Source organism: Streptomyces sp. NPDC048419 (genome assembly GCF_043200415.1).
Taxonomy (GTDB): domain Bacteria; phylum Actinomycetota; class Actinomycetes; order Streptomycetales; family Streptomycetaceae; genus Streptomyces.
Map to the genome: position 1 here is coordinate 118730 of NZ_JBICXT010000012.1, position 48184 is coordinate 166913.

Genomic DNA, 48184 nt, shown 5'->3' on the forward strand with positions numbered 1-48184 from the left:
GTCGAGGAGCGCACCGAGGTCGGCGGACTGCTCGGGCGTGCCGAGTCCTTCGGGGATCTCGTCGGCGGTCAGCGGGGTCAGTTCGCAGATCCCGGCGAGGCGTACGACGCCCTCGTCCTGGAGCCGGCGGATGTTGTCAAGGTGCCGGCGCCCGTGGCCGCGCGCGCCCGCCAGCACGACGGGTACGGCCCTCATCCCTTCACCGCCCCCGCGCTGAAGCCGGTGATCAGCCACTTCTGGATGAAGGCGAACACGATCACGACGGGTACGGCCGCGATGATGCCGCCCGCGGCGAGCGCGCCGAGGTCGACGCTGTCCGCGCTCATCAGGGTGTTGAGGCCGACGGGGATGGTCTGCTTGCCCTGGTCGCTGAGGAACATCAGGGCGAAGAGGAAGTGGTTCCAGGCGTGCACGAAGGCGAAGGAGCCGACGGCGATCAACCCGGGCCGCAGCAGCGGGAGTACGACGATGCGGAAGGCGGTGAACCGGTTGCAGCCGTCGACCCAGGCGGCCTCCTCCAGGGAGTACGGCACGTTCCGGATGAACCCGCTGATCAGGATCATCGACAGCGGCAGCTGGAAGACGGTCTCGGCGAGGATGACGCTGCCGAGCGAGTTGATCATCCGCAGGTTGGCGAAGATCTCGAACAGCGGCACCAGGAGCAGCGCGCCCGGCACGAACTGCGTGCAGAGCAGGGCGAGCATGAAGCCCTTCTTGATCCGGAAGTCGAACCGGGCGAGGGCGTAGCCGCCGGCCAGCGCGACCAGCGTCGTCATCACCAGGGTGGCGAGGCCGACCAGCACGCTGTTCTGGAAGTAGGTGCCGAAGGCCCGCTCGTTCCAGACCTTCTCGAAGTGGTCGAAGGTCATCGGCCAGGGCACGAGCGAGGTCGAGCCGGCCGGGCGCAGCGCGAAGAGCAGGATCCAGTAGAAGGGGACGAGCGTGAAGAGCAGGTACACGGCGAGCGGGACGTAGATGTGCCGTCGCGGGACCTCGTCCCAGGCGCGGCGCTTCTTCCTCGCCCGGGTGGGCGGGGAGGTCACGCGCTCCGGCGCGGGTGCGATCTCGGTGATCACTTCTCGCCTCCGAACTTGCTCAGCCGCAGATAGACGATCGAGCAGAAGAGCAGGATCACGAACGCCACCGTGGTCAGGGCGGACGCGTAGCCGAAGTTGTGGGCGTCGACGCTGGTGTTGGCGATGTAGAGCGGGAGGGTCGTCGTCTCTCCCGCGGGTCCGCCGCCGGTGAGCGTGTAGAGCAGGTCGACGTTGTTGAACTCCCACACCGCGCGCAGCAGTGTCGACAGCACGATCGCGTCCTTCAGATGCGGCAGCGTGATGTGCCAGAACTGCTTGAGGCGGCTCGCCCCGTCGACCTCGGCGGCCTCGTACAGGTCCTTCGAGACGGACTGGAGGTCGGCGAGGATGAGGATCGCGAAGAAGGGGACGCCGCGCCACAGGTCGGCGACGATCGCCGCGGGGAAGACGGTCGAGGTGTCCGAGAGCCAGCTGGTGCCGTACGAGCCGATCCCCGCGTCGGCGAGGTAACGGGTGATGCCCGTCTGGGAGTTGTAGAGCAGCACCCAGATCGCGGAGGTCAGCACGCCGGAGACGGCCCACGGGGAGAAGACCAGCGCGCGGCCCAGGGCCCGTCCGGCGAACGTCTGGTTGACGATCAGCGCGAGTGCGAGCCCGAAGAGCAGTTGCAGGCCGACCTCGACGACGACCCACTTGGCGCTGAAGGTCAGCGTGTCCCAGAACTGCGGGTCCCTGGTGAAGATCTCGGTGAAGTTGCCGAGGCCCGCGAAGCCGTTGCGCCACGGCTTGGTGGGGTTGTAGTTCTGCAGGCTGTAGTAGAAGACGCTGAGCACCGGATAGGCGATGAAGCCCAGCATCAGCAGGGCGGCCGGTGTGATCAGCAGGTACGGGAGCCTGCGTGGCGTGGCGGAGGCACGGCGCCGCCGGGCCGGCGCGGGCGGTTTCGCCACGGCTGCGGCTTGGGCCATGACATTCTCCGTTCGCTTGCGGTGGGTCGTGTGCGGTCTGGGGTGAAGCGCTTTCTTCGGGTACGTGGTGATGCGCGGTTCCGCTGTCTTCGGGGGTTCAGCCCGCGTACGGGTCCGCGACCTTGCCCGGGCGGGCCAGGAACTCGAAGTCGCAGCCGGTGTCGGCCTGGGTGATCTGCTCGTTGTAGAGCGCGCCGTATCCGCGCTCGTAACGGGTCGGCGGCGGCGTCCACTTGGCCCTGCGCCGCGCCAGCTCCTCGTCGTCCACGTGGAGATGGAGGGCGCGTGCCTCGACGTCGAGGGTGATGAGGTCCCCGGAGCGGACGAGGGCGAGCGGTCCGCCGACGTAGGACTCGGGCGCGACGTGCAGCGCGCAGGCGCCGTAACTCGTGCCGCTCATCCGGGCGTCGGAGATCCGCACCATGTCCCGCACGCCCTGCTTGAGCAGGTGGTCGGGGATGGGCAGCATGCCGTACTCGGGCATGCCGGGGCCGCCCTTGGGCCCTGCGTTGCGCAGCACCAGCACGCTGTCGGCGGTGATGCCCGACCCGGGGTCGTCGATGGTGCGTTGCATGGTCCTGTAGTCGTCGAAGACGACCGCGGGACCGGTGTGCTTGAGCAGGTGCGGCTCGGCGGCGATGTGCTTGATGACGGCGCCGTCCGGGCAGAGGTTGCCGCGCAGTACGGCCACTCCGCCCTCGCTCGCGACCGGGTTCTCGCGGGTGCGGATGACGTCGTCGTCGTGGACGACGGCGCCCTCCAGCTGCTCCCGGAGCGTGCCGTTCACGGTCGGGCGGTCCAGGTGCAGCAGATCGGTGATCCGGGAGAGGAAGGCGGGCAGGCCGCCCGCGAAGTAGAAGTCCTCCATGAGGTACGTCTGTCCGCCGGGGCGGACGTTGGCGAGGACCGGCACGGTACGCGCGATGCGGTCGAAGTCGGCGAGGGTGAGCGCTACTTGGCAGCGTCCCGCCATCGCGATCAGATGGATGACCGCGTTGGTGGAGCCGCCCAGCCCGAGCACGGTGGTGACGGCGTCCTCGAACGCCTCGCGGGTGAGGATCGCGGACGGCTTGAGCCCGGTCCAGGCGAGGTCGACGGCGCGGCGCCCGGAGGCGGCGGCCATCCGCTCGTGCCCGGAGTCGACGGCCGGGATCGAGGAGGCACCGGGCAGCGTCATGCCGAGGGCCTCCGCGGCCGCGGTCATCGTGGACGCGGTCCCCATGGTCATGCAGTGACCCGGGGAGCGCGCCAACCCGCCCTGGAGATCGCGCAGTTCGCAGTCGGTCAGGTTGCCCGCGCGGTGCTCGTCCCAGTACTTCCACATGTCGGTGCCGGACCCGAGGGTCTCGCCGCGCCAGTGCCCCGGCAGCATCGGCCCCGCGGGGACGAAGAGCGCGGGCACATCGGCCGAGGCCGCACCCATGAGCAGCGCCGGCGTCGACTTGTCGCAGCCGCCGAGCAGCACCGCCGCGTCGACCGGATACGACCGCAGCAGCTCCTCCGTCTCCATCGCGAGCAGGTTGCGGTAGAGCATCGGGGTCGGCTTCTGGTACGTCTCGGAGAGCGTGGCGACCGGGAACTCGAGCGGAAAGCCACCGGCCTGCCACACCCCGCGCTTGACCGCCTCGGCGCGCTCGCGCAGATGGACGTGGCAGGGGTTGATGTCGGACCAGGTGTTGAGGACGGCGATCACCGGGCGGCCCCGGTACTCCTCCGCCTCGTAACCGAGCTGGCGCATACGGGCGTTGTGCGACCAGGTGCGCAGCTGGCCCTCGCCGCCGTACCACTGGTGGCTGCGGAGCTCCTCGGGGCGCCTTCTGCCGGCGGGCGCGTTCACAGGGACCATCCGGCGGCTATCGCGGCGACCTCCGCGCGTTCGTCCTCCGGCAGCTGCCTGCTCGGCGGTCGGACCTCGCGGCGGCACAGGCCGAGGGAGGCGAGGGCCTCCTTGACCACGGTGACGTTGTTGGCGGAGCCGTTCGCGGCGCGCAGCTCCTCGAAGCGGCGGATCTGCTCCCAGACCTTCATGGCGGCCGGGTAGTCGCCGGCGCGCAGCGCGTCGATCATGTTCAGCGAGACGGACGGGGCGACGTTCACCAGGCCGGAGGTGAAGCCGGTGGCGCCCGCGGAGAAGTACGAGGGGGCATACGGCTCGGCGAGACCGGCGACCCAGACGAAGCGGTCGAGGCCCGCGTCCCGGGCGAAGGCGGCGAACCTGGCGGCGTCCGGCACGGCGTACTTGACGCCGATGACGTTCGGGCAGGCGTCCGCGAGCTGGGCGAGACGGGCACCGGTGAGCTGGGCGTTGCGGATGTACGGGACGACGCCCAGCTCCGGGACGGACGCGGCGACGGCGCGGTGGTAGTCGACCCAGCCGGCCTGCGAGACGTACGGGTGGACGGGCTGGTGGACCATCACCATCTGCGCGCCGTGCTCGCGGGCGTGCCGGGCGGAGGCGACGGCGGTGGACACGTCGTGCCCGACGCCGGCCAGGATCGCTGCCCGGCCGCCCGCCTCCTGAAGGGTCAGCTCCGTGACCAGCCGGCGCTCCTGCGGGGTCAGGGTGTAGAACTCGCCGGTGTTGCCGTTCGGGGTGAGGGTGGTGACTCCGCCGTCGAGCAGCCGGCGCAGCAGGGCCCGGTGGGCGTCCTGGTCGACGGTGCCGTCCTCGGCGAACGGGGTCACCGGGATCGCCACCACGTCGGCCAGGGCCGTCCGCTGGGTCTCGAACACCACGCTGCTCATTCCTGGCCTTCCTGTGACTGGGCTTCCTCTGACTGGGCTTCCTCTGCCTGGACTTCGGGGAACGCTCGCCGCACGAAGGACGCGATGTGCGAGTGCAGGGCGCGGGCCGCGCCGTCCGCGTCGCCGTCGAGGGCGAGCCGCAGGATCTCCCGGTGCTCGCCCGCCTCCCGCTCCCAGGAGGGGTCGGAGGCCCAGGCCACGGCGGAGACCAGGGCGGCCTGGTCGCGCACCTCGTCGAGCATCCGGCCGAGCAGCGGGTTGCCGCAGGGCAGGTACAGGGCGCGGTGGAACTCCCGGTTGGCGAGGGAGCGTTCGGCGGTGTCGCCCGCGCCGTCGGCCCGGGTCAGGGCGTCGCGCGCGGCGTCGAGCGACGCTCCGCGCCGCACCGCCCGCTTCAGCGCCTCCGGTTCGAGCAGCAGGCGTACGTCGTAGACCTCGCGCGCCATGTCCGCGTCCACCATGCGCACCGTGACGCCCTTGTACTGGCTCATCACCACGAGTCCCGTTCCGGCCAGGGTCTTGAGCGCCTCGCGCACCGGGGTCTTGGAGACCCCGAACTGCGCGGCCAGCTCGGTCTCGACCAGAGCCTGCCCGGGCGTCAGCTGCCCGGTGAGGATGCGGTGTTTGATCGCGTCCAGCACGTACTGCGTGCGGGACGGGATCGGCATGGGCACAGAGGTCATGCGCGCCTCTCGGAAGTCACGTGTGAGATCTGGAGTATCCGATCTCGCGTATCGCGTCTCATATATGACGTACGAAGTACGACGCGTTGAAGGTAGGAGGGGGCGCGGATTTCGTCAATGGTTCTGGCAAAAAGAGTCCGTGGCCGCGCGGCGTGCGCGGCCCCGACCGGGGTGTCGTACGGCTCGGCTCGGGCGGGCTCGGCTCAGGCCGGCCGACGCCAGTCCGGCGCCCGTCCGCTCAGCCCGATCGCCCGGTCGAGCAGGGCCGCGTCCGACGGAACGGACACGACCGGGCCGAAGATGGCGCCGCGGCTCGGGTCGTCGGCCGCGGCCTGCAGGAAGTCGTGGGAGACCTGGAGGGCGGCCGGGTCCGGGGTGTAGTCCTGGCCGGTGGCGCGGGCCAGGTCCCAGCCGTGGATCACCAGTTCGTCGGTGGCGACGGCCGCGGCGACCGCGCCCGGCAGGTCCACGCCGCCGGCCCGGGTCATGCCGGTCCAGGCGGCCGGGTCGCGCCAGGCGTCGGCGAGCTCGTCGAGCAGCTTGGGCAGCTCATCGCGCCAGCCCGGCCCGAGCTCGGGCAGGCCGGCCTGCGGGGAGGTGTCGGTGGTGCCGCCCAGGTCCTTGCGGGCGGCGTCGCGGAAGGCGACGGTCAGGCCGAGGATGTGGCCCAGCATGGCGTGCACCGTGTAGTCGGGACAGGGCGTCGGCCCCGCCATGTGCTCCTCGCGCACCCCCTCCGCAAGCCTCGCGATGACCCGCGTCTGCGGTCCGAGGTCGAGGGTCGTGTCGGTCATCCGCTGCTCCTCAGGTTCTTGGTCCTTGCATGAATGGACCGGCGCGGCCGCCGAAATTCATCGCGCCCCGCACATCATTTTGCGTTCACCCCCGTCTCGACGCGCACCGTGCGCAGCAGCTCGGCCGGTGTCCTGCCTCCGCCCAGGCACCACAGGGCGATCACCGGGTCGCAGATCGCGCAGCCCAGCGAGGAGCTGTGGGCGAACGGGATGATCGGGTTGCCCTTGACGTGATGGACGACGTCCCACGCGGTGTGCATCAGCCAGCCGATGCCGATGAACGTCCAGGAGTCCAGGCCCCGGTAGGCGACATAGGTGGCCACCGCGGTGAACGCGAACTCCCAGCCGCCGAGGCCGCCCCCGCTGAGGTAGGCGGCGCCCGCCCCACCGACCATGACGGCGTTCAGTCTGCGCCGGTGCGGCTCGCGGACCAGGCACATCAGCAGGACGTAGAGAATCCCGACGAAGATCGGGGCGACGTAGCTCATGGTCGTCGACGCTAGGGCCGCCGCGATGCGCGTCCCATGGGGATTACCGACAGCTTCCCACGGGTTTCCGCCGCCGTTCTAAGGCAGTTGCCCCATGCCCCGGCGGGGGCCTTAGACCCACGATGGCCAGGCATGACGACATCGGCATCGGCATCGAACCCGGATCCGGCATGGGCGGTGGTGCGCGTCCTGCGGGACCGCGACGCGGGGCTGTATCTCGCGGGCGTGGTGGTCTCGGGCTTCGGGACGTCGGCGCTGTGGCTGGCGTCGGGCGTGTGGGTCAAGGACCTGACGGGCTCGAACGGCCTCGCGGCGCTCTGCCTGCTCGCCATGTGGGCGCCCACCCTGGCCGGCCCCCTGCTCGGCACGCTCGCCGACCGGGTGCGCCGCAAGCCCCTGCTGATCGGCACGAACCTCCTGCTGGCCGTCCTGCTGCTCGCCCTCCTCGGCGTCCACTCCCCCGGCCGTCTGTGGCTGATCTACACGGTCCTGTTCCTGTACGGGGCGGCGGGCGTCGTCCAGGACGCGGCCGAGTCCGCCCTGGTCGCCGCCGCCGTCGACCGGTCCCTGCTCGGCGACTTCAACGGGCTGCGCATGACGGCGAACGAAGGCATGAAGCTGGTGGCGCCGCTCGCGGGCGCGGGTCTGTACGCGGCCTACGGCGGCCCGAGCGTCGCCGTGCTGGACGCGGTCACCTTCGTCCTGGCCGCGGGGGTGTGCACCCTGCTGCGCGTCCGCGAGGACAGGGCGGCGCCGGTGACGGCGGGCTGGTGGGCGCGGACGGCCGAGGGCACGCGCTTCCTGTGGGCGTATGCCCGGCTGCGGCGCCTGGTCCTGGCCGCGGGCGGCACGATGCTCTGCGCGGGCCTGAGCGGCGCGCTGCTCTACGCCGTCGTCGACGGGCTCGGGCACGCCCCCGCCTACGCCGGTGTCCTGTACGCCGTGCAGGGTGCGGGTTCGGTCGTGCTCGGGCTGGTCTCCGGGCCCGCACTGCGGCTGCTGGGCGAGCGCCGGTTCGCGGCGGCCGGAATCGCCCTGACCGCGTGCGCGGTGGCGGCGCGGGCGATACCGGCCGACCCGGTGGCCCTGGCGTGCAGCGCGGCGAGCGGAGTGGGGCTGCCCTGTGTGCTGATCGCCGCGATGACGGCCGTGCAGCGCGAGACCCCGGGCGCGCTGCTGGGCCGCACGGCCGCCACGGCGAACACCCTGATGTTCACGCCGAACGTGGTGGGCCTGGCGATGGGCGCGGCCCTGGTCGAACTGGTCGGCTACCGGCCGGTGTCGACCTTCCTCGGAGCGGCGCTGCTGATGATCGCCGGGGCCCTTCTTCACCGTCCGGCGAGCGCCTCCCGTACCAGCGACAGGTCGCCGTCCGACGCCAACCCGGCGTGATAGAGCCGCAGTTCGGTCGCGCCACGGTCCCGGGCCTCGGCCGCGTCCGCCGCCAGCGTGCCCGGGCTGCCGCCCATGCCCGAGACGATGGTGAAGTTGGCGGCGAGGACGGCCCCTTCGCGGCCCTGCTCGGCGAACGGCGTCAGCAGGCCCGTGCCACCGGCGCACGGCACCACCACGCCGTCGGCGACGGACAGGATGTGCGCGGGGTCCACGCCGACGTTGGCGCCGACGTGGTACGTCACCGGGTCGGCGTGCAGCAGCACCTGGAAGCCCTCGGGGGCCGCCGCGCGCACCGCCCGGACCGCCGACTCCTGCAGCGTGCGGGCACTCTCGTCGCGCCACGCGCGCGTGGCGGCCGCCTTCGCCTCGCCGAGCGGCTTCTCGACCCCGGCCCAGCCCGCGTCGTCGGGCGCGCCCCGCCACAGCGGCTCCAGCGCCTCGCGTACGGCGTCCGCCAACTCGTCGGCGTCCAGGCCCTGTTCAGCGTAGCCCTGTCGGCAGGCGGGACAGAAGCAGAGCGACATCAGATACGAGCCGGCGTCCCCGAGGCCGATCCCGCCGGTCTTGTCGTGGGCGTGCAGATGCTGCAGCCCGTACCAGCCGAGCGACTCCAGCTCGGTGCCGCGCGCCCCGGGCCGTACCGCCGCCTCGGCGGCCAGTTCGACGAGGTACGCGCGCGTGGCCGGCTGTGCGATGCACGGGGCCCACGGGTAGCGGTCACCGTAGGCGTTGACCACGGAGGTCCCGGGACGCTCCGCGCCCAGGCGGGAGTTGTGCGCGAGCACGACCCAGGTGTGCACCTCGAGCCCGGCGTCCGCGAGCGCCTCCGCGGCCTCGCCGTACGCGTCCCCGGGCGCCCAGTCCCCCGCCGCGTACGGCCTGAGCTCACGCCCCTCCCAGCGCGCGTCCGCCGGGTAGAGCACGGCGGCATGCTCGGCGGTGACGATGCGGTGGCACGGGTGGCGGGGCGTCAGCGCGCGCGTCGAGTGGTACGCGGCGGCGAGCGTCACCTGGCGCACGCCGAGCGCGGCGATGCGGCCCGCGGCCTCGGGGTCCCCGTTGACGTCCCAGGGGTAGACGAAAGCGGACGCCTTCACCGGGACTCCTCCAGCAGCGCGTACCCGCGCTCGATCAGCTGGGCGAGCTGCTTGACGTGCTCCTCGGTCGGTTCGTGCAGCGGGGCGCGCACCTCGCCCACGTCGAGGCCGCGCAGCCGTACGCCCGCCTTCACCAGGGCGACGGCGTAGCCCCGCCCCTGGGCGCGCAGTTCGACGAACGGACGGTAGAAGCCGTCGAGGAGGCGCTGCGCGGTGGTGTCGTCGCCGGTGCGCAGGGCCTCGTAGAAGGCGCGTGCGATCTCCGGGACGAAGCAGAACACGGCGGAGGAGTACAGGTGGATACCGATGGCGCGGTAGGCGAGCTGCGTCTGCTCGGCGGTCGGCAGGCCGTTGAAGTAGAGGAAGTCGCCGGGGACATCGGTGCGTACGGCGCTGACGATGCGCTGCATCAGGTCGAGGTCGCCGACGCCGTCCTTGAAGCCGATGATCCCGTCCGTGCGGGCGAGTTCGGCCACGCTCTCGGGGGTGAACACGGCGTTGTCGCGCTGGTAGACGATCACGGGCAGCGCGGTCGAGCCGGCCACCTCGCGGTAGTGCCGCAGCAGCCCCTCCTGCCCGGCGACCACGAGGTAGGGCGGCATGGCCAGCAGCCCGTCCGCACCGGCCTGTTCGGCGAGGCGCGCGTAGCGCACGGCGAGCGCGGTCCCGTACCCGGCGCCGGCCACGACCGGCACCCGCCCGTCCGTCGCCTCGACGGCCGCCCGCACGCATACCTCGAACTCCTCGGGCGTGAGCGCGTGGAACTCACCGGTGCCGCAGCAGGCGAAGACCGCGGCGGCCCCGGCCTCGACCCCGCGGCGCACATGGGCGCGGTACACGTCGAGGTCGACCGCGCCGTCCGGCCCGAAGGCGGTGACCGGGAAGAACAGCGGCCCGCTGGGGATACTGAGTCGAGCGGCGAGGGGGGATGGCGTCACGGGCTCTCCCTGTGGCAGGCGCGTACGTTCTTCTGATCGGTGTCTATATTTCTGAACAACGCCACACTATGGAGCCGACTCCGGGCCGGTCAAGCGCGCAAACCGCGCGACACTTGACGGAGTCGTGCCACGCTCCCTAGCGTTTCCACGAATGTGAATACAGTCCATGCATGCGGCCACCTGTCATAGGCGGCGGACCCAAGGAGACCCGAGGATGCCCGCTCCCCGCACCGTCCTGCTCACCGGCGCCGCCGGCGGACTCGGCACGCTGATGCGGAACCTGCTCCCCGCCTTCGGCCACGAGCTGCGTCTGCTCGACATGCGCCCGATCGAGGGCGAGACCGACGCGATCACCGCCGACCTGGCCGACAAGGACGCACTGCGCGAGGCGGTGCGCGGCGTCGACGCGATCATCCACCTCGCCGGCATCTCCCTGGAAGCCCCCTTCGAGAAGATCCTCGCGGCGAACATCGAGGGCACGTACAACCTGTACGAGGCCGCCCGCGAGGAGGGCGTCGGCCGGATCGTCTTCGCCTCCTCCAACCACGCGGTGGGCTTCACCCCGCGCCCCCAGGGCGACGACCCGCTGATCCCGATCGACACCCCGCACCGCCCGGACACCTTCTACGGGCTGTCCAAGTCCTTCGGCGAGGACCTCGCCCAGCTCTACTGGGACAAGCACGGCCTGGAGACGGTCTCGGTGCGCATCGGCTCCTGCTTCCCGGAGCCGACCAGCGTCCGGATGCTGTCGGTGTGGATGAGCCCGGCCGACGGCGCCCGCCTCTTCCACGCGGCCCTGACCGCCGAGGACGTCGGCCACACGGTGGTCTACGGCTCCTCGGCCAACACCCGCCTGTGGTGGGACCTCACGACGGCGCGGGCGCTCGGCTACGAACCGCAGGACGACTCCGAGCCGTTCGCCGCGAAGCTGATCGCCGAGCAGGGCGAGCTGGAGCCGGACAACGTCGCGCACGCCCACCTCGGCGGTCACTTCGTCAGCGAGCCGCCCATCTGGCCGTACTGACCGCACCGGCACCGCCCGAAGGCGGAAAACGATCGTTCGCGACGGCGGGCGGGCACCGAACGGGCCCGCCCGCCGCCACATTCGGGCACCGCGCCTGCCCGATCTCACGCCGTGTCTCACAGCAACGCAGGTCCGAGGCGGGCACTCCGCTCCGCAAACGGGCACACACGGGCAGCATCGAGCCTGCAACAAGCCTGGTCAGTGCCGCACACCGGGAGTAGAACTTCCCCCATGGGCCCCACCCGGGCCCGAACGGGCAGCGAGCAGGGAAGGCGGGTGCGGCGATGACGGCGGACAACGCGAAGACGGCGGAAGAACGTCAGCGGGAGATCGTGCGGGTCGCGCGCGCCTCGGGCTCCGTCGACGTCACGATGCTCGCCGACCGGCTGGGCGTGGCCAAGGAGACCGTACGGCGGGATCTGCGCGCCCTGGAGGACCACGGCCTGGTCCGCCGCACCCACGGCGGCGCCTATCCCGTGGAGAGCGCCGGCTTCGAGACGACGCTCGCCTTCCGCGCCACCAGCCATGTGCCCGAGAAGCGCCGGATCGCGGCCGCCGCGGCCGAGCTGCTCGGGGACGCCGAGACGGTCTTCGTCGACGAGGGCTTCACTCCCCAGCTCATCGCCGAGGCGCTGCCCAGGGACCGGCCGCTGACCGTGGTCACCGCGTCCCTGCCGGTCGCGGGCAGTCTCGCCGAGTCCGACGGCATCTCCGTGCTGCTCCTCGGCGGCCGGGTGCGTTCCGGCACCCTCGCCACCGTCGACCACTGGACGACGAAGATGCTGGCCGGCTTCGTCATCGACCTTGCCTACATCGGTGCCAACGGCATCTCCCGCGAGCACGGCCTGACCACCCCCGATCCGGCCGTCAGCGAGGTGAAGGCGCAGGCCATCCGGGCCGCGCGCCGCACCGTGTTCGCGGGCGTGCACACCAAGTTCGGCGCGGTCAGCTTCTGCCGGTTCGCGGAGATCGGCGCACTGGAGAGCATCGTCACCAGCACGCTGCTGCCCTCGTCCGAGGCCCATCGCTACTCCTTGCAGGGACCGCAGGTCATCAGGGTCTGACCCGTCGGCCGAGCCGCCACGCAAGGCATCTCCACACCCGAAGCGCCCCAAAAATCCCCTATGTCCAGGAGCGATCCATGCGCACCCAGAGCCGACGACGGCCACCGCGAGCAACGCTCGCCATGGCCGCCGCAGGGACGCTGCTCGCCCCGCTGCTCTCCGGCTGTTGGGTCGGGGCGGGCGGGTCCGGTTCCGGCGGCGACTCCATCAACGTGCTGATGGTCAACAACCCGCAGATGGTGGAGTTGCAGAAGCTCACCGCCAAGAACTTCACCAAGGAGACCGGCATCAAGGTGAACTTCACCGTCCTGCCGGAGAACGACGTCCGCGACAAGATCAGCCAGGACTTCGCCAACCAGGCGGGCCAGTACGACGTCGCGACGCTCAGCAACTACGAGATCCCGATCTACGCCAAGAACGGCTGGCTGCACGAGATGGACTCGTACGTGGCCAAGGACCCCTCGTACGACGAGCAGGACGTCCTCAAGCCGATGCGCCAGTCCCTGACCGCCGACGACAAGAAGCTCTACGGCCAGCCCTTCTACGGCGAGTCGTCCTTCCTGATGTACCGCAAGGACGTCTTCGCCGAGAAGGGCCTGACGATGCCGGCCCACCCCACCTGGGACCAGGTGGCGCAGCTCGCCGCCCAGGTCGACGGCGCGAAGCCCGGGATGCGCGGCATCTGCCTGCGCGGCCTGCCGGGCTGGGGCGAGCTCATGGCACCGCTCACCACCGTGGTGAACACCTTCGGCGGCACCTGGTTCACCAAGGACTGGAAGGCCCAACTGGACTCCCCCGCCTTCGAGAAGGCCACCAAGTTCTATGTCGACCTGGTGCGCAAGCACGGCGAGTCCGGCGCCGCACAGTCCGGCTTCGCCGAGTGCCTGAACAACATGACGCAGAGCAAGGTCGCCATGTGGTACGACGCCACGTCCGCGGCCGGCTCCCTGGAGGCCAAGGGCTCCCCGGTCAAGGGCAAGCTCGCCTACGCGCCGGCCCCCGTCGACAAGACCGACAACTCCGGCTGGCTCTACACCTGGGCCTGGGGCATCCAGAAGGCCTCCCACAACCCCGACAAGGCCTGGAAGTTCGTGTCCTGGGCGTCCAGCAAGGGCTACGAGCAGCTGGTCGGCGAAACCAGCGGCTGGCCCAACGTGCCCGCCGGCAAGCGCGCCTCGACCTACGAGAACGCCGACTACCGCAAGTCGGCCGCCTCCTTCCAGGAGATGACGAAGGAGTCCATCGAGAGCGCCAGGCCCAACGACCCCGGGGTGCAGCCGCGCCCCGCGCCCGGCATCCAGTTCGTCGGGATCCCGGAGTTCACCGACCTCGGCACCAAGGTCTCCCAGGAGATCAGCGCGGCCATCGCCGGACGCCAGTCCACAGGCTCGGCCCTGAAGAAGTCCCAGCAGCTCGCCGAGAAGATCTCGAAGGAGTACGAGGGGCGATGACAGCCACGACCACGGCTCCGACAGCCGCAACCCCCGTCCGTACCAAGGGCGCACCCCCTGCCCGGCTGCGTGCCTGGGCCACCCGCGCCCCGCTCCTGCCCGCCCTGGTCTTCATGATCGTGGTGACCCAGCTCCCCTTCGTGGCCACGCTGGTGATCTCGTTCTTCGACTGGAACGCCCTCTACCCCAAGGCCCGTCACTTCACGGGCCTCGACAACTACCACGAGGTCCTGACCGACGCCGACCTGCGCCACTCCGTGTGGACGACGGTCGTGCTCACGGTGGCGGTGGTCCTGGCCAGCCTGGTCCTGGGCCTGATGCTCGCCCTGCTCCTGGACCGGAAGTTCCGCGGCCGTGGCGTGGTCCGCACGCTCCTGATCGCCCCCTTCCTGGTGGTTCCGGTCGCCGCGGCCCTGCTGTGGAAGCACGTGCTCTACAACCCCGAATACGGCCTGCTCAACGGCCTGTTGCACTACGTCGGCGGGCCACAGCCCGACTGGATCTCCAACACCCCGCTGCTCGCGGTGGAGATATCCCTGGTCTGGCAGTGGACGCCGTTCATGATGCTGATCCTGCTGGCCGGCCTGCAGAGCCGCGACAGCCAGCAACTGGAGGCCGCGCGCGTGGACGGCGCCGGCGACTGGCAGATCTTCCGCCATCTGACGCTGCCGCACCTGCGCCGCTACCTCGAACTCGGCGCCCTGCTCGGCTCGATCTACATCGTGCAGAACTTCGACGCGGTCTTCACGATCACGTCGGGCGGCCTGGGCACCGCCAACCTCCCCTACACCGTCTACCAGAGCTTCTACCAGGCCCACGAGAACGGCCTCGCCTCGGCCGCCGGCGTCCTGGTCGTCATCGGCTCGATCATCATCGCCACCTTCGCGCTGCGCGTGGTGTCGTCCCTGTTCCGCGAGGAGGTGTCCCGCGCATGAGCACCGTCGCCGTATCGACCAACCCCCGCCGCAGGGGAGCCGGCTTCGGCCTGATGGCCTGGCTGGTCGGGATCGTCTTCTTCCTGCCCATCGCGTGGATGGCGCTGACGTCCTTCCACTCGGAGACGGACGCGGCGAAGAACCCGCCCGCCTTCGGCGCCGCCTTCACCCTGGACGGCTACCGGGAGTTCTTCGGCGCGGGCGGCGGCGCGAGCCCCTGGCCGTCCCTGATCAACTCCGCGGTGGCGTCGATCGGTTCGACGATCGTGGTCCTGCTGCTGGCGCTCCCGGCGGCGTACGCGCTCTCGGTCCGCCCGGTCAAGAAGTGGACGGACGTCCTGTTCTTCTTCCTGTCGACGAAGATGCTGCCGGTCGTGGCGGGTCTGCTGCCGATCTACCTCTTCGCCAAGAACACCGGCATGCTGGACAACATCTGGCTGCTGGTCATCCTCTACACCTCCATGAACCTGCCGATCGCGGTGTGGATGATGCAGTCCTTCCTCGCCGAGGTCCCGGTGGCGGTGATCGAGGCGGCCCAGATCGACGGCGCCCGGCTGCCGACGATCCTCGCCCGCGTGGTGGCGCCGATCGCACTGCCGGGCATCGCGGCCACCGCCCTGATCTGCTTCATCTTCAGCTGGAACGAGCTGCTGTTCGCCCGGGTCCTGACGGGCGTGGTCGCCGAGACCGCCCCCGTCTTCCTGACCGGCTTCATCACCAGCCAGGGCCTGTTCCTGGCGAAGGTGTGCGCCGCGTCGCTCGTCATCTCCCTGCCGGTGCTCGCCGCGGGGTTCGCCGCCCAGGACAAACTGGTCCAGGGCCTGTCGCTTGGAGCCGTGAAATGAAGGCCGCCGTCATCGAGTCCGTGGGCCGCGCCGTCGTCACCGAGGTCCCCGACCCGACACCCGGCCCCCGCGAGGTCGTCGTCGAGGTCGCCGCCTGCGGCCTGTGCGGCACCGATCTGCACATCCTCCAGGGCGAGTTCGCGCCGAAGCTGCCGATCGTGCCCGGGCACGAGTTCGCGGGGCAGGTGGTCGGCGTCGGCACCCAGGTCACGGAGGTCGCGATCGGCGACCGGGTGGCGGTCGACCCCTCGCTGTACTGCTACGAGTGCCGGTACTGCCGTACGGGCCACAACAACCTCTGCGAGCGATGGGCCGCCATCGGTGTCACCACGGCCGGCGGCGCGGCGCAGTTCGCGGTGGCGCCGGTCGCCAACTGCGTGAAGCTGCCCGAGCACGTCCGCACCGAGGACGCCGCCCTGGTGGAGCCCCTGTCCTGCGCCGTCCGCGGCTACGACGTCCTGCAGTCCCGCCTGGGCGCGCACGTCCTGATCTACGGCTCGGGCACGATGGGCCTGATGATGCTGGAGCTCGCCAAGCGGACGGGCGCGGCGAGCGTCGACATGGTCGACCTCAACCCGACGCGCCTGGAGACCGCCCAGCGGCTCGGCGTCTCCGCCTCGGCGGCGAACCCGGACGAGCTGGACCGCCCCCAGGGCTGGGACCTCGTGATCGACGCGACCGGCAACGCGGCCGCGATCCAGGACGGCCTGGACCGGGTCGCGAAGGCGGGCACCTTCCTCCAGTTCGGCGTCGCGGACTACGCGACCCGCGTGACGATCGACCCGTACCGCATCTACAACCAGGAGATCACGATCACCGGCTCCATGGCCGTCCTGCACAGCTTCGAGCGGGCCGCCGAGCTCTTCGCGAACGGCGTCCTGGACCCGGAGATCTTCATCAGCGACCGCATCCCCCTGGACCGCTACCCGCAGGCCCTGGAGCAGTTCGCGGCGGGGGTGGGCCGCAAGATCGTGGTGGTGCCGTAGGACACCCCGTGACGGGCCCCCGCCGCGGGAGTGCGGGGGCCGGTCACGATTGGCCGAAGAGTAAGGGAACGGTAAAGCGTCCTCGCTCGTTCTAGGGGCATGACAGCTATGACCCCTGGCTCGAACATCCCTCTTCCCAGCGCCCGCGTGGCGGTGGACGTCGCCGCCCCCGTGCGGCTCGACGTGTCGGGCCTGCTGCTCACGGGCGACGGCAAGGTGCGCTCCGACGACGACTTCATCTTCTACAACCAGCCGAGCGGCCCGGGCGTGACCCACCGGTCCGGCGGGGGCACGGCACCCGACGCGATCGTCGTCGACACCGCCGCCGTCCCCCCGGGCATCGAGAAGATCGTCGTCACCGCCAGCCCGGACGCCGCGGGCCAGACCTTCCAGGGCATCGAACCGACGGCCACGATCCGCGGCGCGGACGACAACAGCGTCCTGGCCACCTTCACACCCCCGCAGCTCGGCGCGGAGACGGCCCTGGTGGTCGTCGAGATCTACCTGCGCGGCGGCCAGTGGAAGGCCCGCGCGGTCGGCCAGGGGTACGCCAACGGCCTGGCGGGCATCGCCACCGACTTCGGGGTCACGGTGGAGGAGCCGGCCGCCGCCGCCCCGCCGCAGCAGGCCGCCCCGCCCGTGTCCACCACGCCGCCGCCTCCCCAGGCCCCGCCCGCCGCCGCGGCCCCCGCCCCCGCTCCGGGCGCCGGGAAGATCAACCTCGACAAGGGCCGGGTCAGCCTCCAGAAGAACCAGACGGTCTCCCTCGTCAAGGGCGGCCGCCCGCTGCTCTCCCAGGTCAAGATGGGCCTCGGCTGGGAGCCGGCGTACGGCGGCAAGGACATCGACCTGGACGCCTCGGTCATCGCCTACGGCCCGCAGCGCAACCACATCGACAGCTGCTACTTCGGCAAGCTGTCGATCCTGAACGGCGCGATCAAGCACTCCGGCGACAACCTCACGGGCGAGGGCGGGGGCGACGACGAGGTCATCGTGGTCGACCTCGGCCGCATCCCGCAGGAGGCCACCGGTCTGGTCTTCACGGTCAACTCCTTCTCCGGGCAGAAGTTCACCGAGGTCGCCAAGGCCTACTGCCGCCTCCTGGACGCCGCGAGCGGCGAGGAGCTGGTCCGCTTCGACCTCACCAACGCCGAGCCCCAGACCGGTGTGATGATGGCGAAGCTGATCCGCCAGTTCTCCGGCGAGTGGGAGATGACGGCGATCGGCGACTTCGTGAAGGCCCGCACGGTCCGGAACATGGTGAAGCCGGCCGCACAGACCCTCTGACCGACACCGCCGCGGGCAGCCCGACTCAGACGACCGCGCTGTACGCGTTCAGGGCGGGCTGCCCGCCCAGGTGCGCGTACAGCACCGTGGCATCCGCGCCGATCTCCCCGCGCGCCACCAGGTCCACCATGCCCGCCATCGACTTCCCCTCGTACACGGGGTCGGTGACCATCCCCTCCGTACGGGCCGCGAGCCGCATCGCATCCAGCGTCGCCTCGTCCGGGATGCCGTACGTCCCCGCGTGGTACCGCTCGTCCAGCTCGACGTCCGCGCCGGTCAACTCCCGCTTGACACCGATGAGTTGACCGGTGCCCTGGGCGATCCGCACGATCTGCTCCTTCGTGGCGGCGGGCTTCGCCGAGGCGTCGATGCCGATCACCCGGCGCGGCCGCCCGCCCGCCTCCTCCAGCGCAGCGAACCCGGCGACCATGCCCGCCTGCGTCGAGCCGGTCACCGAGCACACCACCACGGTGTCGAAGAAGACCCCCAGCTCCCGCTCCTGCTCGGCGACCTCGTACGCCCACCCGGCGAAGCCGAGACCGCCGAGCGGATGGTCGGAGGCACCGGCCGGGATGGCGTACGGCGTGCCGCCCGCCTCCTCGACCTCCCTGAGCGCCTGCTCCCAGCTCTCCTTGAACCCGATGCCGAACCCGGCCCGCACCAGCCGTACGTCCGCCCCGGCGAGCCGGCTGAGCAGGATGTTGCCGACCTTGTCGTAGACGGAGTCCGGCCAGTCCACCCAACTCTCCTGGATCAGCACGCACTTGAGCCCGGCGCGGGCGGCGCAGGCCGCGACCTGGCGGGTGTGGTTGGACTGCACACCGCCGATCGACACGAGCGTGTCGCAGCCCTTGGCGAGCGCGTCAGCCACCAGGTACTCCAGCTTGCGGGTCTTGTTCCCGCCGTAGGCGATACCGGAGTTGCAGTCCTCCCGCTTGGCCCACAGGGAGGCACCGCCGAGGTGCGCCGTCAGCCGCTCCAGCCGGTGCACCGGCGAGGGACCGAAGACAAGGGGGTAACGCTCGTACGAGGAAAGGGACATGAGTCCTCCCGGATTCGGGATCAGTCGCCGTCGGCGAGGTCGGTGAGGGTGCGCCAGATCTCCGCGGTGATACGGACCGACTCGTCCACGTCACCGTCCGCGCAGGCGCCGATCAGCTGCTCGTGCAGCCCGGCCGAACGGCAGCTGCTCTCGCCGAAGCGGCGTCGCTCCAGGCGGCGGATGAGGGGGGTGTAACGGGCGATGGTGGCGGCCGCCGCCCGGTTCCCGGCGGCGTGGACGAGGACGTCGTGCAGATCGTCGTCGGCGTGCAGGGCCGCGTCGACGTCACCGGCGCCGACCGCGGCCGCGAACCGGTCGTTGGCCGCGCGCATCGCCCCGAGGGCGGCGGCGGACAGCCGGGGCACACCGATCCGCGTGGCCAGCTCGTGCATGGCGCCGACCACTGCCGCGGCATCCCGCACGTCGGCGGCGACGAGCTCGGTGACCCGTGTGTAGCTCTGCGGCTTGCTCTCCAGCAGCCCCTCGTCGACCAGCCGGGCGAAGGCCTCCCGCACCGGTGCCCGCGACAGCCCCAGCCGCTCGGCGAGCTCGGCGTCCCGCACCACCGCGCCGGGTTCGAGCTCTCCGCCCACGATGGCGTCCCGGATCGCCTCGTAGGCGCGGTCCCTGAGAAGGGTGCGCCGGACGGGTCGTATGGCCTCCATGAACTGAAATGTTAGATGTCAATCGCGCAGGCGTACAGGGCTGGAGTTCAGAGGAGGAGTTCAGGGATGCCTCAGGACAAGGGTGTGGCCCGCACCCCTGCGAGGTGCGGGCCACGCCCCGGCGCTCAGGCCTCCCGGGGCCAGTCCGCGTCCCGCGCCGCCTCGAGCAGCGGCACGATACGGAAGGCACCGCCCTGCGAGGTCACCACCGCGCGCCGCTCCCCCACCGCCAGCGCCATCAGCTCGCGGTGCGCGCGATGCGCTCCCGCTTCCCGGACACACACCATGAACCGCGCCTCCCGAGATCTGATGGCTCGCACCGGGAGGTGCATGACGTTGAAGGTGTCCAGAGATCGAGGCCGAAACTGACGGGACCGACGTAGGTGCTCTAACCCCTGAGCCACACCGGCCAGTTGTACCGGTGGCGGGACTCGAACCCGCGGCCGCCCCATTGTGAGTGGAAGTAGGTCCTGCCTTCGCACCTGGACATGCACCACTCCACAAGGCGTGCCGCGGGACGAGCGACCGAATTGACTATCCGCGCTTCTGCCGCTTCCACGGCCCCGTGATCGCCAGCATGATGCCGGGGGTCTGGATGTTGGCGTAGAGGGTCTTGCCGTCGGGGGAGAAGGTGACGCCGGTGAACTCGCTGTATTCCGGCTCCGCTTCGGTGCCGATGTTCAGTTCGTTGCGGGCGATCGGGTAGGTGCGGCCGCTGTCGGTGGCGCCGAACAGGTGCTGGAGGCCCTCGCCGTCCTCGGCGATGACCAGGCCGCCGTACGGGGAGACGGTGATGTTGTCCGGGCCGTCGAAGTTGCCTTCCCTGGACGGGTCCGGGTTGACGCCGATGAGGACCTTCAGGGTCAGGGTGCGGCGCTTGGGGTCGTAGAACCAGACGGCTCCGTCGTGCTGGACGGGGCTCTCGTCACGGGCGTAGGAGGAGACGATGTACGTGCCGCCGTCGCCCCACCACATGCCCTCGAGCTTGCGGGCGCGGGTGACCTGGCCGGCGGTGAACTGCTTGCGGACGGAGGTCGTCCTGGCGTCGCGATCGGGGACGTCCACCCAGTCGACGCCGTAGACCGTGCCGATCTTCGTGGCGCGGGAGAGGCCGTCGACGAACGTGCCGCCGGAGTCGAAGCACTTGAAGGCCTGGAGCACTCCGGCGTCGTCGGCGAGGGTGCGCAGCCGGCCGCGGCCGTGGTGGAAGTGCTCGGGCGGGGTCCAGCGGTAGAGCAGGCCGTTGGGGTTGGACGCGTCCTCGGTGAGGTAGAGGTGGCCGCGCCTGGGGTCGACGACGACCGCCTCGTGGGCGTAACGGCCCAGCGCCTTGAGGGGCTTGGGGTTCTTGTTGGCCCGGCGGTCCTCGGGGTCGACCTCGAAGACATAGCCGTGGTCCTTGGTGAAGCCGTTGGTGCCGGCCTTGTCCTCGGTCTCCTCGCAGGTCAGCCAGGTGTCCCAAGGGGTGTTGCCGCCCGCGCAGTTGGTGGCGGTGCCCGCGATGCCGACCCACTCGGCGACGTGCCCGCCGGGGCGGACCTCGACGACGGTGCAGCCACCGGCGGCGGCCGGGTCGTACACCAGCCCGTCGGTGAGCGGTACCGGATGGGGCCACTGCGCGCGCGGTCCGGCCAGTTCGTGGTTGTTGACGAGGAGGGTCGCGCCGCGGGGGCCGTCGAAGGTGGAGGTGCCGTCGTGGTTGGACGGGGTGAACTCGCCCGACTCCAGCCTGGTCTTCCCGCTGTAGGTGATGACGCGGTACTTGAAGCCGGCGGGGAGGGCGAGGATGCCGTCCGCGTCGGGCAGCAGGGGTCCGTAACCGACTCCGACGTGGCCGTGACCCGACTCCTCCTCCGAGCTTCCGGTGTCCGTGGACGCAAGGGCGTTCGGGGCGGTGGCGAGGGCGCCGACGCTGCCCGCCAGCGCGACTCCGGCACCCGTGATCGCGGATTTTCTGGCGAAGTCCCTGCGAGTGAGCGACATGATGTCTCCTGTGACGGTGGATGTGCCGTGGAGGGTGGCGACCTCGGGTCGGCGCCACCGTCCCGCCCACGTCTGAACGGGGGTTGAACGCAGAGCGACACCTCCGGATGCACTTCCATGAATCCGTCCGCATCGGACCACGGGAAGCCAAAATCCGCCCGCGCGACGCAACGCCGCGCCGCCCAACCCAGGACCACTCAACCGAGCACCACTCAACCCAGCACCACTCAACCCCGCACCGCTCAACCCCCCTGCTGCGACCGTGCCTTGAACGCCGCCTTGCGCGCTTCCTTCGCGATCCGCTTGTCGGGGTGCAGCCGCCCCATGGCCTCCAGCACATCAGCCGTCGCGGGGTGGTCGACGCGCCAGGCCGCCGCGAAGAAGCCGCCGTGCTGCGCGGCCAGTCCCTGCACCAGCGCCCGGAGTTCCTCGGAGTTGCCCTCCGCGGCCAGTTGCGCGGCGATGGTGTCGATGGTCAGCCAGAAGATCATCGCCTCGGAGGGCGCCGGTACGTCGGCCGCGCCCTGCTCGGTCAGCCAGACCCGGGCGAGGCCGCCCAGTTCCGCGTCGTCGAGGACCTCGCGCAGCGCGGGCTCGGCCTCCCGGCCGACGAGCGACAGCGCCTGCTGGCAGCGCAGCCTCCGCAGCGGTGCCCCCGCGTCGGCGCCCCGGGCCGCGGCCAGCAACTCGCGTGCCGCGGTCAGGGATTCGCGGCGCGCCAGCCACTGTTCGGTCTCGGCCTGCGCCGCCGCCGGCGGGAAGGCCGCCGTCCCGTCGAGCAGCGCGTCGGCCCCCTTGTCCGCGAGGTCGCCCACCGCGGGGGCGTCGAACCCGGCCTCCATCAGCCGCGAGCGCAGCCCGTACCGGCCGAGGGGCGTCAGCCGCACCATGCCGTAGCGCGAGACGTCGGTGTCGTCGAGCGGCGCGGCGAGTTCCTCGTCGGCGTCCGCCATCAGCGCCTCGTCCACCGGCTGGTACTCCACGAGCCCCACCGGTTCGAGCAGCCGGAACTGGTCGTCGAGCCGCATCATCGCGTCGGAGACCTGCTCCAGGACGTCGTTGGTGGGCTCGCCCATGTCGCTGGGCACGATCATCGACGCGGCGAGGGCGGGCAGCGGCACGGGCGCGTCGCCTGGGCCGTCCTCGCTGACGGTGAGCAGGTACAGGTTGCCGAGGACGCCGTCGAGGAACTCGGCCTCGCCCTCCGGGTCCCACTCCAGCCGGGAGACGTCGATCCCGCCGTCCTCGTCGAGTGCGTCCTCCAGGCCGTCCAGGTCGGGCACGCTCGCGTCGGCGAGCACCGTCTCCAGGGCCTCCTGCCACACGCCCAGGACCTCGTGCGGCGAGCCCGAGGTGAGCAGGGCCAGGTCCTCCCCGGCCGTGACGGTGCCCTCGTCCTCGTCGGCGATCTGCACGAGCCCGGTGTCCACGGCGACCCGCCACGCCTCGCTCGTGAAGGCCGCGGCCTCGTCCCCGCTCAGCCCGAGCGCCTCGGCGGCGGCGGGCAGTTGCTCTTCGGCGAGCCCGCCCCCGGCGTCGACCCGCGTCTCGGGGCCGGCCCAGCGGGCGAGCCGCGCGGCCCGGGAGAGCAGCGGCGTGGACAACGCGTCCCGCGCCAGCTCCGCTTCGGGGTGCAGCCGCACCGGCGGCAGGGGGGAGCTGTCTGACATCTGCTGCTTCTCCTCGGGCGTGTCGTACCACTCAGCCGCTCAGCCTAGACGGATTTACACCTATGCCGCCCGGTTCATCTACCGGACAACGGCTGTACATGGCCGAAACCTTGACAACTCGCGTGACCAGGCAGGAGATTGACGCGCGTAGAAATCGGGCGGACATCTGTTCACCGGATTTCTACGCGCGTCGCGGACCGCCTCACGGTCCGCGGCCAGAGACCGGTTCCACGCACCATCCTCGTCCCGGCGCCCACGCACGTCCCCGGAGGGATTTCCGTTGCCGAGCAAGTCTTCCGCGCGTCTCGCCGCGCTCACCGTCGCCGCCGTCTGTTCCGCGGCGTCCGCCGTGGCCCTGACCTCCCCCGCGCACGCGGACTCCGTGCGCATCCATGACATCCAGGGCAGCACGCGCACGTCTGCGTACGCCGGACAGAAGGTCACCGACGTGGCCGGAATCGTCACCGGCGTACGCACCTACGGCTCCTCCAGAGGCTTCTGGATGCAGGATCCGAACCCGGACGACAATCCGGCCACGAGTGAGGGCGTCTTCGTCTTCACCAGCTCCGCCCCGAAGGCCGCCGTCGGCGACTCCGTCACGGTCACCGGCACGGTCTCGGAGTACGTCCCGGGCGGCACCTCGTCCGGCAACCAGTCGCTGACCGAGATCACCAAGCCCACCGTCTCCACCGTCTCCACGGGCAACACGGTGCCGGCCCCGACGGTGATCGACGCGAAGTCGGTGCCCTCTGCCTACACCCCGGCCGGCGACACCGCCGCGAACGGCTCGGTGGCCGGCCTGACCCTGCAGCCGTCGAAGTACGCCCTGGACTACTACGAGTCCCTCGAGGGCATGAACGTCCAGGTCAAGGACACCCGCGTGGTCACCGCCACCGACCCGTACACCGAGCTGTGGGTCACCGTGAAGCCGCACGAGCACCCGACCCGCCGCGGCGGCACGCTCTACGGCTCCTACGACTCGCAGAACACCGGCCGTCTGCAGATCCAGTCGCTGGGCGCGACCGCCGACTTCCCGGTGGCGAACGTCGGCGACACCCTGACCGGCACCACGGCCGGCCCGATGGACTACAACCAGTTCGGCGGCTACACGCTCGTCGCGAGCAAGCTCGGCACGCTCAAGAACGGCGGCCTGGAGCGCGAGACGACGAAGAAGCAGTCCCGGAGCGAGCTCGCGGTCGCGACGTACAACGTCGAGAACCTCGACCCGTCGGACAACACCTTCGACAAGCACGCGGCCGCGATCGTGAACAACCTGAAGTCGCCCGACATCGTGTCCCTGGAGGAGATCCAGGACAACAACGGCGCGACGGACGACGGCACGGTCGCCGCCGACGTGACGGTGAACAAGCTGATCGACGCGATCGTCGCGGCCGGCGGCCCGAAGTACGACTGGCGCGAGATCGACCCGGTCAACGACCAGGACGGCGGCGAGCCCGGCGGCAACATCCGCCAGGTGTTCCTCTTCAACCCCGCGCGGGTGTCCTTCACGGACCGCGCGGGCGGCGACTCCACCACCCCGGTGGGCGTCACCAAGGTGCACGGCAAGGCGCAGCTGACGGCCTCCCCCGGCCGCATCGCCCCGGCGGACACCGCCTGGGCCAACAGCCGCAAGCCGCTGGCCGGCGAGTTCGTCTTCCGCGGCAAGACGGTCTTCGTGATCGCCAACCACCTCAACTCCAAGGGTGGCGACCAGGGCCTGACGGCGCAGTACCAGCCGCCGGTGCGCAGCTCGGAGACCCAGCGCCACGCACAGGCGACGCTGGTCAACTCCTTCGTCAAGAACATCCTCGACGTCCAGAAGAACGCGGACGTCATCGCGCTCGGCGACATGAACGACTTCGAGTTCTCCGACACCGCGAAGCTCCTCGAGGGTGACGGCGCGCTGTGGTCGGCGATCAAGTCGCTGCCGAAGAGCGAGCGTTACACCTACGACTACCAGGGCAACCAGCAGGTCCTGGACCAGATCCTGATCTCCCCGTCGATCCGGCGCGGCTGCGGCTTCGACTATGACTCCGTGCACGTCAACTCGGAGTTCCACGACCAGATCAGCGACCACGACCCGCAGGTGCTGCGCTTCCAGCCGTAACCAAGGCCCGCTCAGGGCTGGTTGAACACGCCGTTCAGCCAGCCCTGCCAGGCGGCCTCGCACTCCTTGATGTCGGTGCCCGGCGTGAAGTCGTGCAGCGAGATGCCGACCGGGTGGCCCCAGTGGTTGCGTCCGAAGATTCGGGTGAGGCCCCGGTCCGTGCGCAGCCCGATGAAGTACGGGTTGCGGAAGTCGACCACGGCGTCGAACTCGTCGGGCCCCCGGACCGTCACCCGGCTGCCTGCGGCCACGTCCTCGCCGACACCGAGCGCCCGTCCGACGACGGCGAGGGCGTCGGCGGCCTTCGAGGCCTCGGGCCCGTCGAACGTCGCGAACGCGGCCGGCCGCGGCGCGAAGTGGACCAGGTACTCGCGCAGCGTGTGCAGATAGAAGTCGGTGTGCCTGGCGGCGCCGTCGTACTGGTTGTCCCAGTCGTCGACGAAGATGCCGCTGTGCACGTACCGCACCCAGGCCCGCCGCCCTCCGTCGCGGGCCTCCACCGTGTAGTCGAGCTGGTTGAGGGTCTGCTCGGAGATGCCCTCGACACCCTCGACGCGGTTGGTGTACCGGTGCGGCGGCTCCCAGGCGGTGACCTTGGACCCGAAGGGTCCCGTGCCGCCGACCTTGGGCTCCGGCGGCTCCATCGGCCACAGATAGCCTCCGGTTCCGGTGGTGATCGCCTCCCAGACCTGCTCCGGGGTGGCGTCGACCTCGAACTCCCGGGCGATCTCGAATTCCTTGGGCATGGTGGGCTCCTGACTACTCCGGCTCGGTTGCCTTGAGGGTGGGGTGGACGGCCACGACGATCCGGTGGTCGCGCCCGCCGTCGGCGTCGGGCGTGTCGTACTTGCGGATCAGGGCGGTGACCCCGGCCGTCAGCTCCTGCACGAACGCGGCCCGGTCGGCGGCCGAGGCGAAGCGGACCTCGCCGTCGAGCGCGTACGTCGCCAGCCGCTTGCGGGCCTTGGCGGCACCGGTGATCAGCGAGCCGACGTCGCGCACCAGGCGGGCGCCGAGGGCGAGCAGCCAGCGTGCGGAGAGCTGGTCCCGGAAGCGGTCCGGGTCCGGCTGCACGGCGGCCAGCGCGAGCGGCGAGATGACGTACGACGCCGCGGTCGCCCGCATCAGCCGCTCGGTGACGTTGCCCTTGCGGCGCTCCCCTGCCAGTTCGACCAGGCCGTGCCGCTCCAGCGCCTTGAGGTGGTAGTTCACCTTCTGCCGCGGCAGGCCGACCTGTCCGGCCAGCATCGCCGCCGACGCGGGTCCTGCGGCGAGCTCGGCGAGCAGCCGGGCCCTGATGGGGTCCAGGGAGACGGCGGCGGCCTCGGGGTCCTCGATCACGGTCACGTCCAGCATGCGTCCACCGTCTCACCGAAAACTTTTTTTGTCCAGACGGTTCAAGTTTTCGGTAACCTTCGCGAACCGGTCAGGGCGGGCGCGTCCGGGCACGACGGAGGGGCCGGGTCAGCCGACCCGGCCCCTCGCGCTGCGATCTGCGGTACTCCTACCTCTTGGGGTACCTCCACCCCACCACCACGACCGTGATCAGGGCCGCGCCGATCAGGAGCGTGGGCCGCGGATGGCGAATCGCGGCCCGTACGAGCGGCCGCGCCGGCTGCGGTACGCCGCCCACCGCCCGGTGCTCCAGATCGTGCCCCGTCGACCGGGCCGTGTCCTGTGCGGAGTGGCTCGCCTTCAGCGCCCTGTCCTGGACCTTGTGCCCGGCGTACGTGGCCTTCTCCTGCACGGTGTGGCCCGCCTGCGCGGCGCTGCTGCGCAGCTGCACGGTCATCGCGCCGGCCTTGTCCCTGAGGTCGGCCGCCCGCGCCCTCGCGCGCCCTTTCACGTCCATCTTGCCTGCCAACTCCTCAACCGTCCGTCCGAGTTCACTCCGCGTCCGCTCGATCTGCCGGCGCAGTTCGTCGGGCCCCTTCGCGCCGGTCCGAGCAGGCTCCGCCTTGTGGGTCATCGGTGTGCCCTTTCCCTGATCTCCTCGACGTCGGCCCTGACGCTGCCGAGGGCCTCCTCGGGAGTGGGCGGCACCGCCTGGCGCAGCTGGGCGCGCCCGGTGGCGGCGAGCACGCCCGCGATCACGAACAGCACGCCGGTGACGATGAGTGCCGCGGCCCAGACGGACAGCACCAGGGAGAGGGCGGCGACGGCCGTGCCGGCCGACGCGAGCAGTCCGGCGTAGGCGAACGCGCCCGCGGCGCCGAGGAGTCCGCCGCCGCGTCCGGCCCGGCGGCCCTTGGCGGCCAGCTCCTCCTTGGCGAGGGCCACTTCTTGTCGTACGAGCCGGGAAAGCTGTTCGGTTGCCTGGCCGACGAGCTCGCCCACCGAGCGGTGCTCGTCGCGCACCGGCCCGGGGTGGATGGTCCCGGTCACGGCGTCGCCTCCTGTCGTGTTCCTTTTGTCCGGAACACTGCGGGTACCCCGGCCCGCAACGGCTACCCCTGCCACTCCCCGGGCCCGGCCTCACCGAGCCGGGAGAGCTGGGTCTGGAACCAGTCGAGGCGCGCCTGCAACAGGGCCGCCTCCGCGACGAGTTCGGGCACGCCGAGGCCCTCGACCGACGGCAGGCCGGCCGCCACCGGCGCGGCGCCGCCCGCCACCACCCGCAGCCCCTCCCCCGCCAGCCGGGCGAAGGCGGCGAGCGAGACGGACGCACGGCTGCGGACGCAGCCCGCGCAGGAGGGCGCGAGGGCACGCCAGCCGGGCCTGCCCCAGCCCGCGTCGGCCATCGCCACGGAGGCCGCGCCGCAGGTGCAGGGGCCGGCCGTGGCGGTCCGTACCCGCTGGCGGGCGTAGCGGAAGCCGCGCTCGAAGCGGATGAAGGCGCCCAGCACGGACACCTCGAGCAGCACGGCCGTCCGGTGCTCGGCCGTGCACATCATCGCCTCGGCCGCCGCGCGGTCGTGCACGCAGTGGAAGCCGCAGGCACAGCGGCGGTGCGGCGCCCTGTGGCGCAGGCCGTAGACGCAGGACGCGTCGGCCAGGACTCCGTACGGCAGCGCGCCGCCCAGCGACACACCGGTGAACCCGGCCCGGGTGCCGTCCTGGGACAGCACCGGGTGGGCGATCTTGTATCCGGTCGGCGGCTCCGTCGGGCGTTCCTCCGGAAGCCGCAGTCTCATCGGGCCGCCGGAACCTCTTCGGGGGCCTTCGGTTCCTGGATCTCCTCGGGGAGTTCGAGATCTTCGGGTTCCTGGACCTCTGCCTGCGGCCGCTCTTCCGCGACTCCCGTGGCCAGTGCCTTGCCGAGCTTCATGTCGCCTCCCATGACGCTGCCGGTCACCGTCCTGACCATGGTGACTCATGAAGGGTTTTTTGGACATAGGGCCCCGCGCCGGCCTCTACGAAGCAGCTCTGCTTACCGATATCTCGTAGAAGAATTAAGTGGAGCTTCACGGTCGCCGTGCCGACACTCTTCCCATGACGACTGCCACCACCTCCGCGCCTCCCTTCGGCCGTGCCCTCTGCGCGATGATCACCCCCTTCACCGAGGAGGGCGCGCTCGATCTGGACGGTGCGCAGCGGCTCGCCGCGCACCTGGTCTCCCGGGGATGCGACGGTCTGGTGCTCTCCGGCACGACGGGCGAGTCGCCGACCACGACGGACGCCGAGAAGGCGGCGCTGGTCGAGGCGGTGCGGGAGGCGGTGGGCGGCCGGGCGTCGGTGGTGGCGGGGGTCGGGACCTCCGACACCCGGCACACCGTTGAGCTCGCCCGGGAGGCCGAGAAGGCGGGCGCGGACGGTCTGCTGGTGGTCAGCCCGTACTACAGCAAGCCACCGCAGGACGCGGTGGAGGCGCACTTCCTGGCGGTCGCGGACGCGGTGGGACTGCCGGTCGTGCTGTACGACATCCCGGGCCGCACCGGCACGCGCATCGAGTCCGGCACGATGCTCCGGCTCGCCGAGCACCCGAGGATCGTGGCGGTCAAGGACTGCTCCTACGACTTCCTGGCCGCCCAGAAGGTGCTGGCCCGCACCGACCTGGCGTACTACGCGGGCTGCGACGAGCACAACCTCGCGCTGTACGCGGTGGGCGGCGCGGGCTACATCAGCACGGTCGCGAACGTCGTCCCCGAGCAACTCCGTGCCGTCATCGACGCGTTCGAGGCGGGCGACACCCCCGCGTCCGCCCGCCTCCAGCAACGCGCCACGCCGCTCGTCGAGTTGATGATGGCGGCGGGTCTGCCCGGCTCGGTCACCGCCAAGGCCCTGCTCGGCGAACTCGGCCTGCCCGCGGGCCCCGTCCGTGCGCCGCTCAGGCCCGCCGGCCGGGAGGTGGTCGACGGGCTGCTGGCGGAGTACGAACGGCTGGTGGCCGTCTGAGCGGTTCTGCCTGCTCCGGTCAGGGCTGGGCGAAGAGGGGGTCCCAGCGCCCGGCGTCCCCGTCGGGGCCCTGGCGGAAGCCGCTGAGCGGGATCTCCTTGTGACGCGTCCGGCCACCCGGTGCCGGTGCAATGCCTGCCCGGCCGAAGAATTTTCCGTACGTTGTCGCTGTGAGCCGCCCGCTGCTGTTCCTCGACGTCGACGGCCCCCTCAACCCGTGGGGAGCCCAGCCGTACGGACGCCCCGACGGCTACACGCAGATCCTGGTCGCCCTGCACCCGGGCCGCGCCCTGCCCGTCTGGCTGAGCCCCTCCCACGGCCCTGCCCTGCTCGCCCTCGACTACGAGCTGTGCTGGGCCACGACGTGGATGGACGCGGCCAACCGCTGGATCGCCCCCGTGGTCGGACTGCCCGAGCTGCCCTACGTCGACTTCGGCGCGGGCTTGTTCGCCGTCCGCCCCGACGGAGTGCACTGGAAGACGGAGGCGATCGTGCGGTACGCCGAGGGCCGCCCCTTCGCCTGGGTCGACGACGAGCAGAGCCCGGCGGACCAGCGGTACGTGACCGCCCACCACCCGGCCCCCGCGCTCCTGCACCACGTCAGCCCGCGCCTCGGCCTGCGCGAGGAGGACTTCGGCGCTCTGGCGGAGTTCGCGGGAGCGCTGGGACCGGACGGCCGCTGACCCGGCGCACATCCAAGAGCGCCCTCCCGTACGGCGACGGAAGGGCGCTCGGCTGGACCGCGTTGCTAGTTGTGGCTGTGCAGGATCTCGTTCAGGCCGCCCCAGACCGCGTTGTTCGGGCGGGCCTCGACCGTGCCGCTGACCGAGTTGCGGCGGAAGAGGATGTTGGAGGCGCCGGAGAGCTCGCGGGCCTTGACGATCTGCCCGTCGGGCATGGTGACGCGGGTGCCCGCGGTGACGTAGAGGCCGGCCTCGACCACGCACTCGTCGCCGAGCGCGATGCCGACGCCCGCCTCGGCGCCCACCAGACAGCGCTCACCGATGGCGATGATGACGTTGCCGCCCCCGGAGAGCGTGCCCATGGTCGAGGCGCCGCCGCCGATGTCCGAACCGTCGCCCACGACCACACCGGCGGAGATCCGGCCCTCGACCATGGAGGTGCCCAGGGTGCCCGCGTTGAAGTTGATGAAACCCTCGTGCATGACCGTGGTGCCCTCGGCGAGGTGCGCGCCGAGGCGCACCCGGTCCGCGTCGGCGATACGGACGCCCTTGGGGGCGACGTAGTCCGTCATGCGCGGGAACTTGTCGACCGAGGTCACCTGGAGGTGCAGCCCCTCGGCACGGGCGTTGAGCCGCACCTTCTCGAGGTCGTCGACGGCGACCGGGCCGAGCGAGGTCCAGGCGACGTTGGCGAGGAAGCCGAACATGCCGTCCAGGCTCTGGCCGTGCGGCTTGACCAGGCGGTGTGAGAGCAGGTGCAGCCGCAGGTAGACGTCGTGGGCGTCGATCGGCTTCTCGTCGAGGGAGGAGATGACCGTGCGCACCGCGACCACCTCGACACCGCGGCGGGTGTCCGGACCGATCGCCTTCGCGGCGCCCTCGCCGAGCAGCTCCACGGCCCTGTCGGCGGACAGCCGCTCGCTGCCGGCCGGGCCGGGCTGTCCGCTCAGCTCGGGCGCGGGGAACCAGGTGTCGAGAACAGTGCCGTCGGCGGCGATCGTGGCAAGCCCGGTGGCCACGGCGCCGGTGGTGCGAGGAGCAGTCGTGTCGGTCATGAGGGCAACCTAACCGGCCGGAGGGCACCGAGGCCAACCGCCGGGGGCGGCGTCTCAGGGACCGGGCCGCCGCTGCGTCCCGCCCGGCCGGGACCTCACCGTTTCCCGCCGTCGGCGGCCGGTGCGGACATCACCCGTGCCAGCGCCTCGCGTGCGAAAACCTCGTCGTACGCCGTCCCGGTCAGCAGCACCTGGAGACAGATCCCGTCCATCAGGGCGACCAGTGCCCGTGCCGTGACCGCGTCGGTGCGCCGGGCGAGCCGCTCGGCGAGGTCCTCGCACCACTCGGCGGCGACGGGGCGCAGGGCGGGGCGGCGCAGGGCGGCGAGATAGAGCTCGTACTCCAGCTCGACGCCGGTGCGGTCGCCGCTCAGCCACTCGCCCAGGATCCGCGCGAGGTCGGCGCCAAGGTCGCCTCCCGAGTCCGCCAGGGCGCCATGTGCGGCGACGACCTTGGCGAAGCCCTCGTTCGCCTGCCGCAGGGCGGCCACCATCAGCTCGTCGAGGGTCTTGAAGTGGTACGTCGTCGAGCCGAGCGGTACGTCGGCCTCGGCGGCGGCCGAGCGGTGGCTCAGGCCGGCCAGGCCCTTGTCGCCCACCACGCGGATCGCCGCGTCGATGATCCGCTGGCGCCGGTCGGGGTCGTAGCGGCGGGCCATCAGTGCGCACCCCCGAGGTTGAGCACGACGACCCCGACGATGATCAGCGCGATCCCGGCCGCCTTCTGGACGGTCATCCCCTCCCCGAGGAACAGCATCCCGATCGCGGCGATGGCCGCGGTGCCGAGGCCGGCCCAGATCGCGTAGGTCGTGCCGACGGACATGCTCCTCAGCGTCTGCGCGAGCAGCCAGAAGGACACGACGTATCCGGCGATCGTCAGCACTGACGGCCACAACCTGCTGAAGCCGTCGCTGAACTTCATGGCCGTGGTGCCGCCCACCTCGGCGGCTATGGCCGCGAGAAGCGTCAGGATTCCCATGCGTACGAGTGTACATAACGGCGCTCACGGCGTAACCGGATATGCGTCACGCAAGGAAGTTCGACTTTCATGGAAAGCGCTCGCTGAAACGACTCCCGGTACCGCCTCCGCTCCACTAGGGTTTCAGCGCTCGTCCACACCCCCCTCACACCCCCGGCCGCCGCCACCGGCGCCGCTGGAGGACCTCGCATGCCTGAAACCACCCCCGAGCCGCCCGCCCGCGCACCCTGGGAGAACGGCTGGGCCCCCGACACCTCGCGCGCACCCGGAACCCGAAGACTCTGGCTGGCGGGCGCGCTGGCCGTGGCGACGATCGTCGCGTGCGTGACGTCGATCGCCCTGATGGACAACGATCCTGACAGGCAGTCACGGACAGGCGGAGATCCGTCGGCATCGGTGTCCGCCTCGGGCCCGGGACTGATCTCCTACGCCACTCCGTCCGCCACGAAGGGCGCGACGACGCCCCCGGGAAAGGGCGGCTCGCCGTCCGCGAAGACCGGCGCGTCCGCCGCGGCCGGTCCGCACGAGTCCGCGGCAGGCGGGTCCGGCCCCTCCAAGCCGCCTACGTCGCGGGCGAGTTCACCGGGTCATACGAAGCCCTCCGCCACCTACCGGTCCGTGCGCTCGGTGAACTACCCAGACCGCTACTGGCACGTCAGCGGCGACCTGGTGAAGCTCGACCCGATCGGGTCCGCCGCCGCCCGCCGGGACGCCACCTTCACGGTGGTCAAGGGCCTGGCCGACGCGTCCTGTTACTCCTTCGCCACGGCCGACGGCACCTACCTCCGCCACCGCGACTTCCTGCTGCGCTCCGAACACGACGACGGTTCCGCCCTGTTCGGGCAGGACGCGACCTTCTGCCCGCGGACGTCGTCCTACTCGGGCGCGGTCATGCTGGAGTCGGTGAACTACCCGGGCCGCTATCTGCGCCACCAGAACTTCCAGCTCAAGCTGGACCCTTACCAGCAGAACGATCTCTACCGGGCGGATTCGGCGTTCCGGCTCGTCAGCGGGATCGCCTGAGCGGACCCACCCGGCGCGGCCAGGGGGTGTCTGACAATTCCCGCCTCCCCCGCGACGCCTGGCACGCCCTCCCCCAGGGGGGCGCCCCCAGCCGCGTTGCCGGACGACCCACGTGACCCCGCCACGCGAGCGGTCCGGCGCCTTGCGATCGCACGCACCGGACGCCGCGGCGCCCTCCCGCCGGGCGGACGACGGAAATTGTCAGACACCCCCTAGGCGTCGCGGAAGGCGATCAGCGACGCCTTCGGACGCAGCACGCAGAACTCGTTGCCCTCCGGGTCGGCCAGCACCACCCAGCCGGCCCCCCTCCCCTGCCCGATGTCGGCGCGCCGCGCCCCGAGCGCGAGGATGCGCTCCACCTCGGTGTCCTGGTCGTCGGGGGCGAGGTCGAAGTGCAGCCGGTTCTTGACGGTCTTCGGATCGCTCACCGGCATGAAGCAGATGCCGGTCGCGGCGAACTCGTCCGGCCCGATGACGACTTCACGCGGTTTCTCCGACAGGACCTGCCAGTCCAGCACTTGGCACCAGAAGCGGGCGAGTCCGGGGAGGTCGTGGGCGTCGACGACGAGGTGATGCAGCGAAACGGCCATACCCGTAAAGGTATGGCCGTTTCACATGTGTGCGGCGGAACTCAGACGTTGAAGCCCAGCGCCCTGAGCTGCTCCCGGCCGTCGTCGGTGATCTTGTCCGGGCCCCACGGCGGCATCCAGACCCAGTTGATGCGCAGCTCGTTGACGAGGCCGTCCGTGGCGGACTTGGCCTGGTCCTCGATGACGTCCGTCAGCGGGCAGGCCGCCGAGGTGAGGGTCATGTCGATCGTCGCGATGTTCGCGTCGTCGATGTGAATGCCGTAGATCAGCCCGAGGTTGACCACGTCGATGCCCAGCTCGGGGTCGACGACGTCGTACAGCGCCTCGCGGACTTCTTCCTCCGAGGCCGGCTTCATCTCAACGGTCTCGCTCATGCCGTGTTCCTTTCGGCGTCGGCTCCGCCCAGCACCTGGGCCGTCGCGTCCTTCCACGCCATCCAGCTCAGGAGGGCGCACTTGACCCGGGCCGGGTACTTGGAGACGCCGGCGAACGCGACCGCGTCCTCCAGCACCTCCTCCATCGCGTCGTCGGGCTCGATCCTGCCCTTGGACTGCATCAACTCCAGGAAGGTCTCCTGGATCTTCTGCGCGTCCGTCAGATCCTTGCCGACCAGCAGCTCGTTCAGCACGGAGGCGGAGGCCTGGCTGATGGAGCAGCCCTGCCCCTCGTACGAGACGTCCTGGATCGTCGTGCCGTCGTACTTCACGCGGAGGGTGATCTCGTCACCGCACGTCGGGTTCACATGGTGCACCTCGGCGTCGCCATCCCTGAGACCACGCCCGTGCGGGTTCTTGTAGTGGTCCAGGATGACTTCCTGGTACATCGAGTCCAGCTTCATGCGATCGCTCGTCCCGTCCCGTCAGCCGAAGAAGTTCCGTACGTGCTCCAGTCCGTCGACCAGAGCGTCGATCTCGGCCGGCGTGGAGTACAGATAGAACGACGCTCGCGTGGTCGCAGGAATTCCGTAGCGGAGGCAGACCGGCCGCGCGCAGTGGTGGCCGACGCGCACCGCGATGCCCTCCTCGTCGAGGACCTGGCCCACGTCGTGCGGGTGGATGTCGCCGAGGGTGAAGGAGATCGCCGCGCCGCGGTCCTCGGCCGTGGCCGGGCCGATGATCCTCAGGTCGGGGACCTCGGCCAGCCGCTTCACCGCGTACTCGGTGATCGCGTGCTCGTGGGCGAGGATCTTGTCCATGCCGATGGCGTTCAGGTAGTCGATCGCCGCGCCGAGGCCGACCGCCTGCGCGATCGGCGGGGTGCCCGCCTCGAACTTGTGCGGGGCCGGAGCGTACGTCGAGGAGTGCATCGACACGGTCTCGATCATCTCGCCGCCGCCGAGGAACGGAGGCAGGTCCTCGAGCAGCTCCTGGCGGCCCCACAGGACGCCGATGCCGGTCGGGCCGCACATCTTGTGGCCGGTGAAGGCCACGAAGTCGGCCTGGAGGGCCTGGACGTCCAGCGGCATGTGGGGCGCCGCCTGGGAGGCGTCGATGCAGACGAGGGCGCCGACCTCCTGGGCGCGGCGGATTATCGTCTCGACCGGGTTGACCGTGCCCAGGATGTTGGACACCAGCACGAAGGAGACGATCTTCGTCTTCTCCGTGATGATCTCGTCGATGTTGGACAGGTCGAGGCGGCCGTCGTCGGTGAGCCCGAACCACTTCAGCTTCGCGCCCGTGCGCTGCGCCAGCAGCTGCCACGGCACGATGTTGGAGTGGTGCTCCATCTCCGTGATGACGATCTCGGTCTCGTGGTCCACGCGGTAGGGCTCGTCGGCCCAACCGAGCATGTTCGCCACGAGGTTGAGCGACTCGGAGGCGTTCTTGGTGAAGATCACCTCGTCGCGGCTCGGCGCGTTGATGAACGACGCGACCTTGTCGCGCGCACCCTCGTACAGCGCCGTGGCCTCCTCGGCGAGCACATGCACACCGCGGTGGACGTTGGCGTTGTAGCGCTCGTAGTACTCGTTCAGGGCGTCGAGCACCTGGCGCGGCTTCTGCGAGGTCGCCGCGTTGTCCAGGTACACGAGCTTCCGGCCGTCGTGGACCTGGCGGTCCAGGATGGGGAAGTCCTTGCGGATCGCCTCTGTGTCGAGGAGGCCCGGCAGCTGCGTCACGCGGATACGCCACCCTTCGTGTATGCCTCGTAGCCCTCGGCCTCCAGCTTGTCGGCCAGCTCGGGGCCGCCGGACTCCACGATCTTGCCGTTGGCGAAGACGTGCACGTGGTCGGGCTTGATGTAGCGCAGGATGCGCGTGTAGTGCGTGATCAGCAGGGTGCCGACCTCGCCGGTCTCGCGGACGCGGTTCACGCCCTCGGAGACGACGCGAAGGGCGTCGACGTCGAGACCGGAGTCGGTCTCGTCGAGGATCGCGATCTTCGGCTTGAGCAGTTCGAGCTGGAGGATCTCGTGGCGCTTCTTCTCACCGCCGGAGAAGCCCTCGTTGACGTTGCGCTCGGCGAAGGCGGGGTCCATGTTGAGACGCTCCATGGCGCCCTTGACCTCCTTCACCCAGGTGCGCAGCTTGGGGGCCTCGCCGCGGACGGCGGTGGCGGAGGTCCGCAGGAAGTTCGACACGGAGACACCCGGGACCTCGACCGGGTACTGCATCGCCAGGAACAGGCCCGCGCGGGCGCGCTCGTCGACGGACATCTCCAGGACGTCCTCGCCGTCGAGGGTGACGGTGCCGGCGGTGATCGTGTACTTCGGGTGACCCGCGAGCGAGTAGGCGAGGGTCGACTTGCCGGAGCCGTTGGGGCCCATGATGGCGTGCGTCTCGCCCTGCTTCACGGTGAGGTCGACGCCCTTGAGGATCTCCTTCGTGGCGTTGTCGGCCTCGACGGTGACGTGCAGGTCTCGGATTTCAAGCGTTGCCATGGGTGCCTCAGGACTCCTGGGTGAGGGAGACGAGCACGTCGTCCCCTTCGATCTTTACGGGGTATACGGGGACGGGGCGCGTCGCGGGAAGGCCGGACGGCTTGCCGGTGCGCAGGTCGAAGCTGGAGCCGTGCAGCCAGCACTCGATCTGGCAGTCCTCCACCTCGCCCTCGGAGAGCGAGACGTTCGCGTGGGAGCAGATGTCGTTGATGGCGAACACCTCCCCCTCGGTCTTCACGACCGAGACCGGCGTGCCGTCGAGTTCCACCCGCTTCGGGGTGTCCTCCTCCAGCTCGCTCAGCCCGCAGGCGCGCAGGAACGTGGACGACGCTGTCATGCGACCGACGCCTCCAGCTCCTCTTCGATCTTGGCGATGAGGCGCTCCTCGATGTCCGGGACGCCGATCTGCTGGACCAGCTCGGCGAAGAAGCCGCGGACCACGAGACGGCGGGCCTCGTGCTCCGGGATGCCGCGGGCCATCAGGTAGAAGAGCTGCTCGTCGTCGAAGCGGCCGGTGGCGCTCGCGTGGCCGGCGCCGACGATCTCACCGGTCTCGATCTCGAGGTTCGGCACCGAGTCGACCCGGGCGCCGTCCGTGAGGACGAGGTTGCGGTTCATCTCGTACGTGTCCGTGCCCTCGGCCTTGGCCTCGATGAGGACGTCGCCGATCCACACGGCGTGCGCCTCGTCGCCCTGCAGCGCGCCCTTGTAGACGACGTGCGACTTGCAGTGCGGGGTGTTGTGGTCGACCAGGAGGCGGTGCTCCTGGTGCTGGCCCTTGTCGGTGAAGTACAGGCCGAACAGCTCGGCCTCGCCGCCGGTGCCGGCGTAGGCCACACGCGGGTGCAGGCGTACGACGTCGCCGCCGAAGGTGACGACCACGGACTTGAAGCTCGCGTCCCGGCCGACGAGGGCGTTGTGCTGGGCCACGTGCACGGCCTTGTCTGCCCAGTCCTGGACGGAGACGACGGTCAGCTTGGCGCCGTCTCCCAGGATGTAGTCGACGTTGGCGGCGAGCACCGCGTCACCGGTGTGGTCGATGACGACGACGGCCTCGGCGAACGCGCCCAGCTCGACGACCTGGTGGCCGTAGGCGGTCCCGCCATCGCCGTGCACGGCGATGCGGATGGGCTCGGTGAGGACCGTCTCCTTGGGGACGGTGACCACGCCGGCCTTCTCGAACGCGGAGTACGCCTGGGCGGCGACGCGGTCGACCGGGGTGCCCGCCCTGCCGAGCCGATCGTCCTCGCGCCCGACGGTCTCGACGGTGACGCCCTCGGGGGCCTCCACCTCGATCTTCACGCCCTCGCCGGTGGCGACGGCGGTGCCGTCGTGCAGCCCGCGCAGACGCTCCAGCGGCGTGAACCGCCACTCCTCCTCACGGCCGTGGGGGACCGGGAAGTCCGCCACGTCGAAGGACGGGGGCGCGCTCATGCGCGTGGCGACGGTCGACTCGGCGGCGACCGCGATCGAGCCCGCGGTGGTGGATCCCACGGGGATGTTCTGGGCCTCGGCCATGGCTGTCGTCATGCTCGCTTTCTTGCGTAAGTGGCTTGATGGGAAGGGCGGTTGGCGGTCAGCCGACCGCGCCCTCCATCTGCAGCTCGATCAGCCGGTTGAGCTCCAGCGCGTACTCCATCGGCAGTTCCTTGGCGATCGGCTCGACGAAGCCGCGCACGATCATCGCCATCGCCTCGAACTCGCTGAGGCCGCGGCTCATCAGGTAGAAGAGCTGGTCCTCGGAGACCTTGGAGACGGTCGCCTCGTGGCCCATGGACACGTCGTCCTCGCGGACGTCGACGTACGGGTACGTGTCCGAGCGGGAGATGGTGTCGACGAGCAGCGCGTCGCACAGGACGTTCGACTTGGAACCCGGCGCACCCTCGCCGATCTCGATGAGACCGCGGTAGGAGGTGCGGCCACCGCCACGCGCCACCGACTTGGAGACGATGTTGGAGGAGGTGTTCGGGGCCATGTGGACCATCTTGGCGCCCGCGTCCTGGTGCTGGCCCTCGCCCGCGAAGGCGATGGACAGGGTCTCGCCCTTGGCGTGCTCGCCCATCAGGTAGACGGCCGGGTACTTCATGGTCACCTTGGAGCCGATGTTGCCGTCGACCCACTCCATGGTCGCGCCCTCGTAGGCGACGGCGCGCTTGGTGACCAGGTTGTAGACGTTGTTCGACCAGTTCTGGATGGTCGTGTAGCGGCAGCGGGCGTTCTTCTTGACGATGATCTCGACGACCGCGGAGTGCAGCGAGTCCGACTTGTAGATCGGGGCGGTGCAGCCCTCGACGTAGTGCACATAGGCACCCTCGTCGACGATGATCAGGGTCCGCTCGAACTGGCCCATGTTCTCCGTGTTGATACGGAAGTAGGCCTGGAGCGGGATCTCGACGTGCACGCCCTTCGGCACGTAGATGAAGGAGCCGCCGGACCACACGGCGCTGTTCAGCGACGCGAACTTGTTGTCGCCGACCGGGATGACCGTGCCGAAGTACTCCTTGAAGAGCTCCGGGTGCTGCTTCAGCGCGGTGTCCGTGTCGAGGAAGATGACGCCCTGCTCCTCCAGGTCCTCGCGGATCTGGTGGTAGACGACCTCCGACTCGTACTGGGCCGCGACACCGGCGACGAGGCGCTGCTTCTCCGCCTCGGGGATGCCCAGCTTGTCGTAGGTGTTCTTGATGTCCTCGGGCAGGTCCTCCCAGGACTCCGCCTGCTTCTCCGTGGAGCGCACGAAGTACTTGATGTTGTCGAAGTCGATGCCCGAGAGGTCCGAGCCCCAGTTGGGCATGGGCTTCTTCTCGAACAGCCTCAGGCCCTTGAGGCGGAGCTTGGTCATCCACTCCGGCTCGTTCTTCTTCGCGGAGATGTCCCGGACGACGTCCTCGTTGATGCCGCGCTTGGCAGAGGCACCGGCCTCGTCGGAGTCGGCCCAGCCGTATTCGTACTTACCCAGGCCTTCGAGCTCGGGGTGGGCAGTCTCCTCGATGGGGAGAGTCATGCGGGTTTCCTCCCGGCCGTGCTTGCAGATGCGTTGTGACTGTGAAGATCTGTCTGTTGGGAAATCTTGGGGATGAACGTCGTGCAGACGCCGTCACCGTGCGCGATGGTCGCCAGTCGCTGTACGTGGGTTCCCAGCAGCTGGGAGAAGATTTCGGTCTCCGCCTCGCAGAGCTGAGGGAACTTCTCCGCGACATGGGCGACGGGGCAGTGGTGCTGGCACAGCTGCTCGCCGACCGGTGCGCTGCGCGCCGTAGCAGCGTACCCGTCCGCGCTCAGCGCCCTGGCCAGGGCTTCCGTGCGCTCCTCGGGGGCGGCGGCCTCGATCGCCTTGCGGTAGGCGGCGGCCTGTTCGGCGATCCTCGCGCGCGCGAACGCGACGACCGCCTCGTCCCCGCCGAACCGCTCCTGGATCCAGCGCAGGGCGTCCGCGGCGAGCTTGTCGTACGACTGGTCGAAGGCGTCGCGGCCGCAGTCGGTGAGCGCGAAGGCCTTGGCGGGGCGGCCTCGGCCGCGGGCTCCGTAGACCCGCTGCTCCTTGGCCTCCACGACGTCGTCGGCGACCAGTGCGTCGAGATGCCTGCGTACGGCGGCCTGGGTCAGGCCCAGCCGGCCGGCCAGCTCGGCGACGGTCGACGGCCCGTGGTCCAGGATGGACCGCGCGACCCGGTTGCGCGTCGAGCGCTCACCGGTCGCGAACTCCTCCTGAGGGGCCCCTGTGGGGGTCTCCCGAGCCTCGCCGACGTTTTTCACAACGCCATTGTTGCGTAATTCCTCAGGAGCGGGCAAGCGCCGTGCTGTCAGGTGGACGGTGCCCTACGTCACTTAGGTCTACCTAATCTGACCTGCGGAAACGATCTTTGATCGATCAGATCGGCGCCCTGACGACGGCGTTCGCGCGCGCTCCGGCGCTCGCCGGCACCGCCTCCGACCGGCGCTGTTGCCCCTCCCGGCACAGTCGCCACACAGTCTCGACGCGGTGGAGCCGAACGGGTGAACCCCGCCCGCCGGCCGCCGGTTCGTGTCGTCCGGTGGAGATCTTGCACCCGGCCGACGGGAGCGGGGAGACCGTACCTAGACTCGGGCCCATGCGAAGTGAGCCCGTGCTCCAGGTTCAGGCCCTGGTGAAGCGGTACGGCACGAAAACCGCTGTGGACGGCCTCGACCTGGTGGCCCAGGCGGGCGTGACCGCCGTACTCGGCCCGAACGGCGCGGGCAAGACCACCACCGTGGAGACCTGCGAGGGATACCGCAGGCCGGATTCCGGAACGGTGCGCGTGCTCGGCCTCGACCCGGTGCGCGAGGCACGCCGGCTGCACCCCAGGATCGGCGTGATGCTGCAGTCCGGCGGCGTCTACTCGGGCGCGCGGGCGGACGAGATGCTGCGGCACGTGGCGAAGCTGCACGCGAACCCGCTGGACGTCGACGCGCTGATCGAGCGGCTGGGGCTCGGCTCCTGCGGCCGTACGACGTACCGCCGGCTCTCCGGCGGCCAGAAGCAGCGCCTGGCGCTCGCGATGGCGGTCGTCGGCCGCCCGGAGCTGGTGTTCCTGGACGAGCCGACCGCCGGCCTCGACCCGCAGGCCCGCCGCGCGACCTGGGACCTGGTCGGCGACCTGCGCGCCGACGGCGTCTCGGTCGTCCTCACCACGCACTACATGGACGAGGCCGAGCAGCTCGCCGACGACGTCGCGATCATCGACGCCGGCCGGGTCATCGCGCAGGGCTCCCCCGATGAACTGTGCCGCGGCGGCGCCGAGAACACGCTGCGCTTCGTCGGCCGCCCGGGGCTGGACGTCGGCTCCCTGCTCAAGGCACTCCCCGCCGACTGCTCGGCGGCGGAACTGACGCCGGGCTCGTACCGGGTGAACGGCAAGGTCGACCCGCAGCTGCTCGCGACGGTGGCGTCCTGGTGCGCGCAGCACGGGGTGATGCCGGACAGGATCTCGGTCGAACGGCACACCCTCGAAGACGTTTTCCTGGAGCTCACCGGCAAGGAGCTGCGGTCATGACGACGGCCACCGGTACGTACGCGCCGAAGCCCGGCGCGGCACCCCTGACCCGCATGCTCGCGGCGCAGACGGCGCTCGAGACGAAGATGCTGCTGCGCAACGGCGAGCAGCTGCTGCTGACCGTCGTGATCCCGACGCTGCTGCTGGTCCTGTTCAGCTCGGTCGACATCGTGGACACCGGCGCGGGCAAGTCCGTCGACTTCCTCGCCCCCGGCATCCTGGCCCTCGCGGTGATGTCCACGGCGTTCACCGGCCAGGCCATCGGCACGGGCTTCGAACGCCGCTACGGCGTCCTGAAGCGCCTCGCCTCCTCCCCGCTCCCCCGCTGGGGCCTGATGACCGCGAAGACGGCGTCGGTGCTGGTGACCGAGATCATGCAGGTGATCCTGCTGACGGTGATCGCCTTCGCGCTGGGCTGGTCGCCGCACGGCAACCCCGGAGCCGTCCTGGTCCTGCTGATCCTCGGCACGGCGGCCTTCTCGGGCCTCGGGCTGCTGATGGCCGGCACCCTCAAGGCGGAGACGACCCTGGCCGCCGCGAACCTGGTCTTCCTGCTGCTGCTCGTGGGCGGCGGCGTGATCGTCCCGATGGACAAGTTCCCGCAGGGCGCCCAGGACGTGCTCGGCCTGCTGCCCGTCTCGGCGCTCTCCGACGGCCTGCGCGACGTGCTCCAGCACGGGGCCGGCATGCCCTGGGGCGACCTGGGGATCCTGGCCGTGTGGGCCGTCGTGGGTCTGGCGGCGGCCGGGAAGTTCTTCCGCTGGGAGTAGAGGCGTGACGGACCCTCGTGAACGCGTGCACAAGCGGGCGCCTACGATGGTGCGCGTGCCAAACGTGACCCGCGCCGACGCCTTGGCGGCACTGCGCAACCCGCTCTCCTTCATCGCAGCCCGCTGGACCCCCTCACCCAGGACGGTCCAGCGCGCGGCACTCTCCGCCCTCGTCATGGCGGTGATCATCGTGGGCACCGGCGGCGCGGTGCGGCTGACCGGTTCCGGGCTCGGCTGCCCGACCTGGCCGAAGTGCACCGACAACTCGCTCACGGCCACCAGCGCGATGGGCTTCCACGGAGCCATCGAGTTCGGCAACCGCATGCTGACCTACGTGCTGTGCGCGGCCGTCGGCTGGGCGATCATCGCCGCCCGCTCCCAGAAGCCGTACCGGCGCAGCCTGACCCGCCTCGGCTGGGCCCAGTTCTGGATCGTGATGGGCAACGCGATCCTGGGCGGCATCGTGGTGCTGGTCGGCCTGAACCCCTATACGGTCGCGGCGCACTTCCTGCTCTCCGCGGGTCTGATCGCGGTCGCGACGCTCATGTGGCAGCGCACCCGTGAGGGCGACGGCGCGCCCCGTCCGCTGGTCGGCAAGCCGGTCCAGCAGCTGGTGTGGTTCCTGGTCCTCGCCTCGGTGCTGCTGATCGCGGTCGGCACGGTGGTGACCGGCGCCGGGCCGCACGCGGGCGACTCCAAGGAGGTCGAGCGGATCCCGATCGACTGGGAGACGGTCGCCAAGCTGCACGCCGTGCTCGCCTGGATCGTGGTCACGCTGACCTTCGCCCTGTGGTTCATCCTCAAGGCGGTCGACGCCCCCAAGGGCCCGCCGGCCCGCACCCGCGAGCTGTTCCTGATCCTGCTGGCCCAGGGCGTCATCGGCTACGTCCAGTACTTCACGCATCTGCCCGAAGTCCTCGTCGGCCTCCACATGGTCGGCGCCGCGCTGATCTGGATCTGGGTCCTGCGGGTGCTGCTGGCGCTGCGGGAGCGGCCGGAGACCACCCTGGAGATCCCGGGTCCGGCACAGTCGGGTTCAGCGGTCGGGGCCGGGGTCTGACCCGTCGTCCCCCCGCTGTCCGGCGGACGGGGCCTTGCCGCCCGCATCGCCGGTCAGACGGTCGGTGGTCTGCTCGGCGGGGGCGAGCAGCGTGTCGAACACGGTGACGAGCTTCTGCACGGTCTGCCGGGAGAACATCCCGACCAGCGCGGCCACGGCGGCCACTCCGTAGGGGTTGATGTCGCCGGACGACGCCATCGTCGTGGTGAGCCCACCGCGCAGGACGCAGTACACGACGAGCGCCAGCACCGCTCCGACGACCGGTTCCAGCGCGTACATCAGCAGCCAGCTGCGCCGCAGCCGGCGGTTGCCGACGTACTCGTAGAGCGAGCGCAGGACGTGGATCAGGGAGCCCAGGCCGCCCGCCGCGGCGACGACGAGGAAGAGCCGGGTGTCACGCGGCAGCACCGCGTGCCACAGCAGGAGTCCGGTCCCTGACGGGCGCTCCCGCGCGGCGCCGCCGGGAGCGGTGACCGGCGGTGGCCAGGACTGGACGAGGACGGCGGCGAGGGAGACCACGAGCACGAGCAGTAGGGCGGTCAGGACGACGATGTCGCGCGTCTTCGCGTACTGCTCGCCGACGGCCGTCCGCTCCGGCCCGCCGGCCGGCGCCGGCTCCTCGGGCCGCGTCCGCCCCTCCGCCACGACTGCCCCCCGTCTGTCGCGCCGGCGCTACTTCGCGGCCGGCCCCCGGCCGGCCAGGCCCGCCTGCTCCAGGTAGCCGGCGCCGCGCGGTGTGATGTTCCAGCAGTTGTAGCGCCACTGACGGCTCTTCCAGGCCACTCCGGACGCCAGCAGCTTGCGGCCGACCCTGCTGACCTCGGTGATGTCCACACCGAGCCGTTCGGAGAGCTGGGCGTTGCTCAATCCGGGCTCGGCTGCGATCTCGGTGAGAAAACGGGCCGCGTGGCCGTGCGGGTCCAGGTTCAGCTGAAGCTCGGAAGGCAGCCGGCGCAGCGACCAGAACGTCACGTCGAGCAGACCCAGCAATCGACCGCGCTGCTCCATGGTCTTGGCGTCCGTCTCGCCGTCCTCGCCCGGGCGGGCCACCTTGCCGTAGAGCCTGCGCAGGCCGTCGTGGGCCGCCCGCAGCGCCGGCTCGTCGGCCGCCAGCGAGGAGTCGGTGATGAGCATGCCGAGGGAGCTGAAGCTCCCCTCCGTCATCCCGCTGTCCAGCGCCATCTCCTCCAGCAGGTTCCGGACCTCGGTCACCCGGTCATGTCGCACTCGATCCGTGTCGCTCATGTCGCATCCCCCGATCTCCTCAGTGGCTCGTCACTCGTGTCCAATCCACCATCGCCGGATGTCAAGTGAGTGTCAAGTGATGGCGCCATGATTCTTTTCCCCGCAAGTGGATCTGCGAGTCCTTTTTGTTACACGTTTCTCGACAGGCTTGCGGCGCATATGCCCCCAAGCCGTTAACCTCGGGTTACGCGCTCACGCATCGGGGGGATACATGGACGCAAATTCTGTGCGCAATTTACCGGTAGATCTACCGGCAGATCTTCCGGGGGATCCGGCCGATCTTTTCGTGGTCCTTTACGACCTGCTTCCGGATGAGCGCTTCCGTGGGGAAGAAGCGACCGATTGGTTGCGAGTTTCGACCGTTCGGCGTTTCGCCGACCGCCTCTGCACCAGTGTGCTGCGGACCGGCCGTGTCACGACCCGGCTCACCAAGTCCGTCGCGAGGGAGGTCGAACTCCACGGCCACCGGGGCGTCTTCGCCGCTCTGCTCGGCCTGGACTGGGCCCTGGCCACGGCCAACCCGTTCAGCCCGAGCTACGACACGAAGACCATGGCATGGCTCAGCATTCGCTACCTCCGCCACCACCGTCTCAACAACCCCAGGGGAAAGACGAAAGGTGTGCTGCTGCCGCGTTGCACGCGGCCGGGAAAGGTGATGGCCGAGGGGACCGGGAAAGCCGATTTCTTCAACGTGCATCGAGTAACCCCGGAGGACCTCCGCCGAATCCACATCGATCGAATACCGAGCCGGAACGATCCGGCCTTCGCGGCGGGTGAGGAGATTTCGATCGGCGCCGTTCCCATGCTGGAGAAATATGCCGAGCTGGAGTTCGAATGGCACCAGAGAAACGAGCGCCGGCGTTACCGCGTCACGCCGTCCACGGGGCGGCTCAACGACCGCGTCGGGCAGGTGGTCCGCGGGCTGGAGCGGTCGGGCGCCGAGATCGCCGTGCTGCCGGAGAGCACGCTCTCCGCACCGCTGCTCCAGCAGTGGCGGACCTTGCTGGGTGAACTGCCGGACGACAGCAGGCTGCAGTGGGCGCTGCTGGGCACCGGGCCGCTCGGGGACGGCAACCCGCCGCCGAACCGGGCCGTGCTCGTGGACTGCCGCACGGGTGAGACCGTGCTGGAGCAGGACAAGATGGCCGGCTTCACCGTGACCCCGCGGGTCGCCACGACCTGGCGGCTGCCCGGCGAGCCGCACGAGAAGCTCGCCGTCGAGGACATCTCCAGGGGCCTGGACATCACGGTGCTGGAGAGCTCGCTGGGGCGGATCGCGGTCTTCGTCTGCGAGGACATCAAGCAGTCGGTCCAGTGGGAGGCCAAGCTCCAGGCGCTCGGCGTCTCGCACATCCTCGTGCCGCTCTTCTCCTCGCCGATCAGCCGGCAGGTCACCCGCTGGGACCGGCAGGCGGCCCAGCGCTGCGTCGAGGAGTTCGGCGCCTGGGTGATCCTCTCCAACAGCCTGGCCGTCGGAGCGGAGATGCGCACCCAGCCGCCGCTCGACCCGGAGGACGGGTTCAACTGCGTGGTGGTGGGACCGCACACGCGTGAACCGGTCGAGTACGGCGACTACGACACCCAGTTCTGCCGCGCCGACAACGCGGCGGCGGTGTCCCGGGTGGTCCACCGCAACGACGAGGCGATGGGCACGGAAGGCGGCCTGCCCGGCGTGCGGCGCGGCTGGGCGTCCTGAGCGGAGCCGGGGCCGCCCACGAGCTGCGGCCCCGGCCTCACTCCAGCCCGTACACCCGCCGCGCGTTCCCCGCCGCCACCAGTCCCGCCACCCGCTGGGCGTCCGACAGGGACCACGCGCCGTCGGAGACCCAGCCGCCGAGCACGCGGCCCAGGGCCTCGCGGAACAGGCGGGCGCCCACCACATGGAGTTCGGGGAGGCCGTGGGCGCCGCTGGAGAAGAGGATCTTGCCGAAGGGCGCGAGTTCGAGGATCTCGGCGAGGACCGTCGCCGCCCGGGCGCCGGTCCGTACGAGCGCGGCGCCCGAGTCGGCGTAGACGTGCGGGAAAACGCCGGCGAGATGGGCGGCATGGCGGTGGTACGGATAGCCGTGCAGCAGGATCAGGTCGGTGCCGAGCCCCGCCGTCGCACGGACGAAGTCGGTCAGCAGGACCGGGTCCGTGCGGTCGATGCGCTGGCCCGGTTCGCCGAGTCCCGCGTGCAGTTGGAGTGGCAGGCCGGAGGCGACCGCGATCCACAGCAGATGCCGCAGCAGGACGGGATCGGTCAGTTCGCCGCCCACCCGGCGGCCGCCGAGCCAGCGGGCCGCGGCGCCGCGCACCTCCCCCGGACCGGGCGGCTCGGGCGCGAGCGCCAGGTCGTGGCGTACGCCCGCGACGGAGGTGAAGGCCACGGCGTTCGCGGCGGCGCCGTGCACCGACTCGGCGAGGTTGGCGAGGAATGACTCGACGGTGCCGGAGGTGTCGGCAACCTGTTCCGCGAGCAGTTCCAGGCGGACGATCTCGCGGGCCTCGGCGGCTCCGGTGGTGGCCATCTCCGAGGGCCCGGTCAGATCGCCGGGCAGTCCGGTGTCGACCAGGTACGTGGTGATGCCGCTGCCCCGTAGCAGCCTGCGGCCCGCCTCCGGCACGCCGAGTTCGCGGCGCCGGGCGAGGTAGCGGGCGGGCGGGCAGTGCGGTTCCAGGCCGAGTAACGGGGGGCACCAGCGCCGTACGGCGAAACCCGTCTGGGTGTCGAAGAGGGTGGTGCCGGGCGCGGGCGGGCCCTCGGTGCGGGCCAGCTGGGCCTCGAAGGTGCCGAGGCCCAGCTCCGTCTTCAGTACGCCGTGGCAGTACTGGTCCACGAGGGACGGCGTTTCGATCATCCGGGCTCCCCGTTCGGTGGACCTGTGCTTCTCACACGTCCTAACGGGTGAACCGTCATCAGGTGTTGCTCGGACCGCCCACCTGGATCCCGGCCATGCGCGTCCACTCGTACGGGCCGGTGCGCACCTTGCCCGCGAACTCGCCGTCGAAGGACTCGTGGACGGTGATGCCGGCCTTCTCCACGGCCTTCTCGGCCACCTCGTACGAGGGCGCCACCAGGTCGCCCCAGCCGCCGTCCTCGCCGACCAGGACGATGCGCGCGCCGCGCTCTCCGATGTAGGCCACCTGGCCCTCGGCCCCGCCGTGCGCCTTGGAGAAGGCGCTGATCTGCTGGGCGAGGCGCGCCACCTTGCGCCCGGCCTTCGGGTCAACCTGCTCAGTCTCTGCCATGACCAGGATGCTACCGACGGGTAGATCCAACGGCGACGGGCGGGGGGGGGGGGGGGGGGGGCCCCCCCCCCCCCCCCCGGCGCGCCCCCCCCCCCCGGCCCCGGGGGGGGGGGTGGGGGC

General features: G+C 70.7%; 53 protein-coding genes (1 of these 53 only partly in view). 16 read left to right on the forward strand and 37 right to left on the reverse strand.

The window, feature by feature from the left end; all coding sequences use genetic code 11:
- From ACGFYN_RS24855 to ACGFYN_RS24890, 8 genes are all read right to left on the reverse strand, one after another.
- Window positions 1–195: the 5' portion of a Gfo/Idh/MocA family protein gene (locus tag ACGFYN_RS24855; protein ID WP_393868043.1), read on the reverse strand. 951 nt of this gene lie to the left of the window's left edge; the window shows 195 of its 1146 coding nt (coding positions 1–195); the start codon lies at window positions 193–195; its stop codon lies beyond the left edge, outside the window.
- Window positions 192–1076: a carbohydrate ABC transporter permease gene (locus ACGFYN_RS24860; RefSeq protein WP_393868044.1), complete on the reverse strand. Its 885-nt coding sequence runs from the start codon at window positions 1074–1076 to the stop codon at window positions 192–194. The genes ACGFYN_RS24855 and ACGFYN_RS24860 overlap by 4 nt, the downstream gene beginning before the upstream one ends.
- Window positions 1073–2005, reverse strand: coding sequence for a carbohydrate ABC transporter permease (locus tag ACGFYN_RS24865; protein ID WP_393868045.1), 933 nt, complete (start codon window positions 2003–2005; stop codon window positions 1073–1075). Before ACGFYN_RS24865 ends, ACGFYN_RS24860 begins: the two co-directional genes overlap by 4 nt.
- 97 nt (window positions 2006–2102) lie before the next feature.
- Entirely contained in the window at window positions 2103–3842 is a 1740-nt protein-coding gene (araD, locus tag ACGFYN_RS24870) for an L-arabinonate dehydratase (protein WP_393868046.1), read from the reverse strand.
- The gene (locus ACGFYN_RS24875) at window positions 3839–4750 is read right to left on the reverse strand and encodes a dihydrodipicolinate synthase family protein (RefSeq protein WP_393868047.1); all 912 of its coding nucleotides are present in this window, start codon (window positions 4748–4750) and stop codon (window positions 3839–3841) included. Before ACGFYN_RS24875 ends, araD begins: the two co-directional genes overlap by 4 nt.
- Complete coding sequence (locus ACGFYN_RS24880; protein ID WP_393868048.1) at window positions 4747–5433, reverse strand: GntR family transcriptional regulator; 687 nt, start codon at window positions 5431–5433, stop codon at window positions 4747–4749. Before ACGFYN_RS24880 ends, ACGFYN_RS24875 begins: the two co-directional genes overlap by 4 nt.
- A 203-nt stretch (window positions 5434–5636) precedes the next feature.
- Window positions 5637–6227, reverse strand: coding sequence for a TIGR03086 family metal-binding protein (locus ACGFYN_RS24885; protein ID WP_393868049.1), 591 nt, complete (start codon window positions 6225–6227; stop codon window positions 5637–5639).
- Between the two features lie 74 nt (window positions 6228–6301).
- Window positions 6302–6715, reverse strand: a complete 414-nt coding sequence (locus tag ACGFYN_RS24890; RefSeq protein ID WP_393868050.1) for a DUF6010 family protein — start codon at window positions 6713–6715, stop codon at window positions 6302–6304.
- Between the two features lie 132 nt (window positions 6716–6847).
- Between ACGFYN_RS24890 and ACGFYN_RS24895 the strand changes: the two genes are divergently transcribed.
- Window positions 6848–8107, forward strand: a complete 1260-nt coding sequence (locus ACGFYN_RS24895; RefSeq protein ID WP_393868051.1) for an MFS transporter — start codon at window positions 6848–6850, stop codon at window positions 8105–8107.
- Here ACGFYN_RS24895 and ACGFYN_RS24900 read toward each other — a convergent pair.
- On the reverse strand, window positions 8044–9207 hold the full coding sequence (locus ACGFYN_RS24900) for a hypothetical protein (protein WP_393868052.1): 1164 nt from the start codon (window positions 9205–9207) through the stop codon (window positions 8044–8046). The two genes, ACGFYN_RS24895 and ACGFYN_RS24900, sit on opposite strands and share 64 nt — an antisense overlap.
- Complete coding sequence (locus tag ACGFYN_RS24905) at window positions 9204–10145, reverse strand: 5-dehydro-4-deoxyglucarate dehydratase (RefSeq protein ID WP_393868053.1); 942 nt, start codon at window positions 10143–10145, stop codon at window positions 9204–9206. Before ACGFYN_RS24905 ends, ACGFYN_RS24900 begins: the two co-directional genes overlap by 4 nt.
- Window positions 10146–10359: 214 nt before the next feature.
- On the opposite strand from ACGFYN_RS24905, the gene ACGFYN_RS24910 reads away from it, so the two are divergent.
- The 7 genes from ACGFYN_RS24910 (at window position 10360) to ACGFYN_RS24940 (ending at window position 17737) form a co-directional block, all read left to right on the forward strand.
- Entirely contained in the window at window positions 10360–11169 is an 810-nt protein-coding gene (locus ACGFYN_RS24910; protein WP_393868054.1) for an NAD-dependent epimerase/dehydratase family protein, read from the forward strand.
- A gap of 284 nt (window positions 11170–11453) precedes the next feature.
- Window positions 11454–12233, forward strand: a complete 780-nt coding sequence (locus ACGFYN_RS24915) for a DeoR/GlpR family DNA-binding transcription regulator (protein WP_393868055.1) — start codon at window positions 11454–11456, stop codon at window positions 12231–12233.
- 77 nt (window positions 12234–12310) lie between these two features.
- Entirely contained in the window at window positions 12311–13684 is a 1374-nt protein-coding gene (locus tag ACGFYN_RS24920; protein WP_393868056.1) for an ABC transporter substrate-binding protein, read from the forward strand.
- Complete coding sequence (locus ACGFYN_RS24925) at window positions 13681–14619, forward strand: carbohydrate ABC transporter permease (protein ID WP_393868057.1); 939 nt, start codon at window positions 13681–13683, stop codon at window positions 14617–14619. The genes ACGFYN_RS24920 and ACGFYN_RS24925 overlap by 4 nt, the downstream gene beginning before the upstream one ends.
- Window positions 14616–15464 carry a carbohydrate ABC transporter permease gene (locus tag ACGFYN_RS24930; protein WP_393868058.1) on the forward strand — a complete coding sequence of 283 codons (849 nt, stop codon included), beginning with the start codon at window positions 14616–14618 and terminating at the stop codon, window positions 15462–15464. Before ACGFYN_RS24925 ends, ACGFYN_RS24930 begins: the two co-directional genes overlap by 4 nt.
- Window positions 15461–16450: a zinc-dependent alcohol dehydrogenase family protein gene (locus ACGFYN_RS24935; protein ID WP_393868059.1), complete on the forward strand. Its 990-nt coding sequence runs from the start codon at window positions 15461–15463 to the stop codon at window positions 16448–16450. Before ACGFYN_RS24930 ends, ACGFYN_RS24935 begins: the two co-directional genes overlap by 4 nt.
- Before the next feature lie 108 nt (window positions 16451–16558).
- Window positions 16559–17737, forward strand: a complete 1179-nt coding sequence (locus tag ACGFYN_RS24940; protein WP_393868060.1) for a TerD family protein — start codon at window positions 16559–16561, stop codon at window positions 17735–17737.
- Window positions 17738–17762: 25 nt separating this feature from the next.
- Here the strand turns inward: ACGFYN_RS24940 and ACGFYN_RS24945 are convergent, their stop codons facing one another.
- The 5 genes from ACGFYN_RS24945 to ACGFYN_RS24965 form a co-directional block, all read right to left on the reverse strand.
- Window positions 17763–18779, reverse strand: a complete 1017-nt coding sequence (locus tag ACGFYN_RS24945) for a 1-aminocyclopropane-1-carboxylate deaminase (protein ID WP_393868061.1) — start codon at window positions 18777–18779, stop codon at window positions 17763–17765.
- A 20-nt stretch (window positions 18780–18799) separates the two neighbouring features.
- Entirely contained in the window at window positions 18800–19444 is a 645-nt protein-coding gene (locus ACGFYN_RS24950; protein WP_393868062.1) for a GntR family transcriptional regulator, read from the reverse strand.
- 125 nt (window positions 19445–19569) lie between these two features.
- A complete protein-coding gene (locus ACGFYN_RS24955; RefSeq protein WP_393868063.1) occupies window positions 19570–19776 on the reverse strand; it encodes a hypothetical protein in 207 nt (68 codons plus the stop codon).
- A 202-nt stretch (window positions 19777–19978) separates the two neighbouring features.
- The gene (locus tag ACGFYN_RS24960; protein ID WP_393868064.1) at window positions 19979–21427 is read right to left on the reverse strand and encodes an alkaline phosphatase PhoX; all 1449 of its coding nucleotides are present in this window, start codon (window positions 21425–21427) and stop codon (window positions 19979–19981) included.
- A gap of 242 nt (window positions 21428–21669) precedes the next feature.
- A complete protein-coding gene (locus tag ACGFYN_RS24965) occupies window positions 21670–23097 on the reverse strand; it encodes a hypothetical protein (RefSeq protein ID WP_393868065.1) in 1428 nt (475 codons plus the stop codon).
- A gap of 280 nt (window positions 23098–23377) precedes the next feature.
- On the opposite strand from ACGFYN_RS24965, the gene ACGFYN_RS24970 reads away from it, so the two are divergent.
- Entirely contained in the window at window positions 23378–25204 is a 1827-nt protein-coding gene (locus ACGFYN_RS24970) for an endonuclease/exonuclease/phosphatase family protein (RefSeq protein WP_393868066.1), read from the forward strand.
- Between the two features lie 11 nt (window positions 25205–25215).
- On the opposite strand, the gene ACGFYN_RS24975 is transcribed toward ACGFYN_RS24970, so the two are convergent.
- The 6 genes from ACGFYN_RS24975 to ACGFYN_RS25000 form a co-directional block, all read right to left on the reverse strand.
- Entirely contained in the window at window positions 25216–25950 is a 735-nt protein-coding gene (locus ACGFYN_RS24975; RefSeq protein WP_393868067.1) for an SRPBCC domain-containing protein, read from the reverse strand.
- Between the two features lie 13 nt (window positions 25951–25963).
- The gene (locus ACGFYN_RS24980; RefSeq protein WP_393868068.1) at window positions 25964–26560 is read right to left on the reverse strand and encodes an ArsR/SmtB family transcription factor; all 597 of its coding nucleotides are present in this window, start codon (window positions 26558–26560) and stop codon (window positions 25964–25966) included.
- 148 nt (window positions 26561–26708) lie between these two features.
- Window positions 26709–27173: a DUF3618 domain-containing protein gene (locus ACGFYN_RS24985; RefSeq protein WP_393868069.1), complete on the reverse strand. Its 465-nt coding sequence runs from the start codon at window positions 27171–27173 to the stop codon at window positions 26709–26711.
- Window positions 27170–27589, reverse strand: a complete 420-nt coding sequence (locus ACGFYN_RS24990; protein WP_393868070.1) for a phage holin family protein — start codon at window positions 27587–27589, stop codon at window positions 27170–27172. Before ACGFYN_RS24990 ends, ACGFYN_RS24985 begins: the two co-directional genes overlap by 4 nt.
- A 62-nt stretch (window positions 27590–27651) precedes the next feature.
- Window positions 27652–28338, reverse strand: a complete 687-nt coding sequence (locus ACGFYN_RS24995; protein ID WP_393868071.1) for a hypothetical protein — start codon at window positions 28336–28338, stop codon at window positions 27652–27654.
- Window positions 28335–28511, reverse strand: a complete 177-nt coding sequence (locus ACGFYN_RS25000; RefSeq protein WP_393868192.1) for a hypothetical protein — start codon at window positions 28509–28511, stop codon at window positions 28335–28337. Before ACGFYN_RS25000 ends, ACGFYN_RS24995 begins: the two co-directional genes overlap by 4 nt.
- Window positions 28512–28636: 125 nt before the next feature.
- Here ACGFYN_RS25000 and dapA point away from each other — a divergent pair, with 125 nt between their 5' ends.
- Entirely contained in the window at window positions 28637–29539 is a 903-nt protein-coding gene (gene dapA, locus ACGFYN_RS25005) for a 4-hydroxy-tetrahydrodipicolinate synthase (protein ID WP_393868072.1), read from the forward strand.
- 170 nt (window positions 29540–29709) lie between these two features.
- Window positions 29710–30222: a hypothetical protein gene (locus tag ACGFYN_RS25010; RefSeq protein ID WP_393868073.1), complete on the forward strand. Its 513-nt coding sequence runs from the start codon at window positions 29710–29712 to the stop codon at window positions 30220–30222.
- 65 nt (window positions 30223–30287) lie between these two features.
- Here ACGFYN_RS25010 and dapD read toward each other — a convergent pair whose 3' ends face one another.
- The 3 genes from dapD to ACGFYN_RS25025 form a co-directional block, all read right to left on the reverse strand.
- A complete protein-coding gene (gene dapD / locus ACGFYN_RS25015; protein WP_393868074.1) occupies window positions 30288–31277 on the reverse strand; it encodes a 2,3,4,5-tetrahydropyridine-2,6-dicarboxylate N-succinyltransferase in 990 nt (329 codons plus the stop codon).
- Window positions 31278–31372: 95 nt separating this feature from the next.
- Window positions 31373–31936, reverse strand: coding sequence for a TetR/AcrR family transcriptional regulator (locus ACGFYN_RS25020; protein WP_393868075.1), 564 nt, complete (start codon window positions 31934–31936; stop codon window positions 31373–31375).
- Window positions 31936–32256: a DMT family transporter gene (locus ACGFYN_RS25025; RefSeq protein WP_393868076.1), complete on the reverse strand. Its 321-nt coding sequence runs from the start codon at window positions 32254–32256 to the stop codon at window positions 31936–31938. The genes ACGFYN_RS25020 and ACGFYN_RS25025 overlap by 1 nt, the downstream gene beginning before the upstream one ends.
- A gap of 189 nt (window positions 32257–32445) precedes the next feature.
- Here ACGFYN_RS25025 and ACGFYN_RS25030 point away from each other — a divergent pair, with 189 nt between their 5' ends.
- Window positions 32446–33279, forward strand: coding sequence for an AbfB domain-containing protein (locus tag ACGFYN_RS25030; RefSeq protein WP_393868077.1), 834 nt, complete (start codon window positions 32446–32448; stop codon window positions 33277–33279).
- 212 nt (window positions 33280–33491) lie between these two features.
- Here ACGFYN_RS25030 and ACGFYN_RS25035 read toward each other — a convergent pair whose 3' ends face one another.
- From ACGFYN_RS25035 to ACGFYN_RS25075, 9 genes are read right to left on the reverse strand one after another with little or no spacing between them, the layout of a single operon-like run.
- A complete protein-coding gene (locus tag ACGFYN_RS25035) occupies window positions 33492–33869 on the reverse strand; it encodes a VOC family protein (RefSeq protein WP_393868078.1) in 378 nt (125 codons plus the stop codon).
- A gap of 41 nt (window positions 33870–33910) precedes the next feature.
- Window positions 33911–34243 carry a metal-sulfur cluster assembly factor gene (locus ACGFYN_RS25040; protein ID WP_073494514.1) on the reverse strand — a complete coding sequence of 111 codons (333 nt, stop codon included), beginning with the start codon at window positions 34241–34243 and terminating at the stop codon, window positions 33911–33913.
- Entirely contained in the window at window positions 34240–34707 is a 468-nt protein-coding gene (gene sufU, locus ACGFYN_RS25045; protein WP_393868079.1) for a Fe-S cluster assembly sulfur transfer protein SufU, read from the reverse strand. The genes ACGFYN_RS25040 and sufU overlap by 4 nt, the downstream gene beginning before the upstream one ends.
- A 21-nt stretch (window positions 34708–34728) precedes the next feature.
- Entirely contained in the window at window positions 34729–35985 is a 1257-nt protein-coding gene (locus ACGFYN_RS25050; protein ID WP_393868080.1) for a cysteine desulfurase, read from the reverse strand.
- On the reverse strand, window positions 35982–36746 hold the full coding sequence (gene sufC / locus ACGFYN_RS25055) for a Fe-S cluster assembly ATPase SufC (protein WP_393868081.1): 765 nt from the start codon (window positions 36744–36746) through the stop codon (window positions 35982–35984). Before sufC ends, ACGFYN_RS25050 begins: the two co-directional genes overlap by 4 nt.
- A gap of 7 nt (window positions 36747–36753) precedes the next feature.
- A complete protein-coding gene (locus ACGFYN_RS25060) occupies window positions 36754–37083 on the reverse strand; it encodes a bifunctional 3-phenylpropionate/cinnamic acid dioxygenase ferredoxin subunit (RefSeq protein WP_393868082.1) in 330 nt (109 codons plus the stop codon).
- Window positions 37080–38264 (reverse strand): Fe-S cluster assembly protein SufD, encoded by a 1185-nt coding sequence (gene sufD / locus ACGFYN_RS25065; protein ID WP_393868189.1) that lies wholly within the window; start codon window positions 38262–38264, stop codon window positions 37080–37082. The genes ACGFYN_RS25060 and sufD overlap by 4 nt, the downstream gene beginning before the upstream one ends.
- Before the next feature lie 58 nt (window positions 38265–38322).
- Complete coding sequence (gene sufB, locus ACGFYN_RS25070) at window positions 38323–39747, reverse strand: Fe-S cluster assembly protein SufB (RefSeq protein ID WP_393868083.1); 1425 nt, start codon at window positions 39745–39747, stop codon at window positions 38323–38325.
- Window positions 39744–40499, reverse strand: a complete 756-nt coding sequence (locus ACGFYN_RS25075) for a helix-turn-helix transcriptional regulator (RefSeq protein WP_393868084.1) — start codon at window positions 40497–40499, stop codon at window positions 39744–39746. Before ACGFYN_RS25075 ends, sufB begins: the two co-directional genes overlap by 4 nt.
- A 335-nt stretch (window positions 40500–40834) precedes the next feature.
- Here ACGFYN_RS25075 and ACGFYN_RS25080 point away from each other — a divergent pair, with 335 nt between their 5' ends.
- From ACGFYN_RS25080 to ACGFYN_RS25090, 3 genes are read left to right on the forward strand one after another with little or no spacing between them, the layout of a single operon-like run.
- Entirely contained in the window at window positions 40835–41758 is a 924-nt protein-coding gene (locus ACGFYN_RS25080; RefSeq protein WP_393868085.1) for an ABC transporter ATP-binding protein, read from the forward strand.
- Window positions 41755–42528: an ABC transporter permease gene (locus ACGFYN_RS25085; RefSeq protein ID WP_393868086.1), complete on the forward strand. Its 774-nt coding sequence runs from the start codon at window positions 41755–41757 to the stop codon at window positions 42526–42528. The genes ACGFYN_RS25080 and ACGFYN_RS25085 overlap by 4 nt, the downstream gene beginning before the upstream one ends.
- A 46-nt stretch (window positions 42529–42574) precedes the next feature.
- Entirely contained in the window at window positions 42575–43588 is a 1014-nt protein-coding gene (locus ACGFYN_RS25090; RefSeq protein WP_393868087.1) for a heme A synthase, read from the forward strand.
- Here the strand turns inward: ACGFYN_RS25090 and ACGFYN_RS25095 are convergent.
- A complete protein-coding gene (locus ACGFYN_RS25095) occupies window positions 43565–44233 on the reverse strand; it encodes a hypothetical protein (RefSeq protein WP_393868088.1) in 669 nt (222 codons plus the stop codon). The two genes, ACGFYN_RS25090 and ACGFYN_RS25095, sit on opposite strands and share 24 nt — an antisense overlap.
- A 27-nt stretch (window positions 44234–44260) precedes the next feature.
- Window positions 44261–44833: a winged helix-turn-helix domain-containing protein gene (locus tag ACGFYN_RS25100; protein ID WP_393868089.1), complete on the reverse strand. Its 573-nt coding sequence runs from the start codon at window positions 44831–44833 to the stop codon at window positions 44261–44263.
- A gap of 346 nt (window positions 44834–45179) precedes the next feature.
- Between ACGFYN_RS25100 and ACGFYN_RS25105 the strand changes: the two genes are divergently transcribed.
- The gene (locus tag ACGFYN_RS25105) at window positions 45180–46529 is read left to right on the forward strand and encodes a hypothetical protein (RefSeq protein ID WP_393868090.1); all 1350 of its coding nucleotides are present in this window, start codon (window positions 45180–45182) and stop codon (window positions 46527–46529) included.
- 37 nt (window positions 46530–46566) lie between these two features.
- Here the strand turns inward: ACGFYN_RS25105 and ACGFYN_RS25110 are convergent, their stop codons facing one another.
- Both ACGFYN_RS25110 and ACGFYN_RS25115 read right to left on the reverse strand, forming a co-directional pair.
- Window positions 46567–47673 carry an amidohydrolase family protein gene (locus ACGFYN_RS25110; protein WP_393868091.1) on the reverse strand — a complete coding sequence of 369 codons (1107 nt, stop codon included), beginning with the start codon at window positions 47671–47673 and terminating at the stop codon, window positions 46567–46569.
- Between the two features lie 58 nt (window positions 47674–47731).
- Complete coding sequence (locus tag ACGFYN_RS25115) at window positions 47732–48064, reverse strand: hypothetical protein (RefSeq protein WP_393868092.1); 333 nt, start codon at window positions 48062–48064, stop codon at window positions 47732–47734.
- Window positions 48065–48184: the final 120 nt, after the last annotated feature.

Excerpts from the sequence above, each read along its gene's own strand:
- ACGFYN_RS24865 (WP_393868045.1), bottom strand. The coding sequence starts at position 2,005 with ATGGCCCAAGCCGCAGCCGTGGCGAAACCGCCCGCGCCGGCCCGGCGG.
- ACGFYN_RS24875 (WP_393868047.1), bottom strand. The coding sequence starts at position 4,750 with ATGAGCAGCGTGGTGTTCGAGACCCAGCGGACGGCCCTGGCCGACGTG.
- ACGFYN_RS24880 (WP_393868048.1), bottom strand. The coding sequence starts at position 5,433 with ATGACCTCTGTGCCCATGCCGATCCCGTCCCGCACGCAGTACGTGCTG.
- ACGFYN_RS24885 (WP_393868049.1), bottom strand. The coding sequence starts at position 6,227 with ATGACCGACACGACCCTCGACCTCGGACCGCAGACGCGGGTCATCGCG.
- ACGFYN_RS24890 (WP_393868050.1), bottom strand. The coding sequence starts at position 6,715 with ATGAGCTACGTCGCCCCGATCTTCGTCGGGATTCTCTACGTCCTGCTG.
- ACGFYN_RS24895 (WP_393868051.1), top strand. The coding sequence starts at position 6,848 with ATGACGACATCGGCATCGGCATCGAACCCGGATCCGGCATGGGCGGTG.
- ACGFYN_RS24910 (WP_393868054.1), top strand. The coding sequence starts at position 10,360 with ATGCCCGCTCCCCGCACCGTCCTGCTCACCGGCGCCGCCGGCGGACTC.
- ACGFYN_RS24915 (WP_393868055.1), top strand. The coding sequence starts at position 11,454 with ATGACGGCGGACAACGCGAAGACGGCGGAAGAACGTCAGCGGGAGATC.
- ACGFYN_RS24920 (WP_393868056.1), top strand. The coding sequence starts at position 12,311 with ATGCGCACCCAGAGCCGACGACGGCCACCGCGAGCAACGCTCGCCATG.
- ACGFYN_RS24925 (WP_393868057.1), top strand. The coding sequence starts at position 13,681 with ATGACAGCCACGACCACGGCTCCGACAGCCGCAACCCCCGTCCGTACC.
- ACGFYN_RS24930 (WP_393868058.1), top strand. The coding sequence starts at position 14,616 with ATGAGCACCGTCGCCGTATCGACCAACCCCCGCCGCAGGGGAGCCGGC.
- ACGFYN_RS24935 (WP_393868059.1), top strand. The coding sequence starts at position 15,461 with ATGAAGGCCGCCGTCATCGAGTCCGTGGGCCGCGCCGTCGTCACCGAG.
- ACGFYN_RS24940 (WP_393868060.1), top strand. The coding sequence starts at position 16,559 with ATGACCCCTGGCTCGAACATCCCTCTTCCCAGCGCCCGCGTGGCGGTG.
- ACGFYN_RS24945 (WP_393868061.1), bottom strand. The coding sequence starts at position 18,779 with ATGTCCCTTTCCTCGTACGAGCGTTACCCCCTTGTCTTCGGTCCCTCG.
- ACGFYN_RS24950 (WP_393868062.1), bottom strand. The coding sequence starts at position 19,444 with ATGGAGGCCATACGACCCGTCCGGCGCACCCTTCTCAGGGACCGCGCC.
- ACGFYN_RS24955 (WP_393868063.1), bottom strand. The coding sequence starts at position 19,776 with ATGCACCTCCCGGTGCGAGCCATCAGATCTCGGGAGGCGCGGTTCATG.
- ACGFYN_RS24960 (WP_393868064.1), bottom strand. The coding sequence starts at position 21,427 with ATGTCGCTCACTCGCAGGGACTTCGCCAGAAAATCCGCGATCACGGGT.
- ACGFYN_RS24965 (WP_393868065.1), bottom strand. The coding sequence starts at position 23,097 with ATGTCAGACAGCTCCCCCCTGCCGCCGGTGCGGCTGCACCCCGAAGCG.
- ACGFYN_RS24975 (WP_393868067.1), bottom strand. The coding sequence starts at position 25,950 with ATGCCCAAGGAATTCGAGATCGCCCGGGAGTTCGAGGTCGACGCCACC.
- ACGFYN_RS24980 (WP_393868068.1), bottom strand. The coding sequence starts at position 26,560 with ATGCTGGACGTGACCGTGATCGAGGACCCCGAGGCCGCCGCCGTCTCC.
- ACGFYN_RS24985 (WP_393868069.1), bottom strand. The coding sequence starts at position 27,173 with ATGACCCACAAGGCGGAGCCTGCTCGGACCGGCGCGAAGGGGCCCGAC.
- ACGFYN_RS24995 (WP_393868071.1), bottom strand. The coding sequence starts at position 28,338 with ATGAGACTGCGGCTTCCGGAGGAACGCCCGACGGAGCCGCCGACCGGA.
- ACGFYN_RS25000 (WP_393868192.1), bottom strand. The coding sequence starts at position 28,511 with ATGGTCAGGACGGTGACCGGCAGCGTCATGGGAGGCGACATGAAGCTC.
- dapA (WP_393868072.1), top strand. The coding sequence starts at position 28,637 with ATGACGACTGCCACCACCTCCGCGCCTCCCTTCGGCCGTGCCCTCTGC.
- dapD (WP_393868074.1), bottom strand. The coding sequence starts at position 31,277 with ATGACCGACACGACTGCTCCTCGCACCACCGGCGCCGTGGCCACCGGG.
- ACGFYN_RS25020 (WP_393868075.1), bottom strand. The coding sequence starts at position 31,936 with ATGGCCCGCCGCTACGACCCCGACCGGCGCCAGCGGATCATCGACGCG.
- ACGFYN_RS25025 (WP_393868076.1), bottom strand. The coding sequence starts at position 32,256 with ATGGGAATCCTGACGCTTCTCGCGGCCATAGCCGCCGAGGTGGGCGGC.
- ACGFYN_RS25030 (WP_393868077.1), top strand. The coding sequence starts at position 32,446 with ATGCCTGAAACCACCCCCGAGCCGCCCGCCCGCGCACCCTGGGAGAAC.
- ACGFYN_RS25035 (WP_393868078.1), bottom strand. The coding sequence starts at position 33,869 with ATGGCCGTTTCGCTGCATCACCTCGTCGTCGACGCCCACGACCTCCCC.
- ACGFYN_RS25040 (WP_073494514.1), bottom strand. The coding sequence starts at position 34,243 with ATGAGCGAGACCGTTGAGATGAAGCCGGCCTCGGAGGAAGAAGTCCGC.
- sufU (WP_393868079.1), bottom strand. The coding sequence starts at position 34,707 with ATGAAGCTGGACTCGATGTACCAGGAAGTCATCCTGGACCACTACAAG.
- sufC (WP_393868081.1), bottom strand. The coding sequence starts at position 36,746 with ATGGCAACGCTTGAAATCCGAGACCTGCACGTCACCGTCGAGGCCGAC.
- ACGFYN_RS25060 (WP_393868082.1), bottom strand. The coding sequence starts at position 37,083 with ATGACAGCGTCGTCCACGTTCCTGCGCGCCTGCGGGCTGAGCGAGCTG.
- sufD (WP_393868189.1), bottom strand. The coding sequence starts at position 38,264 with ATGGCCGAGGCCCAGAACATCCCCGTGGGATCCACCACCGCGGGCTCG.
- sufB (WP_393868083.1), bottom strand. The coding sequence starts at position 39,747 with ATGACTCTCCCCATCGAGGAGACTGCCCACCCCGAGCTCGAAGGCCTG.
- ACGFYN_RS25080 (WP_393868085.1), top strand. The coding sequence starts at position 40,835 with ATGCGAAGTGAGCCCGTGCTCCAGGTTCAGGCCCTGGTGAAGCGGTAC.
- ACGFYN_RS25085 (WP_393868086.1), top strand. The coding sequence starts at position 41,755 with ATGACGACGGCCACCGGTACGTACGCGCCGAAGCCCGGCGCGGCACCC.
- ACGFYN_RS25090 (WP_393868087.1), top strand. The coding sequence starts at position 42,575 with ATGGTGCGCGTGCCAAACGTGACCCGCGCCGACGCCTTGGCGGCACTG.
- ACGFYN_RS25100 (WP_393868089.1), bottom strand. The coding sequence starts at position 44,833 with ATGAGCGACACGGATCGAGTGCGACATGACCGGGTGACCGAGGTCCGG.
- ACGFYN_RS25110 (WP_393868091.1), bottom strand. The coding sequence starts at position 47,673 with ATGATCGAAACGCCGTCCCTCGTGGACCAGTACTGCCACGGCGTACTG.
- ACGFYN_RS25115 (WP_393868092.1), bottom strand. The coding sequence starts at position 48,064 with ATGGCAGAGACTGAGCAGGTTGACCCGAAGGCCGGGCGCAAGGTGGCG.